This is a genomic window from Streptosporangium canum, from assembly GCF_900113865.1.
Classification (GTDB): domain Bacteria; phylum Actinomycetota; class Actinomycetes; order Streptosporangiales; family Streptosporangiaceae; genus Streptosporangium; species Streptosporangium canum.
Genome location: NZ_FOQY01000013.1, coordinates 109,061 through 163,791 on the forward strand (window position 1 = coordinate 109,061; position 54,731 = coordinate 163,791).

Here is a 54,731-nt window from a genome sequence, read left to right on the forward strand (position 1 = left end):
CAGTTCGGAGACGGTCCCCTCCCGGTAGAAGGCGCCTTTGTGCATGAGACCGATGCGGTCGGCGTGCTGCTGGGCCTCTTCCAGGTAGTGCGTGGTGAGAACGACGGTGGAGCCGGCTTCGCGCAGCTTGCCCACGGTGTCCCACAGATCGTCCCGGGACTGGATGTCCAAGCCGGTGGTGGGCTCGTCCAGGAAGATCAGCTCAGGCGTTCCGTACACGGCGGTGGCGAAGTCCAGACGTCGTTTCTCGCCGCCGGAGAGTTGGGACACCTTGGTGCCGGCCTTGCGAGTGAGATTCACGACGCTGAGCACGCGTTCGACCGTGTCTGTGCGCCGGGTGAGTTTTCCGATCAGCCGGACCGATTCCTTCACCGTCAGGTCCGGGGAGAACCCGCTGTCCTGCAGCATGATGCCCATCCTGGGCCGCACGGCGTGCCGGTCGCGCGGGCTCTGCCCGAAGACCCGCACGGTGCCCGAGGTGGCTGTACGGTGACCTTCGATGGTCTCCAGGGTCGAGGTCTTCCCCGCCCCGTTCGTGCCGAGCAGAGCGTAGAGCTCCCCGCGCTCCACCTGGAAGGACAGGTCCTTCACGGCATGGAAGTCGCCATAGGCGAGGTTCAGACGTTCAACGTCGATGACTGGTGTCGAGGACATGCCGTTGATCTCAGCAGCCGCCGCGCTCACCGGGCAGTGCGACCACGTCATGACCCCGCCATGACATTTCTCGGGTGAACGTATGACGCAGCGTCAGTGGTGCCACCACGGAACCGGAAGAATACTGGGCAGACTCTGCTGTTCGATCCCGGAGAGCCACTCATGGACACCGAACCCCCGCGCGTTCTGTCGACGGTCGACATGACCGTCTTCCTCGTGGTCTGCGCAGCGTTCTTCCTCCACTACCTCGGCGTCGGTCTCTTGCCTGACGGTGCGGAGGCATGGTCGGAGACCAACCAGTGGCTGATGTGGACAGCCGCGGTCCTGACCGTGGCGAGCGCTGTGGCGGTCCCGTTGCTCAGCCTGACGGCTCAGCGGCCAGGTCAGGACCGGTGAGGCTGACCCGGCCGGCGTCGCGCACGATGTCGGAGCACACCGAGGCGACGCGGGGACGGCTGCGCAGACTCAATCTCATCATGTTCCTCCCGCTGCTCGCCGCCGTCGGGGCGCTGCTGGTGGCGACCGATGCCCGGACCTGGTGGCACGTCATGGTCCTGAGCCTGGGCGTGGTCGCGGCCCTGGTGGCGTTCGTGCGGTGGGCAGCGCGCGACATCTCGCGCGTCGCACTTCCCTGCCTGGTCATCACTGCGGCCGTGTGGCTTCTCGGAGCGCTGGTGCTGGACAGTCGCATGGCGTTCTACGGTCTTTCGATCGTGGGCTCCCTCGCCGTCCCCCAACTGCCGCGCCACCGAGGCGCGGCAGTCCTGGGGCTGACCGCCTACGTCGCCGCCGTAGGCGCGGCGAGGCTGTTGATCACACAAGAAGACGTCTCCGGCGTTCTGATCGGGTACGTCATCGTTCCCGCGGGCGTCACAGCGGTGCTGACCGGCCTCATGTTCCCCAATCAGAGGTTCTACGGCCTCGTCGCGGAGCTGGAGGAGGCACGACAACGCGAAGCGGAGCTGGCCGTCATCCGGGAACGCATGCGTTTCGCCAGTGATCTGCACGACATCCAGGGCCACACGCTCCATGTGGTGAAGCTTAAGATCACGCTGGCCCAGAAGCTGGTGCACAGCGACGCCGAACGGGCGGAGCAGGAACTGCGCGAGATTCACGCCCTGGTCAGCGACACCATCACCCAGACCAAGGAGCTCGCCTACGCGCAGCGGCGGCTCAACCTGTCCGCTGAGCTGGAGAACGCGAAGAACCTCTTCGAAGCCGCGGGCATCCGCGTACGCGTCGACCGTGAGGCCGAGGTCGATGCGCACGCAGGCGAGCTGCTCGGCCAGGTCCTGCGGGAGACGACGACCAACATCCTGCGGCATGCGCAGGCCGAGCAGGTGCGCATCACCCTGTCGGAGTCGGGCATCGCCATCGTCAACGACGGCGTGCCGGAGGCTCCACTTCCCGAACTGCGGGGGCTCGCTACGCTCAAGGAACGAGTGGTGGGCAACGGAGGCGAGCTGACGGTGGAGCAGGAAGACGGGCGTTTCCTGACGGCTGCGGCATTCCCGCACGGCCGTTCGGAAGCTGCCCGCTGAAAGCGGGGAAGGACGACTGATGACCACCGTGGTGCTCGCCGACGACGAGGCACTCCTCCGCAAAGCACTGGCGTCACTGCTCCCTCTCGAGGGCGAGATCGCCGTGCTCGCCGAAGCAGAGGAGGGGGAGGCGGCCGTAAAGGCCACGCTGCGACACCGGCCCGATGTGCTCGTCATCGACCTGGAGATGCCCGGTGTGGACGGACTCGGCGCTGTCGCGGAGATCCGCCGGGCGCGGCCGGAGCAGGTGATCCTCATGCTGACCCGCCATGCCAGGCCCGGGGTGCTGCGCAAGGCGCTGAAGCTTGGGGTCCAGGGCTTCGTCAGCAAGTCCGCGGAGCCGGCGCACATCGTTTCGGTCATCAAGACCCTGCACGCGGGCAGGCGATGGATCGACCCGGATGTCTCCGCACTCGCCATCGTCGACGACTGCCCGCTCACCGACCGCGAGATCGATGTGCTGCGGGTGACCGGCGAAGGCTACTCGGTCGCCGACATCGCCACCCGACTCCACCTGGCAGAGGGCACGGTGCGCAACTACCTCTCGAATGCGATGCAGAAGACTCAGACCCGGACCCGTCATGAAGCGGCGCGGTACGCGCGTGAACACGACTGGTTCTAAGCTTGTTGTTTAGCCTCTGAACTGCGCACTTGCTGCGTTAAGCCATGTCAGACGACATATCGGGCTGTAACGGCTCCGATGCTGGACGTGAAAGTGGCCACCGCCTCATCGTCGAGTTACCAAGACATCAAGATGAAGGCGGTGGCCGTGAGGTCCATGCTGACACGCGCTGCGGCATGCAGCCCAGACACGCACCAGAAAGATCTCCGTACCGAAGCGCTGGCGGAGTCAGCGCCCGGTCGCGCCGTCGATCAGTTCGCGGAGGATGTCAGCGTGGCCGGCGTGGCGGCCGGTCTCCTCGATCATGTGGGTGAGTGCCCAGCGGATGCTGGGAGCGGGGCTTTCCGGCCACGGCCGGGGGACCGGCGCGCCGAGGTCGGTGCACCCGTCGAGAACTTCGTTCGCGCGCTCGCCCGTCTTTCGGTAGCGGGCGACGACGTCGGCCACGCTGTCCGCTGGTGCGGCCTGGAACGTCGCCTGCCAGTCGGTGACTTCGTCCCCGAGGAACGTCGAGCGCTCGACGAAAGTGAGGTGATTGAGCAGGCCGAGCAGGTTCGTGCCCGACGGCGTTCCGGCTGTTCGGACCTGCGGCTCGGGGGCGCCGTCGACCTTCGCGGCAATCGAGGCCCGTAGGTAGTCGAGGAAACCGCGCAGAATCTCGATCTCGCTGCTTCCGGTCCGGGGCGGCGGGGTGTCGCCGCGGCGGGAGGCGGTGGGCATGCTGGTCTCCTTCGTGGGGGAGCGGCTCTGGCGCCGGGTCAGGCGGTGCGGCGGATGAGCAGGACGTGGTCGATGACCTCGGCGGTGCGCCCGTCCGGTCCGGTCGCGATCCGGCGGGGTGCGTCAGCCCGCTCGACCATCCACGTCGCCGGGTCCAGATCGATGCCCGCGGCGACCTCCCGCGGGGTCGGATACCGGACGTCGGGATCCTGGTTCCACGACCACGGCGCGGTCGAGCCGTGGTCGACGACCAGCAGCCGCCCGCCCAGGCGCAGCGCGTGCGCGGCCACGCGCAGGACGGTCGCCCTGTCCAGGTCGAAGGGGGTGTGCAGGTAGTGGGCGCAGATCAAGTCGAACCCGCCCTGCGGGAAGGACTCGTGCAGGTCATGTCGCTCGGCGATGACCCGGTCGCCCAGGCCGTGTGAGCGGGCAAGGCCGGCGAGCCGCTCGACCGCCACGGCCGAGATGTCGACGGCGGTGACGTGCCACCCCCGGCGGGCGAGCCACAGCGCGTCGCCGCCGTCGCCGCATCCGAGGTCCAACGCGTCGCCGGGCGGCAGGCCCGTGACCGTCTCGGCGAGACGGTCATTCGGCTGCGGGTCGGCGGCTGCCGGTCGGGCCGCGTAGACGCCGTCCCAGAACGTGATCATATCGGTGGTGCTCATCGAGTCTCCTTCTGTCGGGACGCGCTCAGTCTTGCCAGGCTCACCACGATCTGGCACGGATTCTTGCGGTTCTGGCAAGATGGACTCGTGGACGGCGGAACGGAAGACGTGCTCGCCGCAGTGGGGCCGCGGCTGCGTGCGCTGCGTCGCGACCGAGGGATCACCCTCGCCGACCTCGCGGCGACGACCGGGGTGTCGGAGAGCACCCTGTCCCGGCTGGAGAGCGGGCAGCGCCGGGCGACCCTGGAGTTGCTGCTGCCGCTGGCCCGTACCTACGACGTTCCGCTGGACGACCTCGTCGGTGCCCCGCGCACGGGCGATCCCCGAATCCACCTGAAGCCGATCCGGCGGTTCGGGATGATCTTCGTTCCGTTGTCCCGGCGGCCGGGCGGTACGCAGGCGTTCAAGATGATCATCCCCGCTCAGCCGAAACCGCTCGAACCGACCCCGCAGACTCACGAAGGCTTCGAATGGCTGTACGTGCTCAACGGTCGCCTGCGGCTGGTGCTCGGCGAGCGCGACCTGACGTTGCCGCCCGGTGAGGCAGCCGAGTTCGACACGTCCTTGCCGCACTGGCTGGGCAGCGCCGACGGCGGCGTGGTCGAGCTTCTCATCCTGTTCGGCCTGCAAGGGATGCGTGCGCACGTGCGCACCGGCCCCCAGCGGTGAGCTCAGCTGCTCGCTGGAGTCCGCGCAGCGCACCGGCGAACAACGCGTCGAATTCGGCGACGCGCAGCGGCCGTTCAGCGGTCGGCAGCGTTCATTCGGCCGGTGCCCAGTCCATTGATCTCTCCCGTGAGCCGGCCCGGTCCTCCGGCGGACGGGCGCCTGCTTTCGACGGTAAGCCTGTACTCAGGTACCGGATGCAACCCCTGATCCGCCCAGCTGTCGCATGATCTCGGCGACGCTGTCTCTCGCGGTACGGCCGGCGCCGATCAGTGTGGCGGAGGCCGGGCCGGTCCAGTCGCCGTAGCCGAGCAGGTGCAGGCGGGGCTCGCCCAAGGCGCGGGTGCCGTCGACCGGGATGAGCCCGTCCGGGCCGCGCAGCCGCAAGGGGGCGAGGTGGTTCAACGCGGGCCGGAAACCGGTGCACCAGATGATGACGTCGCAGGCCAGGTCGGTGCCGTCAGGCCAGGTGACGCCCTCGGCGGTGATCCGGCCGAACATCGGCTCGGCCTTCAACGCGCCCCGGTCGCGGGCCTCGCGCACGGCAGGCACGGCGACGATGTCGCCCAGATCGCCGATGCCGGGGCCGTCCCCGGCGCGGGCGCGGCGGGTGGCCAGGCCGAACAGGGCGCGTCCGTCGATCTCGTCGGGCAGCAGCCGGGGCGGTCGCAGGGTGACCCAGGTGGTCTCGGCCACGGGGGAGACCTCGGCCAGGATCTGGGCGGCGGAGTTGGCGCCGCCCACGATCACCACCCGCCTTCCCCGCAACGGCTCGGGACCGTGGTAGTTCACGGTGTGGAGCTGCCGGCCCCGGAAGTCGCCGATGCCGGGGTAGTGGGGGACGTAGGGGCGCCACCAGGTGCCGGTCGCGCTGATCACGATGCGGGCGCGCCAGGTGCCGGCGTCGGTCTCCACCTGGAGGGACTCGCCGCTGCGCCGTACGGCCCGGACCTTCGTCGGCCGGACGACGGGAAGCTCGTAGCGTCGCTCGTAAGCGGTCAGGTAGGCGATCGTGTCGGCGGCGCTCGGGTAGCCGCCGCCGGGCGGAGACGGCATCATCCGCCCGGGCAGCGAGCTGTACTGCGCCGGGGAGAACAAGCGCAGTGAGGGCCAGGCGTGCCGCCACGCGCCGCCCGGGGCGTCCTGGGCATCCAGGATGACGAAGTCGGCGCCCGCCCGGCGCAGGTGGTAGCCGGCCGCCAGCCCCGCCTGCCCGCCGCCGATGACCAGGACATCGACCGCCCGGGCGATGGCGGTCATGGAGCCGGTCACACGCTCGCGGGCTCGGCCAGCGGGGTGAACAGCTCACCCAGCCGGGCGACGGCGGAGGGAATGATCCAGTAGTAGACCCAGGTGCCGCGCCGTTCGGAGTCGATCAGGCCGGCGGTGCGCAGCACTTTGAGGTGGTGGGAGATGGTGGGCGCGGTCAGGTCGAAGGCGGCGGTCAGGTCGCACACGCAGGCTTCACCGCCGGCGTGGGAACCGATCATCGACAGCAGGCGCAGCCGTACCGGGTCGGCGACCGCCTTGAGCAGCACCGCCAGCTCGGCCGCGTCATCCTCGGTCAGAGGTTCGCGGGCGATCGGCGCGCAGCACTGGACAGTGACGGCGGTCATGACGGCACTCCATAATTCGAAATCTATCTAAATTATACGCGATGGCAGGCCGGCCGCGCGACCGCGGCGACCGCTCCTGGCGTTGGTGGTGTGGCCGAAGTCCTACCAGCGGCTGGGCTACTTCCGGAGAAGCCGCACTTCGAGGGGGTCCACGCGCTCGAGCTTGGTCCAGCCGGTCCAACCCCGCTTCTTCAGAAGCTCGATCAGCCGGCGGGCCGGCGGCACAGTGTCGAATGCCAGCGTGTCCATCAGCGTGACGAGCGGTGGCTCGATGTCGGTGTCATCGACATAGTCCTCGCCCTTCTCGTCGGCCAGCCGCGTGATGTAGGCGGCCAGCTTGTCGGCCAGCTCGACCAGCCGTGGGTCGTCGGCGGTCCGGTCAAGAGCCTGGCTCAGGATGAGATAGAAGTCGATGAGCTGCGGGTCGGCGATCTGCTCCCGCTTGCGTGCCATCCACTCCGGGACTCGCTCGGGTGAGTGGGCTGCCAGCAGGATCCAGCCGTCGCGCTCGGCCTGGACGATCCGCTCGTCGACCCCGAGCGCCCGCAGGTGGTCGAGATACTCGACCACCTGCGGGCGCAGCGCCAGGCTGTCCCCGGTGGCGAGCCGGGCCAGCTGCTCGCGGTGCCGCTGCCGCTGCCGGACCTCCGCCTGCAGCCTCTTGTCGATGTCCGCGATCGCCGCGGCGAACTCCTCCTCGCCGGCCCGCAGGAGCTCCCGCACCCGCGCCAGCGGGACTCCGGCCTCGGCGAGGGTCCGGATCTTGATCAGCTCGACCACGGCGCCGGCGTCGTACCTGCGGTAGCCGGAGTGGTCTCGCTCCGGCTCCGGCAGCAACCCCTTGGCGTGGTAGTGCCTCACCGCGCGCACCGTCACTCCGGCGTAGGACGCCAGCTCGCCGATGGTCAGCATCAGACCAGTCTTCCAGGAGTCGCTAGGAAATCGCCCGGCCGGCTGAGCCTTGTGAACTCCGGATGATCTGGGCGATTTCCGGGGCGTGGGTGACGACCAGCCCGTGGTCGGCGTCGAGCCAGGACGTGGCGATGTGCGGCTGGTCGCGGACAAGCCGCTCGACACCGGCACGCCAGTTCTGGTTGAACCGCGGCGCGTGCCCTTCGCCGCTGTCGCCGGCCATCGAGGTCGACATGATCATGCTGATGGGCCGGTCGATCTTCCTGTACCGGTCAAGGATGCTGGAGCGGACCACATCGATCTCGACATTCAGGTCGAGGATCTCCTGGGCGGTGAGCAACACCTGATGCGCGGTGCCCGGCGCGGCCTCCTGCTGCGTCGCCAGGTCCTCCCACATCGCGCGGAACTCCGGCAGGACGGCCTCGGTGATGAACGGTTCGGGCACCGGGTTCGCCCCGTCGATGAGAACAAGCTCGGCGACGGTGCCAGGATGCTCGGAGGCATAGTGCACGGCGAGGTCCGCGCCCAGCGAGTAGCCCACAAGCACGGGCGCCGCATCCGGGGTGAGGCGTCCCAGCTCCGCCATCACGGCGACCAGGTCGCTGAGGAACGCCTCGAAGGAGTACCGGTCGGCGGCCGAGGCGAGGCCGTGGCCCCGGAGATCGAAGGTCACCACGTCGTGGTCGCGCCGCAGCAGCTCGGCCAGCTCGTGCAGGCCGGCCTGTGTCGAGTTCAGCCCGGGGCACAGGACCAGCGGTCGTCCCTGACCGCCGCGGGACACCGGGGTCGTGACACCGTCGTGGTGGATCGTGAAGTGCCGCATCGTCCTGTCGCCTCTCGTAGCCCGCTGCTCATCGCCGTCGTGGTCGCCGTACGGCTTGCGCGGTCCGGCGACCTCGATCGCGCTGATTTTCGTGGTCATGCCACCATGCTGAGAGATTGACCCTGCGTCAGGGTCAACTGCCGCGGCGACATGACTTCCGCCCACCCGCGACCGCCGGCTTCCGCTCCCACACCAGCCGCGGCCTGCTGGCCTACAAGCACATCGAACTTCTGTTCGAACAGACCATCGGGAAGCGCGACCGCCGCAAGCGCGGCTTCCCCTTCCACCGGCTCCGCCACTCCCGCCTGACCCACCTCGGCGAGGCCCGGCGCTTCGCGCAGCGGGACGTGGTTCTTTGGGCGCACGGTCCCTTCGGCGGCCTTCAGCTGAGCTGCTCGGCCAGTCCGACGATGGTGCCCTCGGGGCCGCGGACGTAGCAGAGCCGATAGCTGTCCTCGTACTGCGCCAGCTCGCCGACGAGTTCGGCGCCGTGGGTACGCAGGCGGGCGACGACGTCCTCGATGTCGTTGACGGCGAACATGATGCGACGAATGCCCAGCGTGTTCGCCGGCGCGTCCTTCGGCTCGGCGCTGATCGCCTTCGGCGTGTGGAACATCGCCAGCTCGATCCGGCCATGGCCGTCCGGGGTCCGCAGCATTGCGACGTCCTGCCGGACGTCGTCGATCCCGATGACACGCTCCACCCAACGTCCCTCGATCGGCGCCTTGCCCTCCAGTTCCATGCCAAGTTCGACGAAGAACGAAATAACAGCGTCAAGGTCGTCGACAACGATGAGGACGTTGTCCATCCGCTGGATCGTCATGCTGGGTCTCCTTGCTGTGCTAGGGCCACGGTGGCCGAATCCGCCCCTGAGACGGAGCCGCCAGGCCGTTCTCGACCTCGCCGCTGCGACGCTCGCCTCCGCCGTCGCCATCGAGAAGGATCAAGGAACGCGGCTCGGCGATTGCCGCCGCCGGGCGTGAGCAGGCTCGTGAGCTCGGCCATCGCCGCTGGCGGCGGTTTGAAGTAGCGGCGGCCGTTCTCCGGCTTCTTGTGCCGGGACTTCGCCATCAGCGTCAACGGGGACGCGCCCTGCGCGCCTCCTGCCGGCCGAGCGGGTGCGCCGGCGTCGCGCCCCTCAGAAGGGAGGCAAGCAGCCTGCGTGTGAGCACCGGCACGCCGCGGCGGCTGCACACCGGTCATCGCTCACAGCCGGTGAGCACGCGCAGGCGTGCAGGGGATGACGGCGACAGGAGCCTGGGCGTGGTGGAGCAGGGCGTAGGTGGTCGACCCGAAGAACGAGGTTCGGCCGGGAGCGCCCACGACGACCAGCGCGGCAGACGGTGAGGCGTCACTGAGCGCCTTGGCCGGGTGCTCGTGCACCACGTGCTCCACGAAGGTCACGTCGGGAAACTTCTCCCGCCAGCCGGCGAGTGACTCAGCCAGCAGGCGCGCCTCTTCCTGACCGACGCCTTCGACGTCGTAGACCAGTGGCTGCATGTCGCCGGGACCTCTGGCAGCCGGATGGGTCCACGCGTGCACGGCCCGGAGCGGAAGCCGTCGCAGGACCGCCTCCTCGAAGGCGAACCGCACCACGGGATCCTGGCCAGGACGTCCGGCGACGCCGACGACGATCTCAGCGCCGTGGCCGGCCCGCGGCCGGCCTACGATCACGACAGGGCAGGGGGACCGGGCGGCGAGGTCACCGCTGACCGAGCCCAGCAGCAGCCCGGCGAATCCACCGCGGCCCCGGCTGCCGACCACGACCAGCTGCGCGGACCGGGCTGCTGCGGCGATCGCCTCAGCGGCGGCGCCGTCGAGGATTTCGGTGGTGACCGTCACCGCAGGAGCATCGGCGCGGGCCCGCTCGGCGGCTTGGCGCAGCAGTTGCCGGGAGGCGGCTTCCATGTCCGGTCCCCAGTGCGCAGGTTGCGGGACAAGAGGCACGTCATAAGCCCAGCGAAGAGCGACGTACACGATACGCAGCGGTGCGCCCCTCAGTGCGGCCTCTCGCGCCGCCCAGGCCACGGCCTGCAGCGAGGACGCCGACCCGTCGACACCGACGACGATGGGATCTGCCATGGTCACCACCTCAGGGCCGCCCTCACTGGATCGACGCCCCGGTCGCGGCAGCCGGATCCGGGGCCGTACGGGACCCGTATGGCCGCCTTGTTCAGCCGCGGGTCCTGCCCTCCATACTTGCCGGGCCGCTACCTGCCGGGTAGGGGCGAAGGTCCCACAGCCCTCACCGCGAGCGCTCCGGCGGTCATGACCGTCGTGCCTCGGCACACGGAGCCGGCGGCCTTCGCCGTCCCACCCGACCGGCCAGGCATGACAGCCCGACGCCCCGGACCATGGCCATCGCGGAAATCAGGGCGGAAGGTCCCACGCCGGTGGGACCTTCCGCCCTGCCACGCTGAGGACTCTCCCACTGACCATGGAAGGGGAGGTGGAAGCGATGACTGATTCCCACGACATCGTCGTCGGCTATGACGGCTCCGACTTCTCCATGCAGGCCCTGGAGTGGGCGATGGACGAGGCCGAGCTGAGGAAACTGCCGCTGACGGTGACCCACGCGTGGCGGTGGCCCTACGGCGAGGCCGGCGAAGAGGCCAAGGGGCACCTGCGCAAGGCCGCCGAGCACGTGCTGTACCACGGCGGTGACTGCGCTCGCTCGTGCAGCTCGATCACCGACGTCGCCGTCGATCTGTACGAGGGGGCCGCCGCCGAGCGGCTGGTGGAGCTGTCGGCCCGCGCGCAGCTGATCGTGGTGGGTTCGCGTGGGATGGGCGCGCTGGCCAGGACCGTTGTGGGGTCGGTGGCCGGCTATGTGGCGGCGCACGCGCGCTGCCCGGTGGTCGTCGTACGCGGGCCCGGCCCGATCCCCGTCCCGCGCCACCGCGGGGCCGTGGTGGTGGGGATGACCGGGCACACACCCGACGCGGCGATCGAGTTCGCCTTCGCCGAGGCCGACGTCCGCCGGCTGCCCCTGGTCGCGGTGCACGCCGGACACCTGCAGCCGATGGCGTGGAGCGCGCCGATGCCGCTGGTGCCCGACACGCGGGCCATCACGACGGCGGCCGAGGACGACATGCTCGAACGGTTGCAGCCGTGGCAGGCCGACCATCCCGCAGTGTCGGTGCGTACCTACTTCGTCGCCGCATCACCCAAAGATGCCCTGTTGGATCTGTCGAAGGAGGCGAGCCTCCTGGTGGTCGGCGGCGCACGCGGGCACGGCAGGCTCGGCTCGGTGACCGCCTCGACCCTTCAGCATGCGTCCTGTGCCGTCGCGGTCGTCCCTGCCCTGAAGGAGAAGTCACCGCAGGCCAAGACCCCGCTTTCCGCCTTCCACGCCTCCGAAGGCTGATCAGAGCGTCGTCACCGATACGGAAGACAAGGAACAGATCATGGTGACGCAGGTGAAAGACGTCATGGGTTTGGTAGCCATCGCGGTTCCCCGGCAAGCGACGTGCACCGAGCTGATGGCGACCATGCGCCGCTTCAAGGTGAACGCCGTCGCCGTGATCGACACCGACGGACGCCCGGTCGGGATGGTGTCGGAGGACGACCTGCTGTCGACGGAGCCGGGTACTTCTTACGGCGAGCCTCTTTTCGAGGAGCGCCGACGGTACCAGGATCCCGAGAGAACCGCCGGGCTGACCGTCCAGGAGATCATGACCAGTCCGGCATTGACGGTCAGCGCGGAAACCCCGATCCGGGAGGCGGCCCGGCTGATGCGCGATCATCGGATCAAGCAGTTGCCGGTGATCGACCCCACCAGTGGGAAGATCGCCGGCACCGTGCACCAGGTCGACCTGCTGAAGGTTTTAAACCGGTGGGCGCCCGACATCCTGGCGGACGTGGCCGCGGCCATCGCACGCCTGCGCCTGGACACGCGGGCGCTGACGATCACGGTGGACGACGGCGTGGTGCGTGTCGGGGGCAGGCTGGCCCGGCGCTCGCAGATCGCCCAGCTCACCGAAGCCGGCCGCCGGATCAAAGGAGTGGTGGACCTTCAGGTCGACGCCACCTACGATCACGACGATCAGACGGAGACCCGGTCCCTCCGTGTCTGAGAAGACCCGGCCACGGCGGCCGATGTCCGATGCGGGTGCCGCGCTGTCCGATCCTGAGACAGCCGGTTGAACGCCCGGCCCGGTGTCGGGCCGGGCGTTCAACTGTTCGGATGCGAAACTCATAGGTATGGCACAGGTCGAGCCCGGCGCATTGCTGCCGAGCATGCGGCTGGATGAGCTCCTGTCGGAGCTGCAGACGCGGCTGGAGGCGGTGCTGGCCACCCGGGATCGGGTGCACGCACTGTTGAACGCGGTCGTGGTGGTGGGCAGTGATCTGAATCTGGAGACGGCGCTGCGCCGGATCGTGGAGACCGCCGCCACGTTGGTCGACGCCACCTACGGGGCATTGGGCGCGGTGGGGGAGCGCAACACGCTGGTGCAGTTCATCCCGGTGGGGCTGAGCGAGGAGGAGATCGCCCGGATCGAGCACTGGCCGCACGGTCTAGGCCTGCTGGGTCTGCTGATCAAGGAGCCTCGGCCGCTGCGGCTGGCCCACATCAGTGATCACTCCGAGTCGTACGGGTTCCCGCCGGGGCATCCGCCGATGGGGTCGTTTCTGGGGGTGCCGATCCGGGTACGGGAGGAGGTGTTCGGCAACCTCTACCTGACCGAGAAGCGCGGCGGAGGGGAGTTCGACGCCGAGGATGAGGCGATCGTCACCGTGCTGGCCGCGGCGGCGGGCGTGGCCATCGAAAACGCCCGGTTGTATGCCGACAGCCGGCGCCGGGAGCGCTGGCTGCAGGCCTCAGCGGAGGTCACCACCAGTCTGCTGTCGGGGGCCGAGCCGGGGCAGGTGCTCACGTTGATCGCCCGGCGTGCGCGGGAGATGGCCGGCGCCGATGTGGTGGCGGTGCTGTTGCCCGATGACAGCGGGCGCATCTTGCAGGTGGCGATCGCCGATGGGCTGGCCTGTGAGGAGGTGACCTGTGCGCAGGCACCGGTCGCCGACTCTTTGGCGGGCCGGGCGTTCACCAGCGGTGAGCCGTTGATGGTGGCCGATCCGGCCGAGGCCGGGGTGCCGATCGCGATCGCCGACTATGTCTCGCTGGGGCCGGTGGCGGCGGTGCCGATCGGCGCGCCGGGCAGCGTGCGCGGGGTGCTGTCGCTGGGCAAGCACTCGGGCCGGCTACCGTTCAGCCAGGCGGAGCTGCATACCCTGCACGCCTTCGCCGGGCAGGCCGCGATCGCGCTGGAGCTGGCGGAGAGCCGGATGGACGCCGAGCGGCTGGGGCTGCTGGAAGATCGCGACCGGATCGCCAAAGATCTGCATGACGTGGTGATCCAAAGATTGTTCGCCGTGGCGATGACGCTGATGAGCACGGTGCGGCTGGTCGACAAACCGGAGGCCTCGGCTCGGTTGCAAACCTCGATCGATGAGCTGGATGCGACCATCCGGCAGATCCGCGCGACCATTTTCGCCCTGCAGACCTCTTCGGAAGACGGTGTGGAGGGGCTGCGCGCACAGATCACCGGACTGGTGGAGGGCACCCGGGGCCAGCTGGGCTTCATGCCGGCTCTGACCATGGAAGGCCGGCTCGACGCCATGGTGCCCGACCAGGTCGCCGAGCAGATGCTGGCCGTGCTGAGGGAGGCGCTGTCCGACGTCGTGTGTCACGCCCGGGCGTCCAAGGTCGAGGTGGCGGTCGAGGTAAGGGCGGATCGGCTCGTCCTCACCGTGATCGACGACGGGTCGGGGGTGCCCGAGGGCGGCCGGCACAGCGGGCTGCGCGATCTCCAGGACCAGGCCGAACGCCTCGGCGGCTCCTTCGCGGTCGAATCCCGCCCGGGGGGCGGCACCTGCTTGATGTGGAGTGTGCCGCTGGCCTAGCCGCGCTGCCCGGCCGCGGGGGGCGGGAAAATCCACTCGGCGATTCCCCGGTCCTCCCGGTGGCATGCGTAACTTCCCTGCCCGGCAGTTCGGTTTCGCCGGGCCCGTTTTACCCGGACGATGCTAATGGTCAGTCGGGTTCCATCTGAGGGCGCCGGAACCGCCAGGAAACAGGGGCCGGAGAAGCGTTGATCACCGTCAGCGCCCGCTCCAGCGCCTGTTGCGGGGATGCGCTGGTGTCGATCTCGACCGCGTCGGGCCAGGGAGCCATCCTCGCCGCCACGGCCGCGCCGATCGCCTGATCGGCGTCTGAGACGGCACCGGTACGGCGGGCGAGGCGCTCGGCGGCGATCTGCGGCAGAGCGGTGCAATGCATGGCCACCAGGTCGCTGGAGGTGCGCTGGGCGACGCGCTCGGCCGCTGCCCGGTGCCCGGCGTCGCCCCATGAAGCGTCGAGGATGACCGGCTCGCCGCGCTCAAGCAGCTTCCCGGCTCGCGACAGCAGCTCGTCGTAGGCGCGTTCGGTGTGTTCATGGTCGTAGATGCCTTCGCCGAAGGGGGCGGCGGCGGACTGGTCGGGCGAGATGCCGGCCAGTTCCTTGCGGACGCGGTCGCTGTTCAGCAACGTGTAACCGAGACGGTCGGCGAGGGCGGCGGCCAGGGTCGATTTGCCGGTTCCAGGGGCGCCGCCGACGAGAACCAGAGGTATCGTGCCTGCCCGCAGGTGGCGCAGTGTGAGCTCGGCGAACCGGCGAGCCTCCCCGGCGGCACCGGAGTCTCCCTGTTCCCGTCGCAAGCAGGCGACCTTGGCGCGGACGAAAGCCCGGTAGGCGACATAGTGATGCCACAGCGAGGGCGGGGCGGGGTCGCCGGTGAACTCGGTGTACTGGTGCAAGAACACCTCCGCCAGTCGCGGCGCCCCCAGCCGTTCCAGGTCCATGGCCAGGAAGGCCACGTCGTCGAGGCCGTCGACAAAGCGCAGCCGTTCGTCGAATTCCAGGCAGTCCAAAATCCGCGGCCCGTCGTCCAGACAGAAGATGTCCTCTGTGAGCAGGTCACCATGGCCGTCCACGATGCGGCCCTCATCGACGCGGGCGGCGAACAGGGGGCCGCGACCGTCGAGGAAGCGCAGCGTGAGCCGTTCGATCTCCCCGACGACCTCGGGGCCGAGGACCGGCTCGGGAAGCGCTCGGACCTGATCGAAGCTCGCGCTCCACCGTGAACGCAGCGCCTGCCCGCTTCCCTGCTGGTCGATCCGGGGGCTGTGGCGGGAGCGCCCGTGCATGCTCGCGACCGTCCGGGCGATCTGCCGCAGGTGTTCCTCGACCGGTTGCCCCGAATTGATCATGGTGGCGAGGCGGCGTTCTTCGGGCATACGCCGCATCACGACGAGATGCTCACAGACCTGCCCATCCGTGCCGAGCACGTCGGCGACTCCCTCGTAGACATCCGGGGCCAGCCGCCGGTTCAGCTCCACCTCCTCATGGCAGATCCTCTCCCGTGCCTGCCGGGTGGTGAAGTCCACGAAGCCGAGGTTCACCGGTTTCTTGAGCTTGAAAGCGTGATCCCCGAGGAGGACCACGACGCCGATGTGCGTCTCCTTGATCTGCGCCCATGCTCTCATCGATGATGCCTCCACGTCCGGGTCCGCCGTCCAAGCGATCGAGGCCGGGATGAGCGGGTGGCGCCCGTTTCGGATGCCTGCTCGGGTGGGTGGGGCGGACACTCCCCCCATGCCTGCTTCCTCCCCCGGCCATGGCCTATGAATCGGGCGGTCGGTGACAGACCGCATCGATGACCGGGCGAGGGCGCCGGCCTGCGGAGGGGCCTTCCGTCCTGGTCATCGGGCCTTTTGGCCCTGCTGCACCGCTGTCGTGTGGTTGAAAACTGGTGGTGAGCAGGGAAACCGATGGGGAGACCGGCTGATGATCACGCGAGTTCGGCTGTGCGGCCGGCATATGACGGGTAAAGCGAAGCCAGGGCCGCCGAACGAGCCCCCGCCTCCGCCGACGAATCCGCCGCCGCCCGGCTGGCGGAGGTGGCTGCTGCCCGCGGCGATGCTGATCTTCCTGTTGTGGCTGCTGATACCCCTCATGTTCACCGGATCGGCGGCCACGCCGTACTCCTACAGCGACTTCGTGACGAAGGCGGATGCCGGGCAGGTCAAGGCGGTGACGATCGACGATCAGGGGGCGGTGTCCGGCGACCTGAAGGACGGTACGAGGTTCACCACCCAGATTCCCACAGCCCTCAACGTCAGCCGGCTGGACGCCCAGCTTCAGTCCGCCCATGTTCAGATCACCGCGACCCGCTCCGACGACTCCCTGGGGTCGATCCTCATCAGCTTCCTGCCGTTGGCGCTGCTGATCGGCCTGTTCATATGGAGCGGACGGAAGGCGCAGCAATCCCTCGCCGGCGGTATCGGGGGGTTCGGCCGATCGCGAGCGAAAATCATCGAGGCGGAGCGGCCGACGACCCGGTTCGGCGACGTCGCCGGTTATGACGGCGTCAAGCAGGAGATCAGCGAGGTCGTGGACTTCCTGCGGGCCCCCGACCGGTACGCGGCGGCGGGCGCGAAGCCACCCCGGGGCGTGATCATGGTGGGCCCTCCGGGGACGGGAAAGACGCTCATCGCCCGCGCCGTGGCCGGCGAAGCAGCGGTGCCGTTCCTGTCGGTCACCGGTTCGGCGTTCGTGGAGATGTTCGTCGGCGTGGGCGCCTCGCGGGTCCGCGATCTCTTCGACGAAGCGCGCAGACGCGCGCCCTCCATCGTCTTCATCGACGAGGTCGACGCCATCGGCGGCCGCCGGGGCGGAGCGGTCACCGGCGGCAACGACGAACGCGAGCAGACGCTCAACCAGTTGCTGGCCGAGATGGACGGCTTCGATCAGAGCAGCGGAATCGTCGTCCTGGCCGCGACGAACCGGCCGGAGACCCTTGATCCGGCCCTGCTGCGCCCCGGCCGCTTCGACCGGCAGGTGACCGTGCCGCTGCCCAACCAGGCCGAGCGGGCGGCGATCCTGGCCGTTCACGCCGCCGGAAAGCATCTGGCCCCGGACGTCGATCTCGGCGTGATCGCTCGGGGCACACCGGGATTCTCCGGCGCCGACCTGGCCAATCTCGTCAACGAGGCCGCCATCAACGCCGTCAGGGCGGGCCGCACGACCATCGACGCCCATGACCTCGACGCGGCCCGTGACCGGGTGCTGCTCGGCCGCCGGGAGACGTCCAACGCCCTGCTCCCGCAAGAGCGCCGCGCGGTGGCCGTGCACGAATCCGGGCATGCCCTGCTCGCCACGTTGTGCGAGCACGCCGATCCGGTCGCGAAGGTGACCATCCTTCCCGCCGGTCTGACGCTCGGCGTCACCGAGCAGCTTCCCGAGGCCGAGCGGCACCTCTACAGCGAGAGCTACCTGGCCGATCTGCTCGCCGTACGGCTCGGCGGGCGGGCCGCGGAACTGGTCGTCTTCGGTGAAGGCTCCACCGGCGCCGCCAACGACCTGGCGGCCGCCACGCAGATCGCCACTCGCATGGTGCGCGACTTCGGCCTGTCGCCCGCGCTCGGCCCGGTCGGCTACTCCTCGACCGCTCCCCAGTATCTGGGCGAGGACGCCGAGGACTTCCGGCGCAAGCCGTATTCCGAGCGGACCCAGAAGATCATCGACGAAGAGGTGGCCCGGCTTCTCGGCGGGGCGGAGAAGCGCGCGGTCGACCTGCTGCGCGCTCACCGCGGCGCGCTCGACCGGCTCGCGGCGATCCTGGTGGAGCAGGAGACCGTCGACGGTGAGGTCGTCGGCAGTGTGCTGCGGGACGAGCGGCCTGCGGTCACCAGTCTGGACGCCACCGCCTGACGATCGGGCCGTCCGCACCGCCGGGCTTCAGCCGTTCCGGTGGCCTACGACGTCCCGCCTTCCGTGCGGAGGTGGTCCGTATGCCCCTGGCCTCTCCTTCCGGTCCTTCCGGACGGATCGGGGACGGCGAGTACGAACGCCACGGAGCCGGTCGATCAGTTCCCGTCCACCGGGTTTCGAATCGGGACCTTCGGCCCTACCAGCGGAGTGGCTGTCTGTCCGACGTTGAGAAAAGGGGACTTTGTCGTCACCGGTTACGAGGTGGGCGGAGTGTTCGTTGATCGTCACGATGCGGGCGTGCGTCTGGCCGAGCGGTTGCGCGGGCTCGTCGGTGCTGAGAGCGCGGTCGTCCTGGGGGTGCCCAGAGGTGGCGTACCAGTGGCGTTCGAGGTGGCTCGGGCCCTTGACACTCCACTGGATGTGATCGTGGTCCGCAAGCTCGGGGTGCCGTTCCAGCCGGAGATCGGATTCGGCGCCCTGGGGGAGGGCGGGGTGCGTGTGATCAATCACGACGTCGTGCGGCGCGCGGATCTCACCCAGGCGGAGATGGCCGTCGTGGAGGAGCGTGAGCGGGCCGAACTCGTGCGTCGCGCGCGTCGCTTTCGCGGTGACCGCGCCCCGATGGACCTGGCGGGCCGTACGGTGATCGTGGTGGACGACGGCCTAGCCACCGGCGGGACGGCTCGCGCCGCCTGCCAGGTCGCTCGCGCGCGTGGTGCCTCACGAGTGGTGCTGGCGGTTCCCGTGGGAGCGCCGGACGCGGTCGCGGGTCTGTGCGAGGTCGCCGACGAGGTGGTCTGCCTGCAGACCCCCGACTATTTCCATGCGATCGGCGCCTGGTACGTCGACTTCACCCAGACCACCGACGAGCAAGTGGTCGAGTTGCTCCGGCGAGCCGCGTCCTTCGGGGCGGACGCCCCGACCTGGCCGGACCGCGGCTCTCCGCGGTGCGGGCGGCGACTCTGCTGATCGTGGGAGGCCGCGACGATGTGGTGCTCGACCTCAACCGGGCCGCGCAGAAGCGGTTACGCTGCGAGAACCTGCTCCAGGTCGTCCCTGGCGCCACCCACCTGTTCGAAGAGCCCGGAGCACTCGAGACTGTCGCGGCTCTCGCATGGCACTGGTTCGCCGGCCATTTCGGGCCACGCGTGATCCCGGCAAGCCGATGATCCGCCGACTCCGGTGGGCAGGCGCATCCGATCGGACGAGACCCGCCATGATGCGGGGAGACAGTGATGAATTTGCGAATCGTGACGGGGACGGCCAACCCGGTGCTCACCGATGCCATCGCGGCGGCGCTGTACACCCAGCCGGTGCCGCCGGTGGTGGAGCGGTTCCCCGACGGGGAGCTTCGGCCCGTCGTGAACGACGTGCGGGGCTCGGATGTCTATCTGGTTCAGCCCACGGGGCCGCCGGTGAACGAGCACGTGATGGAACTGCTGCTGTCCCTGGACGCATGCCGGCGAGCCGGCGCGGGGCGGATCACCGCGGTCGTGCCATATTTCGGATACGCCCGTCAGGACCGTCGGGGGCAGGCCGGGGAGGCGATCGGCGTTCGTGTCGTCGCCGACGCGCTGGCCTCGGCCGGAGCACAGCGCCTGGTCGTGGTGGACCCGCACACGGTCGCGCTGGAGGCTGTGTGCGCCGTCCCCGTGGAGATGCTGACGGCCGTACCCGCCCTCGCCGCCGCCGTCGGCGAACGGACCTCCGGTGACGCCGTCGTGGTCGCCCCTGACCTGGGCGCGGTCAAGCTCGCCAAGCATTACGCCGCGTTGCTGTCACGGCCGGTGGCGGTGGTGGCCAAGACCCGGCTGACCGGCAGGAGCGTCGTGGCCGAAGATCTGATCGGTGACGTCGACGGCCGGCCGGCGATCGTGGTCGACGACATGATCAGCACCGGAGGCACGATCGAGGCGGCGGTGAGGGTCCTGCTCGGCCACGGCGCCACGCCGGAGATCGCCGTGGTCGCGACCCATGGACTGTTCGTGGACACGGCGGTGGCGCGGCTCAGCCGCTCCGCGATCCGGAGTCTGCTGATCACCGACAGCGTCGAGCAGAGCGTCGCGCCGGCGCCGCCGCCCGATACGTGCTCAGTGGCCCCGCTGCTGGCCGATGCCATCGGGCGCCTGCACCGTGACGAGCCGCTGGACGACCTGCTGGCCCACACCTGAGGGCCCCGCGGAGCGCTCGTCGTCGCCGTCTCCGACAGCACAGGCGCGACCTGTCATGAGGGCGGCGTGATCCGCGCGGCGGTCGAGTACGCGGGCGGTGGCTCAGTGAACCTCCGGCGGAACGATCAGGACGGGTTGCCCGGAGAATTCGAGGATGTGCGCGCTCGTCGAACGGTCGAGCCCCTCGGAGGTGCCGACGACGATGAGGTCGACGTGCATCGCGCGGGCTTCGGCGAGGATACGGTGCGCGACATCGCCTTCGAGCAGGCGCGCATCCGCGTCCACCTCCGACACGCGGGCCAGCCGGACCACGTGGTCGAGCAGGGCTCCGGCGGCCTGATCCCGGCGTTCATGGACGCCGGGATGTGACGCCGCGCGGGTGACCAGGTCACTCAGCGGGTGATCGGAGAGCACGGTCACCACGTGGAGCCGAGCTCCCAGGCAGGCGGCGAGTTCGATCGCGTGGCGGGCGGCGGCCATGGCGGCCGGCGAGTCGTCAACCGCGAGCAGGATTCGGGTGATCATCGGTGTTCTCCGTTCCGGAGCCGATCGCGCGGCGCACCCGGGCGCCGTCGGATCGCTCCATCTCGTCGAGAGACAGCTCCACGGAGGCCAGCGCCTTCTCAAGGCTGGGGAGGAGGCGATCGCGGAGAGCGCGGATTCTACGGCCTGTCATCGCCGCCTCCGCTGCCATGATCCGCACGGCCTCTTCGGCGGCCGCGTGCTCCGCTCCGGCGCGCAGCGCGACGCGGTAGGCCGCCCGGGCCGGGACGAGGGCGGTGGTGACCGGCAGCGGGGTTGATCCGTCGGGTTCAGGCAGCAGGCAGGTGAGGCGGCCCGGATAGCTCGTTCCCATGGCATCGATCCAGTCCATGCGTATCTCGGCGAGGCGGCCGTCCGTAGCGAGCCGGACGGCGCGCTGACCGCCGGCCGACGTGGCACGCAGCAGCCAGGTGTCGGCGGCCCGGCACGCCGACTCCCACGCCTCCCCGGTGCGTGCCGCCAGGAGGGTGAGGCGTTCCTCCTCCTGCCGCAGGATCCGTATCTTGCGATCGAGCAGGCTCAGCCCGTGCCGCACGGCGGTCAGACGATGCCGCAGCCACATCCGCCCGGCCCGACCGGGAGGAACCCGGGACATCACGGCTCCTCCCGGTAGTGAGCGTCGAGCGTTTCGGGGTCGAGCATGGACAGCTCCCGCCGTGGCAGCACGGAGACGACCTGCCAGGCCCGGTTGAAGGTCTCCTCCAGCGAGCGCGACTCGTCGCCCCGCTGGGCCAGTAGCCGCAGCTCGAAGGCCTCCGCCATGGCCAGGTAGCGGCGGTCGGTGATGCTGAGCGCGCGCTCTCCGACCAGCTCGGCGAGTTCCCCGGCCTGCCGCGCGCGTGCCAGGGCGGCCAGGATCTGGGTGGCCAGGTCCATGTGCTCGGGTCGGGTCCGTCCACCGCCGACTCCGGCCCGCATCATCCGCGAAAGAGAGGCGAGCGGGTCGATGTGCGGATAGCTGGCGACATCGCGGGTCAGCAGGATCTGTCCTTCGGTGATGTAGCCGGTGAGATCGGGCACAGGATGGGTGATGTCACCCGCGGGCATGCTGAGCACCGGCAGCACGGTGATCGAGCCGGGCAGCCCTCGTACCCGCCCGCAGCGCTCGTAGATGGAGGCGAGGTCGCTGTAGAGGTAGCCGGGATAGGCTCGGCGGGCGGGGATCTCGCCACGCGCCGAGGACACCTCGCGTAGCGCCTCGCAGTAACTCGTCATATCGGCCAGCACCGCCAGGACGTGGCGTCCCATGGTGAAGGCCAGATGCTCGGCGATGGTCAGGGCCAGCCGGGGGGTGAGCAGCCGTTCGATCACGGGGTCGTCGGCGAGGTTGAGCAGCAGTGTCAGCTCACCCGCCGACGAACGTTCCTCCAGCGCGTCGCGCACCCTCGCCGCGTCGGCGTGGGTCAGGCCCATGGCGGCGAAAACCACGCTGAACGGTGCACCGCCGGTGTGGGCCTGGGCGGCCACCTGGGCGGCCAGCTCCAGATGCGGCAGGCCGCCGGAGGAGAACAGGGCGATCTTCTGACCGCGGACCAGGGTGGTCAGCGCGTCGATCGCGGAGACTCCGGTCAGTACGGGGTCGGCGGGAGGTTCGCGCAGAGTGGGATTGAGGGGGAGACCGGTCACCGCCGCGTCCGTCATGCCGAAGACGGGAGGGCCGCTGTCCAGCGGCCGGCCGCGTCCGTTGCAGACCCGTCCCTGCCAGGCCGCCCCGACCGGAATCCGCAACGGGCTGCCGGTGAAGGTCACTCGCGTCCCCCTGGCCCGGACACCCGCGGTGCCTTCGAGCACCTGCACGACGGCCAGGTCACGGTCGACCTCCAGGACGAGGCCGTGCCTGTGCTCACCCGACTCCAGCTCGATCGACGCGTACTCATCCCAGCCGACGCCTCGCGTACCCCGGACCACCATCAGCGGGCCGCGCAGTTCCGCCACGCCGGTGTACTCCACGGGAGCCCAGGTCGTCATCGCAGGGTCTCCAGATCGTCCAGCACCGTGTCGCGTCGCGCCATGATCTCCTCTTCGGCGGCGTCTTTGGCGCGCAGGACCGGGGAGAAGTCGCGCTCCTCGATCGAAGCGACGGGGATTCCGTGATCGACGAGGTCCTGGCATCGTTCGATGACCGCCAGCAGCGCGTCGGCCAGCATGGCGGTGCGTCCGGGCCGGCAGAAGGCGTCAAGGAGGCTGAGCGAGCTCTGCCGGAGGAAGCCCTCGCGCAGCAGGCGCCCGCCGAGCAGGACCACACGCTCGCGTGCGGGCAGGGTTGCGGCCCCGACCAGTTCGGCCAGTGTGGCCAGCCGGCCGGCCTCGTCGAGCAGGCCGGCCACCCGGGCCCGTCGCGCAGCAGCGTCCGGGGATCCGGCCATCAGGACGTCGGCGTCACGGGAGAACGATCCGCCCCAGGAAACGGCGGGATAGTGGCGCGCGTAGGCGAGATCGCGGTCCAGCGCCCACAGAGCACGCACGAACCGCTCGGTCTGCGTGGTGACCGGTTCCGTCAGGTCGCCGCCCGGAGGCGAGACGGCGCCGATGATCGTCACCGATCCCGTGGCGCCGCCGAGCGTCGTGACCCGTCCCGCTCTTTCGTAGAAGGCCGCGAGGGCGGAGGCGAGATCCGCCGGATAACCTTCCTCGGCGGGGAGCGCTCCGCTGCGGGAGGCGAACTCCCGGCGCGCCTCCGCCCAGCGGGAAGTGGAGTCGGCGATGACCACCACGTCGTAGCCCATGTCGCGGAAGTGCTCGGCGACCGTGACGCCGGTGTAGATGCTGGCCTCCCGCGCCATCATCGGCATGTTGGAGGTGTTGGCGATCACCACGGTCCGTTCCCCGAGCCGCCCGCCGGTGCGCGGATCGGTCAGCTCACCGAGTTCGGCGACGACGTCGGCCATCTCGTTTCCACGTTCCCCACAGCCGATGTACACGACCACGTCGGCTTCGCACCACTTCGCGATCTGCTGGAGGAGGACGGTCTTACCCGTGCCGAACCCGCCGGGCACGGCCACGGTGCCCCCCAGGGGCACCGGCAGCAGCAGGTCGATGACGCGCTGGCCGGTGGTGAAAGGGATCACCGACTCCAGTCGAGAGACGTACGGCAGGGCCTGCCGCACCGGCCGGCGGCGTATCAGCGTCACCTCGGCGCCACCGACGACCGCGACCTGGGCATCCGCGGAGTAGATACCCGCCGGCCGGATCGCGGACACCTCGCCCCCCGGTGAGAGCACCAGGTAGGGCGGCGAGCCCGCGCTCTCGACGCTCCCGATCGCCGTGCCAGGCCCGGCTGCGCGCCCCTCCTCGACCAGCGGGGTGAAGCGCCAGACGCGGGCGCTGTGCGCGGGCACGGGCGTGGCCGGATCCAGCCACATGCCCGCACCGGTGAGCGGGCGGAGCAGCCCGTCGAACACGCCGCCCAGCAGGTGCGGCCCCAGCAAGGCCGACAGGGGAGATCCCCGATGCTCGACGGAATGCCCCGGGGACAGCCCGCCGGTGTATTCGTAGGCCTGCACCGTCGCCCGGTCGCCCCGCAAGGAGACGATCTCCCCGGGCAGCCCGTGCGGCCCGAGACCCACCAGTTCGAACATCGCCGCGCCGGCCAGACCTTCGACCTCGACCAGCGGCCCGTTGACCCGCGTCACGGTGCCCACAGCCGCGCCACCTCCCCGCCGAGCGCGTCCACGGCGCGGCCGGCCAGCGCGTCGAGTGTGCAGTCGACGCGGCGGCCCCGTCCCTCGGCGACCACTCCGCCGTCGGAATGCTCGCTGACGACCAGGTCCCCGCCCCCCGCCTGGCGGGCCAATTCGCCCAAGCGCTCAAGCAGCCGGGGATAGCAGGGATCGTCCCGCAGCGACCTGACCGCCGTCACCGCCCGCCCGCGCAGTTCCTCCAGGACTTCCCGCTGGGCGGCGAGTTCCACACGGCGAGCACGACGCCGGGCGCGGGCGTGCTCCACGGCCGCGTATGCCCGCGCCTGCGCGGTTCCGCTCGCCCGGGCTTCGGCGAGTACGGCCTGCGCCTCCCGCCGGGCGGCTGCGATCATCTCGGCAGCCTCGTCCTCCGCCGTGGTGATGATCGTCTCGGCGTCCGCCCGCGCCCGCCGGAGCAGGGCGTCGACCACCGGCGCCAGCGCGTCGCGCGTCGCGATCATGCAGGCATCACCACCGTCAGCGGCCCTCCGGACACCTCACCGACGGCGATGGCCGCCTTCGGGGTGAGGATCACCACGGCCACGTCAGGGCCGAGGGCCCGCCATGCCGTACGCGCCGCCGCGGCGTCCTCAGCCGGGAACACGAGCGCCCCCGCCAGCTGGAATCCCGTCACCCGGACGGCCTCGCCGATGACGGCCACGGTCGCCATGGCCGTCATGCCCGTCCGATGAGGACGATGCCGATGACAAGTCCGTAGATCGCGATGCCTTCGGCCAGACCGACGATGACGATGGCGCGGCCGAACAGCTCGGGTCTCTCGCTCATCGCGGCCAGTGCGGCCGCCCCGGTGTAGGCGACGGCGACGCCGGCGCCGATCGCCGAGCCGGCGACCGCGATCGCCGCCCCGAGCAGCGCACCCCAGTTGCCGGTCGTCTCCTGGGCCGCCGCCGTACTCTGGGCGGTGCCGGAGGTCAGGGCCCAGATGAGGAGGGTGAGAGCGGCGAGCGCGACGGCGGCGTTGACGGCGTGCAGCCCTCGCCTGATCCAGACGGACATGACACTGCCTCCTCGGATGGGAGCGGAAGATGCCAGGGACGGAACGGCCGTCCCTCGATCTGGAAGACCCGGGAGAACAGCTCGTAGTACTCCAGGCGCAGAGCCTGAATGCCGACCACGAGCCCCTCGACGGCCAGGGCGAGCGCGTTGCCCACGATGAATACCGCCACGGCGGCGATCGGGGCGGCAGGCCACAGTCCGGTGGTGCCCTGCCAGACGACGGACCCGATGGCGGCGTGGGTGAGGCCGAAGGCGGCGAGCCGGGCGAACGACGCGAGGTTCGCGCCCAGCCGTACGACCACGTCGAAAAGCTGCATGACGGCCTGAGCGGTCCCACTCGCGCCGCCGCCCGCCTCGGCCAGGAATCCGATGAAGGCCAGGGTGAGACCCGAGACCGCGATCACGCCACCGGCTCCGGTGAGCCAGGCGAGCCGGGAGTACCATCCGGCGAGCACCAGCCCGATTCCGGTGAACACCGCCGCACCGGCGATCCCGGCGGGAGAGTAGAGCGCGACCGGCCAGCCACCTTCGCGCCACCGGTTCACGATGCCCAGCAGATAGGCGGAGCCGAGCAGCAGCGCGCCCACGCCGAGGGCGGCGAGAAGGAGGGGAAGCGGGTGGGCGAGCGGCTCCAACCACAGTACCGGGATGAGGCCGGTGGGCCCGAAGCACTCGCCGTAGAGCAGGCCGAAGAACATGCTCGTCAGACCCGCGCCGGCGGCGAACGGCCAGGCCCGGCGGAACCGCGCCAGCCACCTCGGGCGGCGCAGGAAGAGCCCCGCCGCGGCGCCGAGCAGCAGCAGCCCGTGCCCGACGTCCCCGAACATCATGCCGAACATCAGGATGTAGGCGGCGGCGGCGAGTGGCGTGGGGTCGATGTCGGAATAGGGCACTGTTCCGTAGGCGACGACAAGTGGCGACAGCGAACGCCGCAGCCCTCTTGACCGCAGCAGGGAGGGCGCCTCAGAGCCCCGAGGCCGGGGGAGCCGCACGACGGCGCCGCCGACGGCTACCAGGCGACCCGACAGCTCGGAGACCGACGTGGCGGGCATCCAGCCGGCGAGTGCCGCGACGCCGTCGCGGATCGTGGCCGTCTCCGACACGGCCTCCAGCGACGCGTCCGGTGGAGTGGAGAACTCCACCACTCCCGCGTCCGCGACCAGCCTCAGCACCGTGCCCAGCGAGTCTTCCCGCGCCACGACGGCGATCCGCTCCATGCGGACCGGCTGGAGAGCGTCACGCCAGGTCATCGCCGTCTTCTCCGATGGATTCGCTCAGGTGGGCCCATCGCCGCCACTCCCTCGCGCGGCCGGCTCCAAGGCGGCGCGCACCCGCCGCGCGTCCGCCGCGAGAACGGCCACGGCGCCCACTACCGGGCCCATGGAGAAGCCCGAGCCGGTCAGCAGACCATGCCCTTCCCCTTCCACCCGCCTCCACCAGCGCTCTTCGCCCGCCCACAGCTCCCGGGAGCCCTCGACGCCCCGCAGGGCCCACCGGGCGGCTGAGGGAAGCCGCTGGGTCATCTCGGTGACCGAGGACGCGTCGAGCGTGCCGGCGCCCAGGAGGATCCGGCAGCGGTCCCGCGCTCCGGCGGAGAGAGCGTGGCCTTCGGCGTAGCGTGCGCGGGCGACCAGCAGCGCCGCCGCGCCCAGAACCCATGATCTGGCGGACGGGACGGCATCGGCCACTCGCGCGGCCCAGGCGAGACGCATGCCCAGTTGGATCTCACGACGGCTGTCACCGCCCGGGTCGCCCCACGGGGAAGTGGTCAACGTCGCCCGGATCTCGGCGAGCGAGACGCACCGCCGTAGCCGCGGCCACACCGTGCCCATGGAACCGAGGGCGAATTCGGGTTCGTCCTGCCGGCCGCTGAGCCGGTGCATGAGCTCGTCCACGTTGGCGAGTTCGAACCAGCGAGCCAGCACGCGCACCATCTGACCACCTTCCCGGGGGAGCCAGCCGGCGAGAACGCGCAGATGCCAGAGCAGGGTGGCGAGGATTGCCCACTGGGCCTCGGGCAGACTCTGGCCGCGCCTCATGTCATGTCCGTAGGGGGTGCCGGCCAGCAGGGTCACCGCCTGCTCGAGAGAGTCGCAGGCGGCGATCCGCCCGGCGGCTGCGAGTCCCGCTCTCCGGTGGGCCAGGGCCCTGGCCCGTGTCGATCCGGCGACCCAGGCGGCGGTCACGGCGGATCACCGGCCAGAGATCTGATCTTGGCGACCACCCGTGCCACCTCCTCCGGCATCCGAGCCGCAGACCGTCTGCGAATGCCGTCGGCGGCCAGGTCGGCGCTCCGCATGACGGCCGAACTCTCCTTGTCGCTTCTTTGCCGAATGTCGGCCACGGCCTGCGCCCTTTCCACCCCCGCGTCCAGCCGGGCCGCTGAGACGATGGCGGCGGCCTGAGCACGGGCGCGTTCCCGTGTCTCCTCCGCACGGTGTTCCGCGCGAAGGCGCTCACTCGCGCACGCGGCCCGCACCTCGGTGAGAGCGGAGAAGACGGGATCCAACTCGGCGGCCCGGTCGGCGGCGTAGTCGGCCGGAACCCCGGCCGGCGCCGCGGCGCCCGGCACTCCCGCGGGGCGGAATCGCTCAAGGAAGTCGCTCAGCCGGACCATCGTTCACCTCCACCTGCCGGTCCCTTGTTCGAGCCCATCACCTGGGATGATGCCCAGAAAGAGGCCAAAGGTCGCTGATCGTCGGGCCGAACGTCATCGGTGGCGCGTATCGCCGGAAGGTTCCGGCTCGGCGCGGCCGAACCGGGAGTCTCGTGACGGCGAAGGACGTTCGGCCTCTCCGCGCCGTGGCAGGCCACGTGAGCGCCTGCCGCACGGTGACCACGAGCTCGGTCGGACGTTATGGTGAGGGTGAAGGGGAGCGGTCTTCGAGTTTCGGGTACGGGCTGCCGGGGAGGGCGTGACGATGCACGCAAAGGACACGACGTCGTCCGCGGACGGCGGCCGGGCTGAGATTCTGGACCGTGACACCTGCATGGCGCTGCTGGAGACCGTCGGAATCGGCCGGGTCGCATGGTCGGCCCCGAATGGTGAAGTGGTGGTGCTGCCGGTCAACTTCGTGGTGGACCGCGACAGCATCGTGTTCACGACCTCGCAGGGAGGCAAACTCGACGCCGTGCGCCGGGGCCGCCCTCTGTCGTTCGAGGCCGACGACATGGAGCCCGCGCTGCGCATGGGCTGGAGCGTGCTGCTGGTCGGGGTCGGCGAAGTCGTCGCCGACCCCGACCAGGTGCGGCGCCTGGAGGAACTGCCCGCCCCCTGGGTAGCCATGACCGCGCCGGTGTTCATCCGCCTGACGGTCCGGCAGATGACCGGCCGCCGTCTGCCGCTGCATCCGGGTGGTGTCGCCGTCGAGCGGGTCGGTGACACCTGAGCGGCCGCGGGACAGCGCCTCCACACTGGTCATGAACCGGGCAGGGAACACGATGGTGGAATTGCGCTCCACGGCGGTCGCGCCGGCGTTCCGGTCAGGACGTTCCGGGCTCCGCTTGCCGGCGCTCGATGCGGGCGTCCGGCCCCGGGAAGATCATGGCCTCGTGTTCCTGGTCAAGCCAGTGTACGTCGTACGGCGGCGAACCGTCGGTGTGGTGCAACCCGGTGATGATGCCGATGCGCCGCGATTCCCCCAGGTGGGCGCTTTCAACGATCAATCGGTCCCCAACCTGTGCCTTCATGGCTTTTCTCCCCTCTTTCTCCCTTTCCGGTTCCAGCCGGGCGCGGACGTCCGGTCCTGTCGACGCCGGTCGCGCCGGTGAGGGGCCCTCACCATGAGGTGGGCCCGGTGAACTGCGCGATGTCCTCCGAGCTGACGGCGAGCAACCTGTTCGCCAGATCGGTCAGCGCACGGGCGACCGCGAGTTCGTCGCCGATCTCGGGCACCGGCTGGTCGGCCGGGTTGCGGCGGGCGTGACCCACCCCGGTGATGTGGGTTTTATCCCTGGTGGACAGGACCGCCCGGGCGGAGGTGTCGTTGCCTTCTTCGGTGATGTAAACCTGGACGGCCCACTGCTTGGCTTCCATGGAAAAGAACCTCCGATCGAACGAGAGTCCGTATTGACGCATCCGAGTGCGACCGGCTGCACGGATCACCCGACGGGTGTCGCGATCACGGTGGTCATCGGGGTCCAGCGGTTCGCGAGCTGTTTGGTGAGGGTGGACATGGTGGTGTACTCCAGCTCGGACAGCGGCAGCCGGTGCGGCTCGAAGGGGCCGTGGCGGCGGAAGTAGTCCATGATCTCGTTCGCCTGCTCGCGTGCGCGGTCGAAGGCCGGGTCGGCGAACATGTCGCGTGGGCCGATCAGTTTGCCGTCGTGGATCTGGAAGCCCAGGGCGACCACGCGCGGTGGGCCGTCGAACCGGGAGGGGTGTGCCTGCTCGACCGGGACCGGCAGGAACGGCGCGTGGTGGGAGCCGCGCATGCAGCCCGCGACCGCGTAGGGGAAGGCGAAGGGCTCCAGCACCTCGCCTACGGCGGGCAGGCCGGACTGGCAGCGCACGATCATCACCGGGTCGTCCTTGCCGACGTACTTGCCGGCGATGAGGGACAGCCGTTGGGTGCTGGTCGCGGCCGCGGTCTCGCCCAGCGTCTTCGAGCGGACGCCGTGGACCACGTAGCGGGCCGGGGCGCCGATGTACATCAGCATGTCGTACAGGTCGGCCGGGCAGTCGAAGACGATGCGCTTCTCCTCGTACAGGTCGTAGACCTCGAAGCCGAAGCCGGCGTGCATCTTCTGGTCGATGACCAGGCCGGCGGTGTTGAACGGATCTGCGAAGATCTTGTACAGCGGGAGGTTCCAGGCGCCCGGTTCGGTCTTGTCGGCCAGGAAGCAGATGACCGGTTCCGACGGGCGCTCCTCGAACTCCAGTTCGGCGTAACCGGGGCCCATGCCGCGTAGATTGCCGGAGAAGGCATCCGACAGCAGATCCTGGCCCGCGCCGTAGAGGCCGAGTTCCTTCGCGATGCGGGTGGTGTTGCGGAAGGTGTCCCAGGCGAAGGAGTGGATGAGGCCGGCGTCGACACCGTAGGTGTGGGTCATGATGAGCGAGATGTCGTCGCCACAGCTGGCGACGTGGCCGTCGATGATCAGTCCCGACGCCGACGCCCGATCGATCTCGCGGCGGGCCTCGGCCATCATGTCCGGGTGTACAGCGGAGTGGCCGACGAACCCCCCGGTGTCGGCCTTGATGATGCTCAGAGTGAGCATGATGATCGCCTCCCCGTTAGCTCTGCTCTTCTCAGGCTGTTTTGTGGCTTTATGTCCGGATAGGGCAGGAGGTCCCGAGGGCGGAGGACTTCCGTACCTGCCGTGCGCGCCGGACCGGTCACAGGCTGGAATGACATCCGCAACCTCGTCGAGGGGAGGCCGTGATGGCGTGGGAGCCTATCCGCAAGACCCGGCATCAGGCCGTCCAGCCCAACCTGGCGGACTATGAGGGTGAATGCCGTGAGTTCTCCTGGCAGGCGGCCCGGCGGTCGCTGGACGGCCTGCCCGGAGGCCAGGGGCTGAACATCGCCCACGAGGCCGTGGACCGTCACATGGGCACCCCGCGGTCCGATCAGGCGGCGCTTCGGTGCGTCGGCAAGGACGACAAGGTCACCGAGCTGACCTACCGCGATCTGTACGTCGCCACCAACCGCTTCGCCAATGTGCTGCGAGAACTGGGGGTGGGCAAGGGGGAGCGGGTGTTCACGCTGCTCGGCCGGGTTCCCGACCTCTACGTCACCGTCCTCGGCGCGCTGAAGAACCTCAGCGTGCTGTCTCCGCTCTTCTCGGCCTTCGGCCCCGAGCCGATCCGTGAGCGGCTGTACCTGGGAGACGGACGGGTGCTGGTGACCACCCCGGAGTTCTACGTACGCAAGATCGCCGCGATCCGCGAGTCCCTGCCCGGTCTGAAACACGTTCTGGTCACGGGCGTCGGGCCCACGCCCGAGGGCACCCTCCCGCTGGCGGAGTTGACGGCCGCCGCCCGCGGGGAGTTCGACATCCCGCCCACCGACCCCGAGGACATGGCGCTCCTGCACTTCACCAGCGGGACCACCGGCAGGCCGAAGGGCGCGGTGCACGTGCACGAGGCCGTGGTCGCTCACCACCTCACCGCGGCCTATGCCCTCGACCTGCGTTCCCCGGACGTCTTCTGGTGTACGGCCGATCCCGGCTGGGTCACCGGCATGTCGTACGGGGTCATCGCCCCCCTCAGCCTCGGGCTTGTCCTCGTGGCCGACGCGGGTGAGTTCGATTCGCGGCGCTGGTACCGCGTACTGCAGGAGCAGGGGGTGACCGTCTGGTACACCTCCCCGACGGCGCTGCGCATGCTCATGCGCGCTGGCGACGCCCTCGCCGGTGGATACGACCTGTCCCGGCTGCGGTTCATCGCCAGTGTGGGGGAGCCGCTCAACCCCGAGGTGGCGGTCTGGGGTCTGCGCGCGCTCGGCCTGCCGGTCCACGACAACTGGTGGCAGACCGAGACCGGTGCCATCATGATCAGTAATTACGCCGCGATGGACATCAAGCCGGGCTCCATGGGCCGTCCGCTACCCGGGATCGACGCGGTGCTGCTGGAACGCGGCGAGGACGGTCGTGCCCTCGTCACCGACGGGCACGTGCGGGTGATCGAGGAGGCCGGCGTCGACGGCGAGCTCGCGCTGCGCCCCGGCTGGCCCTCGATGTTCCGCGGTTACCTGGGCGAACAGGAGAGGTACATCAAGGCGTTCGCCGGAGGCTGGTACCTGTCCGGCGACATCGCCCGTAACGACAAAGATGGATATTTCTGGTTTGTCGCCCGCGCGGACGATGTCATCAAGTCCGCGGGTCACCTCATCGGCCCCTTTGAGGTCGAAAGTGTGCTGATGGAGCATCCCGCCGTCGCCGAAGCCGGTGTGATCGGCAAGCCTGATCCGGTGGCGGGTGAGCTGGTGAAGGCCTTTGTCACACTCAACTCCGGCTTCGAGCCCGCCGAGAAGCTCCGGCTGGAACTGATCGCCTTCGGCCGCCGTCGCCTGGGCGCGGTGGCTCCCAAGGAAATCGCCTTCGACCAGAACCTCCCGCACACCCGCAGTGGCAAGGTCATGCGCCGCCTCCTCAAGGCGCGCGAACTCGGCTTTCCCGAAGGGGATCTCTCGACCCTCGAGCGTCCCGCCCGGAAACCGGGTGATCAGGGAGATCGTCGCCCCTCCTGCCCGCCGGCCACCGGGAGCACCGACGATTGAGAGCATCGGCCATTGAGATCGTCGGCCATTGAGAAACCAGGGCGGTCCTCCGCGTCCGACTATCCCACCCCCGCGTGGGCGGCGAGGAAACTCGCTCCACCTGCCACCGTGGTGAACGCGGGATAGTCGTCCTCCTCGATGCGGTAGCCGCTGGCCTCGCTCAGCGTCTGCACGTAGTTGAGGAAGTCCAGTGAGTCCAGCTCAAGGATGTCGCGGAAGTCGGCGTCCAGAGGGAGCGCCGTCAGGTCGGCGTCCGGTGCCACCTGGATCAGCGCGTCCTTGATGAGTTCCTGTGCATGCTGCGGGGTCAAAGCTCCTCCGGATGACTGAGTAGCCGGTCGACGGCGTTGAGGAACCGGCCGCCGACGTAGCCGTCGGTGGCCCGGTGGTCGGCGGCGAGAGTGACGGTGACCAGAGGCCGGACGCCGAGCAGCCCGCCGACGGCCCAGGGACGTTCGAGGATCTTGCCGAAGCCGACAAGGGCCACCTGCGGGGGATGGATGACACCGTGGACCTCCTCGACCCCCTGGTCGCCCAGATTGGTGACGGTGATGGTCGCCTCGGTCATCTCGGCGCCACGTAGCCGTCCGGTACGCGACCGGGCGACGAGATCTTTCAGCGCGGCCATGAGATCGCCGAGGTCGCGGCCGGCGGCGTCGTGCAGGGCGGGCGCGATCAGGCCGCCTCCCTTGAGCGATATCGCCACCCCCAGGTGCACCGCGTCGCCGGGTACGAAGGCGTCGTCGAGCCAGAAGCCGTTCAGCTGCGGAACCTCCACGGCGGCGCGGGCGGTCGCCATCAGGAGCAGGGCCGCGGGAAGCACCCGTCGGGCCACCGGCAGATCCCGGTTACGCTCCCGCAGCCACGCGAGCGCGGTGTCCATGTCCACGGTCGTACTCAGGTGGTAGTGCGGGATCTCCTGATTTGACCTGCTCATGGCCCGGGCGATCGCCTGACGCATCAAGCCTTGCCGGCGGCCCAGATCAGGTTTCCCTACGGTCCGCGCGCCCGCGGCGGATGCCGCCCGTCCAGGTACGGCTTGCTCTGTCCCGGCTCGCGGCCCGGTTCCGCTGCCGCGTGCGGCCGCTTCACGCACGTCGTCGGCGCGGACCGCCCCGGTACGGCCTGTGCCGTGGACGCCGGTCAGGTCGACGCCGAGTTCCAGAGCGAGCCGGCGGGCGAGCGGTGACGCCTTCACCTTTGCGGGGATCTCGATGCCTTCGACGTCCGCGCGGGTCACCCGGCCGCCCGGCCCCGTCCCGTGCATGGCCGCCGCATCCATGCCGTGTCGCTCTGCCAGATGCCGCACCAGCGGCGAGGTGACGGGCGAGGGAGCATGAGGCCAGGACGGTCCGTGCTCGCCTCCGGCCGGTGACGGCTCTCGCCGTCTCCGCTCCATGCCGGTCTTCTCACCGGGCGAGACGGGCGGTGACCCGCGGGTGGGAGGCCGCAGCTCGGCGGCGGGCGCCGCGCCGGTGATGACGGCCAGGGGCGTACCGACGGGAAGTCGCTCACCGATCCCCGCGAGCAGGGCCTCCACCACGCCGGTGTGGAAGGATTCGGCCTCGATCAAGGCCTTGTCAGTGTCTATCACCGCGATGCAGTCGCCCTTGCGGATCCGATCCCCGGGCTTGACCAGCCATTCGGCGACGGTGCCCGATTCCATGTCCGCGCCGAGTGAGGGCATCAGGAACTCCCATCGCTCTCCCGTCATGAGGTGACGACCTCTCGCGCGGCCGCGATGATCGTGGCCACCTGGGGGATGGCGGCCTCCTCCAGGTGGCGGGCGTAAGGGATGGGGACCTCGGCCGCGCACAGCCGTCCGATCGGCGCGTCGAGCTCATAGAAGGCCTGCTCGACGATACGACTGCTGATCTCGGCCGACAGACTGCCTGAGCGCCAGCCCTCGTCCACGACGAGGACCCGATGCGTCCGGCCGACCGACCGCATGATCGTGACGTCGTCGAGGGGACGCAGAACGCGCAGGTCGATCACCTCCGCCTCGATGTTCTCGGCGGCGAGTGCGTCGGCGGCCGACAGGGTCTTTCCCACGGTGCCGCCGTAGGCGATCAGCGTGATGTCCTCGCCGGACCGCCGTATCGCGGCCCGGGTGATGTCCACCGGGCCGGGACGCGGCACCCCCGACAAGGCGTACAGCGCGCCGTGCTCGAAGATCAGCACGGGGTCGGGGTCCTCCAGCGACGGCCAGAGCATGCCCCGGGCGTCCTCCAGGGTCGCGGGGGCGAGGATCCTCAGGCCCGGGATGTGGGCGTACCAGCCTTCCAGGCTGTGCGAGTGCTGGGCGGCGAGCTGCCGCCCGGCGCCGGTGGTCATCCGGATCACCAGCGGAACGCCGAACTGCCCCCCGGACATGTGCAGCAGCGTGGCGGCGTTGTTGATGATCTGGTCAAGGGCCAGCAGGCTGAAATTGACCGTCATGATCTCCACGATCGGCCGCATGCCGCCCAGCGCGGCCCCGATGCCGGCGCCGACGAATGCCGACTCCGACAGCGGGGTGTCACGGACGCGCTCGGGACCGAACTCCTCCAGCAGGCCCAGGCTCACCGCGAAGCAGCCGCCGTAGGCCCCGACGTCCTCACCCATCAGGAACACGCGCTCGTCGCGGCGCATCGCCTCGCGGATCGCCTCTCTCATCGCCTCGCGATAGGTGGTCCCGGTCTCGCTCACGGCGCCGCCTCCACCGCACCCATGGGCCTCGTGCCGCCCGCCCGCGGCGTATCGCTGTAGACGAAACGGGCGAGATCCTCCACCGGCTCGACCGGCGCCTGCTCGGCGAAGGCGATCGCCTTGTCGATCTCGGCTGATATCTCCTTCTCCAGCACGGAGAGACCGTCGTCGTCTATCTCCTGCGCGGCCTTCATCCGCGTGATGAGGGCGTTGATCGGGTCGCGTTTCTTCCACTGCTCGATTTCGGCCTTGTCCCGGTAACGGTCGGGGTCGTACATCGAATGGGCGCGGAAGCGGTAGGTGCGCAGTTCGAGGAAGTGCGGGCCGGCCCCGGCCCGGATCGACTCGGCGGCCCTGGACGCGGAGTCGGCGACCGCCGACACGTCCATCCCGTCCACCGGCCACGCCACCACGTCGTAGGACGCCGCGCGGAGTGCCAGGTCGGTCTCGGCGTGCGACCTCGCCAGCGCGGTACCCATCGCGTACAGGTTGTTCTCACAGGCGAACAGGACGGGCAGCCGCCAGAGCGCCGCGAGGTTGAGGCATTCGTGAAACTCGCCCTCGGCCACCGCGCCGTCGCCGAAGAAGCAGGCGGTCACCCGATTCCGCCCCTGGAACCTGTCGGCGAGGGCGAGACCGACCGCCAGGGGGAGGCCGCCGCCGACGATCGCGTTCCCGCCGTAGAAGCGGTGGGGGGCGTCGAAGATGTGCATGGAACCGCCTCGGCCACGGCTGCATCCGGCCGCCTTGCCGTACATCTCGGCCATGATCGCTGTGGCCGGCACGTCGCGGACGAGCGCGTGCCCGTGCTCACGGTAGGTGGAGACGACCGCGTCGTCCGGGGTGAGGGCGTGGCAGACTCCGGCGGCCACCGCCTCCTCCCCGATGTAGAGGTGCATGAATCCGCGGATCTTCTCACCGCTGTACAGCTCGACGCAGCGCTCCTCGAACCGGCGGATGCGCAGCATCTGGTACAGCAGATCCCGACTCGCGCCCTCCCGCGCCCTGTGCTTCACTGCCATGGCTCTGCCCCCACGTGCACGTGCTCTTCTCCCCACTGTCGATGCCGTACGGCGAGGCCGACAGAGCCAAAGGTCCCACCCCCGTGTGACGGTCTCCTCTAGGCCGGCGATTGCGGTGGATGGGTAATCCCCTCCCGCTGTGGGCGGTCGCGATCGAGGTCGTGTTACCGCTGATCTTCCTCGGTCTCCCACCGCTGACCGGCCTGCTCGGCGGTTCGTCGCCTCCACCCGCGGGCTGGGCACCGGCGGCGCCGGCCGTCAATGGGGCAATCACGATGGACGTGGTTTCGGCCCGGCCGGTGATCATAGGAGGAGCGGCCGGGATCGGTCATGACCGCCGAACCCGTGTCCGTCCGCGACGACATCCAGGGCGCCTGGACCGTCTGACACACCGACCTCTGAGGAGCCCCGTCATGAACAGACCCGTAATCGCCGGCACCGACGGCTCTCCCGCCGCGTCGGAGGCGGTGCGGTGGGCCGCGCGTGAGGCCGTACTGCGCGCCAGGCCCCTGAGGATCGTCCACGTTCGCGAGCAGTGGGCCGGCGACGTCCCCGTTCACACGATGAAGAACTACCGGGATCCAGCGGCGAAGCACTGCCGCGCGATGCTCGCGGATGCGGCTGAGGCGGCGCGTGCGAGCGCACCCGGCCTGGAGGTCACCACCGCACTCGTCGACGGAGACCTCGTCCAAAGGCTCCTGGAGGAGTCCGAAGCGGCCGATCAGGTCGTGATCGGCAGCCGCGGCCAGGGCGGGTTCGCCGGGCTGCTGCTGGGCTCGGTCGGCATGGGCGTCGCCGGCCACGCCGGCTGTCCCGTCGTCGTCGTCCGCGGCGACTCCGCGACACGCCACGGCCGGGTCGTGGTCGGGGTCGACGGATCGGAGGCTGCGGAGGCCGCGCTCACCCATGCCTTCGCCGAGGCCGAGATCCGAGGTGCCGTCGTGCACGCCGTCCACGCCTGGCAGCCCCCTGGCTTGTCCACGCCGGCCGCCGGGAGCGGATTCACGGGGGAGGGGATCATCGCTGAAAAAGGCGCGTTCCTCCGCCGGGTGCTGGCTCCGTGGCGGGAGCGGTTCCCTCGTGTCACGGTGGCCGAGTCGATCGTCTGCGGTCACCCGGCCGGAGTCCTCTGCGACACCTCCGCCGAGGCCGACATGGTCGTCGTCGGCTCCCGCGGCCACGGCCTGCTCGCCTCCGCCGTCTTCGGCTCGGTCAGCCATGGCGTCCTGCACCACGCCCACTGCCCCGTGGCCGTCGTCCGCCCGAAGGGGGCGGCTCCAGAGCCGGCGTAGTCCCCCGGGCCGGAGCAGGCGCCCGAATGCGATCGGCGGGAAAAGAGGACGCGGTGGCGCGCCTGATCGGCCGCGGCGCCGGCGCGTCCTCAACCACGCGACCGGACGCTCCATCAGGGAAAGGGCGAAGGTCCCGTTCATGCCGGGACGATCGCCCCTGGGGAAAACGCCGGCGCCGCGGTCGGATGGAAACGCAGCAGAAGCGAGAGGAGCACGTCATGACCGAATCGATCACCGCTGCGACGGACGGCTCGCCCGCCGCCATGGCGGCCATGGAATGGGCGGCTGATGACGCCGCCCGCAGAGGGTTGCCGTTGCGGATCGTCCACGTTGTGGACCGCTGGCCGTATGGCGTCGCGGCGTTCCCTCCGCCCGACTGGGCCGAGCACGCGGCGCGCGCCGGCGAGCAGGTGCTCGCCGAAGCGATCGCCGTGGCCACGAAATACCGGCCGGACGTCCGGGTGACGACCGAACTGATCGAGGGATCACCGGCCAAGGTCCTGCGGGAGCAGGCAGGCACGGCCACCGAACTCGTGATCGGCAGCCGCGGCCTGGGCGGCTTTGCCGGCGCCCTGCTGGGCTCGATGGTCCTCCACGTGGCCGGTCATGTGCCCGGCACCGTCGTGGTCGTCAGGGCGGACGCCGACCGGCCGCACGGCGAGATCGTCGTGGGCGTCGACGGCTCCGCCGAATGCGAGCCCGCGCTGGCCTACGCCTTCGAGCAGGCCAGGCTGCGTGGCTGCGCGCTGCGCGCCGTCCATGCCTGGCAGCGGCCGGTGTACGGCCTCATACCGGAGATCCCCGCCGACATAGAAGGAATTCACCGTTTCCACCAGAGTATGGTGCGCGACAAGCTCAGCACCTGGCGGGAGAAGTTTCCCGAGGTGGAAGTGGTGGAGGACGTTCGGAGCGCGCATCCGGTCGAGGCCCTGACCGGAGCCTCGGCCAGGGCCGCCCTGGTCGTCGTGGGCTCGCGGGGGGTAGGCGCGGTCGGCTCGGCGCTGCTGGGCTCCGTCAGCCGCGGCGTGCTGCACCACGCCCACGGCCCGGTGGCGGTGGTCCACTCGTGACCACCGGGCTCGCACGGCAGGCCTGACGAGCCGCCGGCCGTCCGCTCACATCCATGGGCCGCGGTTCGACCAGGGAAGAAAACCTCATGATCGTCGTTGGAGTCGACGGTTCGCAGGGCGGCTTGGTGGCTGTGAGCTGGGCGATGCGCGAAGCCGGCCTGCGCGGCGTCAAAGTGCGCATCGTGCATGTTGTGCCTGGATGGGCGTATGAGCTGCCCGACGACGCACCCTATGCCTACGTGGGCCGCTGGATGCGTCAGAGTGCCGCCTCTGTGCTGGCGGACGCCTTGCGGCAGGCGCGCGACGAGAGGCGCGGGGGTGAGGTGGAGTCCGAACTGCTGCGGGGAGACCCCCGGCTCAGCCTGATCAGAGCCTCCAAGGACGCCGACCTCCTGGTGGTCGGCAGCCATGGGCTGGGCGGCTTCGGCGGGCTGCTGCTCGGCTCGGTCGCGCTGGGCGTGTCCGGTCAGGCCACCTGCCCCGTGGCCGTCATCCGCAGGATGCGCACGCAGCCGCGCAACGAGGTTGTCGTCGGCGTCGACGGCTCGCCAGGCGGTGCCGCCGTGATCGAGTTCGCGTTCGCCGAAGCCGGCCTGCGCGGCGCCGACCTACGTGCCATCCACGCCTGGAGCGAATCCGCCGCCGGGGGCCGTCCTGAGGGCACACCGGCCCGGATCGATCAGGCGGGCGCGGAACGGCACCTGCTGGCCCAGGCGCTCACCGGCCAGAGCGAGCGCCACCCGGAAGTCAGGCACGTGGAACATGGTGAACGGGGACATCCGGTGGAGGTGCTGTTGAGAGTCTCCGCGGGCGCCGGCCTGCTGGTGGTGGGATCACGCGGGCGCAGCGACGTCGCCGGGCTGCTCCTCGGATCGGTCAGCCACTCGCTGCTCCACCACGCGGCCTGTCCCCTTGTCGTCATCGCCGTCGCGGACAGCGCCTGATCGCAGGCGGCCATCTCCGATCACACCGGTGCGCGACCCGGCCGCAGGCCTCCCACGACCCCGTTGAACCGCGGCGCGGACGACGCACCGGTGTGCCCGGCCCCGGCGAAAAGAGGTCGGAGGTCCCCAGCGGACGATGGCACGCCGTACGGGCCGTCTCGGTATGATCACCAGATCTCTGGTCAGGGGCGCGTCCTGCTCCGTCGCCGTCGTTCCGCCCCTAGAAGGGGCGGAGCCGTGCTGAGCTCCGCGGGACGAGATCGGCTATGGCCGCGACGGTCTCTTCGACGGCACGCCGTACGGCGGGCGTCATCGGGGCACCGAGTCCGAAGTCCGCGCCCTCAACGGTGTAGAGCGTGAGTTCACGGGGCAGACGGCCGAGTGCGTGGCCGAGGGCGACCGCGTCGGCGACGCCCAGAGCGTGGGAGCTGGCGTGCTGGATGGCGGGGGGCGGCTGCGGAGCGTCCCCCCGGGAGAGGGAGGGACCGAGGACGGTGTGCCGGACCACCGTGCCCGCAGGCGCGCCGGAAACCGCCGTGTCGATCACGATCGCCAGGTCCGCGCCGGTCCACGCCTCGATCAGCTCGGCCGGGTCGCCCTCGTTCTCGATCACGGGAACCTCCGGGGGAAGCGTGCCGCGCAGCAGCCGGGCCGCCTCCAGCCCCGCGGCGTCGTCCCCTCGGAAGTCGTTGCCGATCCCGATGACGATATGGGCGTGCATGATCCCTCCCGGGTCGGATCGATCTCACCGGTCCAGGTGAAGGTGCAGGAAGTGGGCCGAGCAGGAGATGCACGGGTCGTGGTTGCGTACCGCCCGCTCGCACAGCGCCGCCAGCTCCGCCTCCGGCAGGTCGAGGCGGGGCTCGATGAGGTGCCGTAGGTCCATCTCGATGCGAGCCTGGTTCTGTGAGGTCGGAGGCACGATGTCAGCCTCGGCGATCAGGCCCGCGCCGTCGATCCGGTAGCGGTGGTAGAGCGTGCCCCGGGGAGCCTCCGAGACCCCGTGTCCGACTCCGGGACGGGGCTCGACCGGCATGGACGGCGCCTGCGGCTCGGTGTAGTCCTCGATGATCCGGATCGCCTCGTCGCAGGCGTGCAGGATCTCCACCGCTCGGACCACGATGCTGCGGAACGGGTTACGGCAGACGGGGCCGAGTCCGGCGGCCTCGGCCGCCGACCGGGCCAGTGGGGACAGCTGCCGCCCGTTCAGGGCGTAGCGCGCCAGGGCGCCCACCAGATAGCCGGCGGTCCCGTCGAGGCGCGCGTGCAGGGCGGTGGAATGCGGCACCTGCTCTTCCACGATGTGGGCGGGCCAGTCGGCGGCCGTGAATCCGGTCCCGTCACTCACCGCGATCGTCCCGGACAGGATGGCGTACTCCGCCGGGTGGTGCAGCGCGAGGAAGCGGTAGTCGTGCTCCACGTCGGGAAAGTCGAACCCGGCCACCCATTCCACCGTCGCCAGCGCCTCCTCACGGGCCCGGCGCAGCCGTTCGGCGACCGGCGCGAGCTCGGCGCGGGCGGGCACCCGGTAGAAGCCGCCCACCCGCACGTTGACCGGGTGAACAGCCCGGCCGCCGAGAGCCGCCACCAGTTCGTTGCCGGCCTTCTTCAACGCCAGCCCCCGCTCCACCAGATGGCGGTGATCGGCCGCCATGGCCACGCCGCTGTCGTATCCGAGGAAGTCGGGGGCGTGCAACAGGCAGATGTGCAGGGCGTGCGACTCGATCCACTCGCCGTAGTACAGCAGCAGCCGCAGGTCCCGCAGCGGCCCGGACACCTCTGTTCCGCAGGCCGCCTCGATGGCCTGGCAGGCGCTCATCTGGTAGGCCACCGGGCAGATGCCGCAGATGCGGGCGGTGATGTCGGGCGGCTCGGTGTGATCCCTTCCGCGTAGCAGCGCCTCGAAGAAGCGCGGCGGTTCGTAGATGTTCAGCTCCACGTCGGTGACGCGGCCGCCGCGGGCGCGCACCAGCAGTGATCCCTCGCCTTCCACGCGGGTCAGCCCGCCGATCCTGATCGACTTATGTGTCACTTTCGGCCTCCTCGGCCGCCTGGCGGAAGGGTTCTTCGGTGGCGTTGAACGTCCGGTAGACGCGCACCAGTTCGGGGGTGCTCATGCCGAGTTCTCGCAGCTGCGCGTTGAGCGCCCGGGCGTTGGGGCTCTCCATCGGGCCGAAACAGCCGTAGCAGCCCCGGTTGAACGCCGGGCAGAGCGCTCCGCAACCGGCCTGGGTGACCGGACCGAGGCAGGGCGTGCCGTGGGCCACCATGACGCACACGTTGCCGCGGGCTTTGCACTCCACGCAGACGCTGTGGGCGGGCACGAAGGGGCGCCGGCCGGCCAGGAACGCCGAGATGACCTCCAGCAGCTGTCGTTTGTCGATGGGACAGCCGCGCAGTTCGAAGTCGACCGGCACGTGGGCGGAGATCGGGGTGGAACGCTCCAGGGTGGCGATGTAGTCGGGCCGGGCGTAGACGATCGAGGCGAACTCGCGCACGTCGGCGAAGTCGCGTAGCGCCTGGATGCCGCCTGCGGTCGCGCAGGCGCCGATCGTCACCAGACGCTTCGACACGCGTCGCACATGCTGGATCCGCCGCAGGTCGTCCGGGGTGGTGACCGACCCCTCGACCAGCGACAGGTCGTAGGGCCCGGGCCCGACCGCGCTCGAAGCCTCCAGGAAGTAGGCGATGTCCACCTCGGCGGCGACCGACAGCAACTCGTCCTCGCAGTCCAGCAAGGTGAGCTGGCAGCCGTCGCAGGAGGCGAACTTCCACACCGCCAGCCGAGGGCGCCCGGCTGCGGCCGCGGGCCCGGCCATCACAGCTCCCTCACGGCCAGCAGGCCCGCGGCCCGCTCGTAGCTCAGCACCGGGCCGTCGAGGCAGGTGAGCAGCGGGCCGAGCTGGCAGTGGCCGCAGCGGCCGACACCGCACTTCATGTTGCGCTCCACCGACAGCATCACCCGTCCGGCTGCGACGCCCCGCCGGACCAGCTCGGCCGCGCTCGCCTGCATCATGACCTCGGGACCGCAGACGAAGGCGAACGTACGGCGGGGTTCGAAGACGATCCGGTCGATCAGCCGCGTGACCAGGCCCACTCGCCCCTTCCAAGCGAGGTCGGGGTGGTCCACGGTGACCTGCACGTCGATGCCGTGCCTGTCGCGCCAGCGCGCCAGCTCGCCGGGATAGATCAGAGTCGCGGGCGTGCGGGTGCCGACGATCAGGCTGATGCGGCCGTAGCGGGAGCCGTGAGCGGCCAGCTCTCGGATGACCGGCCGCAGCGGGGCCAGGCCGAGCCCGCCCGCGGCCACGACCACGTCCAGGCCCTCCGCCGACGGCAGATCCCACGCCGTGCCGTACGGCCCGCGCACCCCCACCACGTCACCGGGCCGGGTGCGGCACAACGCCCCGCTGACCGCGCCCACCGCGCGGATCGTCTGCACATATCCGCCGGAGCGGGCTCGGCCGCTGATCGAGACCGCTATCTCCCCGACGCCGGGAGCGTAGATCATCGTGAACTGGCCCGGCAGGAACGGCGGGCACGGGCCCGCGACCGGCCGGAGAGCCAAGGTCACCGTGTCGGCCCGATCCGGGCGGCGGGAGCGCACCCGATAGGGAGCCGGCGTCATAGGATGCATCCCAGCTCCTCGGTGACGTCGATGCCGGTCGGGCACCAGGTGATGCACCTGCCGCAGCCCACGCAACCGGACATGCCGAACTGGTCGAACCAGGTGGAGAACTTGTGGGTCAGCCACTGCCGGTAGCGGGCGGACCCCGAGCCGCGCACGGAGGAGCCGCCGACCTCGGAGAAGTCCAGCGTGAAGCAGGAGTCCCACACCTCCGTCCGCTCCGCGACGCCACCGGTGAAGTCGGTGGCGTCCTCGACCGTGGTGCAGAAGCAGGTGGGGCAGACCATCGTGCAGTTGGTGCAGGCCAGGCAGCGGGAGGCGACCTCGGCCCAGCGCGGCGAGTCGTGTGCTCCGGCCAGGCGCTCCTGGATGCCGTCGGTGTCCACCTGGCGGCCCATCCTGGTGGCGGCGACGCGGGAGACCTCCTCGGCGGCCACGACGTCGTCGCCGGTGGCCGGCCGATGCGAGATCGCCGTGACGATCTCCGCTCCCCGCCCGCTTCCGGTCTCGATCAGGAACCGGTGCGGGTCGCTCAGCTCGGTGAGCGCCAGGTCGAAACCGGTGGTGGCCTTCGGCCCGGTGCCCATGGAGACGCAGAAGCAGGTGCCGCCGGGCACCGCGCAGTTCACCGCGATGAGCAGCATCGCCTCGCGCCGCTTGCGGTAGGCCGGATCGGGGTGCCTGCCGCCGAGGAACACCCGGTCCTGCACGGCTATCGCGGCCAGATCGCAGGCGCGCACGCCCAGCAGGGCGATGCGGGGCGCCTGGGCCTCCGCCTCCTCCACCGTCCCCTCACGCATCCGCAACAGCGGCTGCCGGGGCGGCTGGGTGTAGCGTTTGGCCGAGTCGGGGCTCGCGGCGAAACCGAACACCAGATCGTCATGCCGCTCGGTCAGCCGGTAGCGTCCGGGTCGCTGCTCGTCACCTCGCCCTGCGGGTAGCTGTGCGGAGCAGGAGATTTCGGCGAACCGAATGGCCCCGTCCCGCGTTGTCGGCCCGACGACGGTGAAGCCACGAGAGCGCAACTCGGCGATGAGTGGTTCCAGTGACTCTGTCACAACTGTGTTCATGGGACGTCCCCCTTTGTCCCTGACTTCTCGTATGTCGGGTCCTCGCCCGGGGGGACAGGAAACGATGTCATCTTCCTTCCACACAGGCTCGCCGGATATGCGGATGACGCGTCTGAGATTTCGCCGCAGCCCTCTACGGTGATCGCCTCGCTGCGCTGATCCGGCAGGGGCCACGATGCCTCCGCCGCGGAAGGATCATCCGCAGGGGGGACCGAATATGCCGGAAAGGGGCAATGGGCTGGTCAGAGCTCGCTCTGAAGCCTGATACGTGATTGTCCGTGCCGTTCTGCCGACGACAGGGCCTCCTGGGCGGTGTCCTGCGAGGCGGGCTCCGGCGTCGGCCCTGAACGGCGCCGCCTCCGGCCCGGCAGGAGCCCCCCACTCAGGCCCGCACCACCAGCCCCAACGTAACCAGGAGTCACTGTCAACGACAAAGAACGGATTACCTCATCATCGCGGAACGCTGAATGATCAACGATGGCGGCAGACGGTCGGTTTCGCCGCGCTGATCGGCAGGCTTATCCAGGGCGAAGGCGGGGCCGTGCTTGGGCGGACGGCCGTAGGCGCCGGCGCTCGGGGCGGCTTCGGCATCTGCGGGACGCGGTCGGAGCGGATCCGCCCCAGCGGGCGCACGGGGAGGCCGGCCAGCACGGTGCGCAACCGGTCCTCGTCGATCCGGCCGTGGTTCAGCCCGTCATAGAGGGCGCGGTGACCGGCAGAACGTATCCCGTGACAACGGCGTGGCTGCGGGACATGGTCTCTCCTCGACCTCGGTGTTCAAAGCTGGTTAGGGCGTCGTGTAGCCCAGCGTGTAGGTGCTGGTCCCGCCTGAGGCGAGCACCAGGTAGCGGTAGTCGCCGGGCGTGCCCGTGTATTTGAGCTCTTCGAAGGGATGAGAGCTGTCGGAGGAGGCGACGGTGACCCAGCCGGAACCGATCTGCTTTTGTAGGTAGAGGTCGAGGTCACTGCCGGGAATGCTTTCCAGGCAGCCGTAATGGTTTCCGTTGACGGTCGAGTGGTAGTGCCGGTTGCGGGGCTGGTAGACGAACTGGGAGCTTTTCAGCGTGCCGGTGAAGGTGGCGGAGTAGCCGCCGCAGTTGCCCGTGCTCATCACGGGTCCCGTATGGCTGGTCATCAGGGTCAGGTCGTAGGCGAAGAGGATTTCACGGATCGGTTGGATGTAGGTGAACCCGGCCAGGTCGCAGCTACCAGAGCCCCCGGAGACGACTCCCTGAGCCTGGTCGGCGGAGAGGACGGAGCTGCCGGAGTCGCCAGGGCTGCCGCAGGCGCTGGTGCGGGTCAGATGGTCGACGACGCCCCGGGGGTAGGTGACGTCGACGTCGTGCTGCTGGATGGTGCCGCAGTGCCAACCGAGGGTGGCGCCCGATTCAGGCAGGCAGACCGAAGCACCCACGACGGCCTGTCTGGCTCCGTAGACGTGTGCGGTGCCCGCGGTGTCGTTGCCGACCAGCGGTTGAGGTGTCCAGTCGTTGTTGACCGCGACCCAGGAGAAGTCGTCACCGGGGAAGGCCGAGTCCTTGACGGCGCCCTGGGGGCGCCGGTTGAAGCCGACGGTGGCGCTGCCCGGCTTACCGCAGTGCCCTGCGCTGACGAACCCGTTCTGGGCGCCCTTGGTCACCGAGAAGCCGACCGAGCAGCGGGTCGTGGCACCGACGTAGTAGGCCTGGCCGCCCACCAGGTCGGTCTCTGAATCCGCACGCGAGTCGGCGTGCAGTAGCCGGGGCCGCTCGGTCGAGGCCGTCACCTGCACTGCGGCCTGGTCGACGTTGGCGGTCTTGATGGTCTTCTGGACCGCCGTGGGGTTGTCCGTCAGGATGACGACCTTGTTGGTGCGCACGTCGACGTAGCGCACGCTGCTCAGCGTCGCCAAGGCCTGGCTGAGTTTCTCCTTCACTCTTTCAAGGTCGGTCAGTGACCGGCCGACCACCAGTGGCCGGGCGTCCAGCGCGGTGATCAGGGAGGCGTCGGCGGGGTCGGTGGTCGCCACGACCAGGGTTTGCGCACGGGGCGGTATGAGCCAGGCGCCGGCGAAGTGGTCACCGATTCTTCTGCGCAGGCTCGCCTCGATCGGAGTCAGGCGGGCCTCGTTGAGCAGGCGGATCTGGGCTTCGTCCTTGGTGAGGCCGAAGTCGCGTGCGAGGGCCTCCAGCATGCCCGGCGGGGGTTTGGCCGACACGGCGGCTCCCCTGGCCGGGACGGCCGGGCGGGTGGCGGCGGCCGGGGCCACGGCAAGGGTAAGGGCGGTGATCGCCAGGACGCATCCCGGGGCGATGACATGTCTGCGGGACATGACTCTCTCCTTGGCCTCAGCCTTTCGGTATGGGTGGGGAGAAAGCTCACATCGCCGTTGATCATGCTGTACCGGCAACGTCACCTTAATGCAGCCGTTGCCTGTCAAGGTCACCAACACGCTTGTCAGAGGGGGACCTGCAAAAATGGGACGAGTCCGCTTGCTGCTGCTTTGAGTGCCTCGGCCGCCTGAGCCGTTTGAGACGGCCAGATCAAGGATCCGACCGCCCGAACTCGAGATCGGCGCCGGTGGCTGACCGGATCACGCTACGGCCGATCGTCTCCCTCCGACGTCCGGCGCGGTATCGGTCACCTCGCGCCCAGGCGCTGTGCGGTCACGATGACCGATTTTCCACGGGCCACATCGTGGGGCGGTGCAGTCGCGGGCCGACCATCGCGGCCACGGACCCCGCCCGCATTCTCCCGACCGCCGTGGTGGGCTGAAGACGATCTCTGCGTGGCGTGGGCTTTTGGGGCGTTGAGCGATAACAGCTGCATTAAGGTGGCGATGCCGATATCCCGTGATTGACCGACGGGGCGACGCGACCTCCCCTCATGCCCGGAAAGCCGAGGTCAAGGAGAGAGTCATGTCCCGCAGACATGTCATCGCCCCGGGATGCGTCCTGGCGATCACCGCCCTTACCCTTACCCTTGCCGTGGCCCCGGCCGCCGCCACTCGCCCGGCGGCACAGACCTCCGAAACTCCGGCCGCTGGGTCCGTCCGCAAACCACCGCCGGGCATGGTTCAGGCGCTCCAGCGTGACCTGCGCCTCAACCGGGTTCAGGCCGAGACGCGCCTGCTCAACGAGGCCCGCCTGACTCCGATCGAGGCGAGCCTGCGCAGAAGAATCGGTGACCGCTTCGCCGGTGCCTGGTTCGCCGGAAACCTCGCGCAGGTCCTGGTCGTGGCGACCACCGACCCCGCCGATCCCTCCCTGATCACCGCGCTGGACGCCCGGCCACTGGTGGTCGGCCGGTCACTGCTCGATCTTGAAGCGGTCAAGGCGAAGGTCGACGCGGCACTGGCCCACGACCGTGCCGCCCGTGTGCGCTACATCGACGTGCGCACCAACAAGGTCGTCATCCTGTCCGCGAAGGCCACAGAGACCATTGCCATCCTGAACGCCGCCGACGTCGACCCGGCCGCGGTGCAGGTCGTCACCTCCGACGAACAACCCCGCCCCCTGTACGATCTGATCGCCGGCGACCGCTATTACGTCGGTGCCACGACCCGCTGCTCGGTCGGCTTCTCGGTGACCAAGGGCGCCCAGAACGGGTTCGTCAGCGCAGGGCACTGCGGTAAGCCGGGCAGCGCCACCGTCGGCTTCAACCGGCGCCCCCAGGGCATCGTCAAGGACTCGGCCTTCCCCGGTGACGACTTCTCCTGGGTCGCGGTCAACAACGACTGGACACCTCAACCGCTGGTCGGCAACGGCACCGGCGGCACCATGTCGGTCAGCGGCCGCAGGAGCGCCGTCGAGGGCTCCTCGGTCTGCCGCTTCGGCTCGATCTCCGGCTGGCATTGCGGCACCATCCAGCAGCGCGACACCAGCGTCACCTATCCCCAGGGCGTCGTCGACCATCTGACCCGCACCACCGTCTGCGCCGAACCCGGCGACTCCGGCGGTCCTTTCATCTCCATCGAGCAGGCCCAGGGGATCACCTCCGGCGGCTCCGGCAACTGCACCTCGGGCGGGTTCACCTACTTCCAGCCAATCTCTGAGATCCTCACGGCCTACGGACTGACTCTCACAACCGTAAAGATCGCCGCGCTGGGTCCAGGCTCGTGCACCAGCTACCCGCGCCTTTCCACCGGCACGCTGAACAGCAGGCAGTCCGTTTACTGGCCGCATGACCATGGCTTCGTGACAACCGCCACCGGCACCTACTCCGCCTGCCTGCCGAACAACCCAGGCCGCGACTACGACCTCTATCTGGAGAAATGGAACGGCAAGGCGTGGTCCACCGTCGCCGCCTCCGAAAGCCCGAGCTCCTACGAGCAAATCGACTATTTCGGCACGCCGGGACGGTACCGCTACCGCGTATACGCCGAGAGCGGCTCAGGCCCCTACGCCCTTGGACACGATGAGCCATAACAGTTGGATCGGCCCGGACCACAGGCTCGCACCGTGGCCGCCGGCGGGCATCGCCGATGACATCGGTGTGCGCGAGGAGCAAGGGGGAGCCTCCCCGAGAGCTTCCCGCAGTGATGATCGTCTGGCGCGCCGAGATCCCCTGACCTCCTCGGCGCTGTTCGGGGATGGCCCGATGGCTTGCCGGAGCCGGCCCCGGGCGGGACGGAAGTCCTGAAAGCGGGGGACGTTCGCCCGCTGTGCGTGACGGCCCCCGACAGTGAGATGGAGATGGAGGACACGGAGCTCCCGACAAGGAGATGACCATGAGCGGACAGATCGTCGTCGGTGTCGACGGTTCCCCGGCCGCGACGGCGGCGCTGGAGTGGGCAGCCGATGACGCCGCCCGTAAGAGCGCCGCCTTGAAGATCGTGTGCGTGCGTGAACCGTGGGCAGGCGACTTCCCCTTCCACGCCGCCCCCGGCCTGAGCGACGCGTTGAGAGAGCACTGCGACGAAGTGCTCGCCGAGGCGGCCGCTCGGGCCGGCCGGCGGGCACCGGGGATCGACGTGGCCACCGACCAGGTGATCGGCGCGGTGGTCGAGCGGCTGAAAAGCGAATCCGAGACGGCCGACACGCTCGTGCTCGGCAGCCGTGGATCGGGCGGTTTCGCCGGCCTGGTCCTCGGATCGGTCGGTATGGGAGTCGCCGGGCACGCGGCCGGCCCCGTGGTCATCGTGCGGCAGGCCGTCCAGGGCGTGCACGGTGAGATCGCCGTCGGCTACGACGGATCCGCGCACGGTGAGGCCGCTTTGGAGTATGCCTTCGAGCAGGCCCGGCTGCGCGACGCGCGGCTCCACGTCGTGCACGCCTGGCAGACCCCGGCGTTCGCCTCCCGCGCCGCCACCTACGCCGATCTGCTGCAGGAGACGTTCGAAAGCGAATCTCGCATGGCCCGCCAGCGTCTGCTCCTCTGGCGTGACAAGCACCCGGATGTCCCGGTGAGGGAGTCGATCCTGTGCGGCCACCCGGTACCCGCCCTCGCCGACGCCTCACGTACCGCTGACCTGGTCGTGGTCGGCTCACGCGGCCTCGGCGCCTTCGGCTCGGCCCTGCTGGGCTCGGTCAGCCACGGTCTTCTGCATCGTGCCCACTGCCCTGTGGCCGTCGTGCGCCCCCGAAAAGAGACCCGATGAGAAATGGCCCGCAGGCGCGGGCCAGGCGACGAACCCCCTGAGGCTTCGCGGGCCCGCCTCACTTCAGGCGGGCCCGCGCGACCTGTCAGGTATCGGGCTGCGGCTTGGACTCGATCGGAATGCGTTTCCCCTCCTGCTTGGCGTCGGCGAGTTTGACGCTGACCTCCAGGACGCCCTTGTCGTAGGTCGCCCTGATGTCGTTGTCGTCCACGCCGACGGGCAGAGTGACGGAGCGAGTGAAGGAGCCGTAGCGGAACTCCGTCCGGTGCTGGTCTCTGTGCTCGTCATGCCGCTCGGCGTGGACGGTCAGGGCGCCGTTGGACAGCGTTATCTCGACATCTTTCTCGGGGTCGATTCCCGGCAGTTCGGCGCGCAGTACGTAGCGGCCTTCCTTGACGTAGTCCTCGAATTTGATGGGCTGGGTCATGGGCGGCCGCAGGGCGGCGAAGGGCATCTCCAGCAAGTCGAACAGATCGGGGACGAGGCCTCGCTGCTCTCGGCGCATCGGCGTACTCATGTTTTCCTCCCTGCCTTTTCGGAGTTTCCTCATCTTGATGCCATCACCGAGCAGGGGGCGGACACAGTGGTCGGAGGTCCCCGAAGAGCAGGACTTTCGGCCACCGTCGTGAAACAGCTGGAAACAGGCAGCTTTCTTTAGGTCGTTTCGAGGATGTCTGAAACGAGATGGCGCGGTCCGGACATTCGCCCGGCGGCACGCCGATGCCGCAGGACGCTGTGGCGATGAGATCTTCAGCCCCGCTCCCCGGCAGGGGTGTCGTCCCGGTCCCAGGCGAGTTCGTCGACCACGTCGACGACCCCGTTGACCTGCTCGGTCATCCACACGGCGATCTGGACGTCGCGCCGCAGGATCATCCGCCCGCTCAGCGTCACCACGCCGTTCTGGACGGCGACCCGGACGCGCGAGGTGTCCATCCACAGCGACCGCACGAGAACCTCCACGCGGACCTCACGCTCGATGTCCCGGTCAGGACGGACGAACACCTTCAGCAGGTCATGGCGGCTGACGATGCCCGCCAGACGGCCGTGGCCGTCGAGCACCGGCAGCCGTTTGACGCCGTGGTGCTCCATCAGGCGGCCGGCGGCCGCCACCGACACATCCATCGAGACGGTGACCGCGGGGGCGGTCATCAGCTCCCGGGCGACCTTGCCTCTGGCCCTGTCCGCCTCCGGCCCCTGATCCGGCCGGGTCTGTGGCGGCGGACGGCTCGCACCGTGAAACCGCTCTGCGCCCTCTTCCCTGTGCAGGAGATCGGCTTCGGAGACGACGCCGGTCACGTGGCCGTCGCTGTCCAGGACCGGTACGGCGCTGACCGCGTGGGTGACGAGCAGCGCGGCGATGTCCTTGAAACAGGCGTCCTCACCCACCGAGATCACCCGCCGGGTCATGACGTCCTTGACGTTGACAGGCATCTTCGCCTCCAAACGGGCCCGCGAGCGTGATGGGCCGACTCGTTCATCGCAGCCGCCGGCGGAAGAGCGACGGCGGCGGGGCCGCGGGGGCGAGCCGTATCCGCGCGTCCACGGCCACCGCGCCGGTCGGGGTGACGATCACTGGATTCAGGTCGAGTTCGACCACCTCCGGGAGATCGTCCAGGAGCCTCCCGACACCGGTGATCTGCTCCCGCAACGCGGCCACGTCGGCACACGGTCGTCCGCGATAGCCGGTCAGCAGGGGGGCGCAGCGGAGCTCGGCGATCATCGCCGCCGCGTCCTGGTCGCCGAGTGGCGGCACCCGGAAGGAGCGGTCCGCCATGAGCTCGGCGATGACGCCACCCATGCCGACCATGAGCAAGGGCCCGAAGGCCTCGTGCGCGACGCCACCGATGATGATCTCGACACCCGCCCCGACCATCGGCTGGACGATCGCGCCGGTCATGGCCGGTCCGATCATGCCGGCCATCTCCCGGTAAGCACGGCCGACCTCGTCCGGCGTGCCAAGGCCGGCGCGGACACCGCCGACGTCGCTCTTGTGCACCAGGTTCGGACCGGTGGCCTTGAGCACCACCGGCAGCCCGATCGTGGCGGCCGCCGCCGCGGCGCTGTCCGGTCCGTCGGCCTCGATCGACTCGGCCATCCGGATGCCGTAGCAGCCGAGCAGGCGGGCGGCGGTGCCGTAGTCGAGCCACCGGCCGCCGGAATGGCGTGCCAGGTCCGCCTCGACGATGCGGCGCGCGGTGATGTCGGCTGGGCGCGGGCCGGGGGGCGGGGCCTGCGGTGCGGCGCGCCAGGACGCGTAGTCCACCACGTGGCGCAGTGCCTGCGCCGCCTGCTCGGGGAAGGCGTAGCAGGGTATGCGCCCGTCCAGCAGGCCGTCATGCCCGCTGATGCACGCGGTCACGGTCTTGCCGGCCGACATGGCCGCGTGGGAGATGGCCTGGCGGGTCCGGCTCAGGCCGGAGCCGAACGGCGGTGTGTAGACGACCATGACCATGTCGATGCCCGGATCGGCCAGGACGGCCTCGATGGCGAACGCCAGCTCCTGCGCGCTGCCGCCGGCGGTGAGGTCGACGGGGTTGGCCACGGCCGCCGCGGCCGGCAGCCGGGCACGCAGCCGCCCGCGGGTGACCGGGGCCAGCTCGGGGACCAGCAGGTTGCGCTGCTCGCAGGCGTCGGCGGCAAGGGCCTGCGGTCCGCCGGAGTTGCCGACGATGGCCACCCGCCTGCCCTGCGGTAGTGGCTGGGTGGCCAGGAGCCGCGCGGTGTCGAGCATGTCCTGGACGGTCTCCACGCGGATGACTCCCGAGGCTTTCAGCAGGACGTCGACGGCCACGTCCGGCGTGGCGGCGGCCGCGGTGTGGGAGCGGACCGCCCGCTCACCAGAGCCGCCGCGGCCGCTCTTGATCGCGATGATCGGCTTGCGCCTGCTCACCCGCCGTGCGATGCGGCCGAACCTGCGGGGGTTGCCGAACGACTCCAGATACAGCGTGATCACGTCGGTCGCCGGGTCGTCCTCCCAGTACTCCAGCAGGTCGTTGCCGCTGACATCGGCCTTGTTGCCGACGGAGGCGAAGGAGGAGACGCCGATCTCCAGGCGGTTCGCGCGGTCGATCAGGGCGACCGCGACCGCGCCGGACTGCGACATCAGGGCCAGACGTCCCGGGGCGGGTGGGTGGGGCAGGAAGCCGGCGTTGAGCCTGGCCGCGGTGTTGACGATGCCGAGGCAGTTGGGGCCGACCAGCCGCATGCCGGCCTCACGGCAGATCCTCAGCAGTTCGTCCTGCGCGCCTGTCTCTCCGGTCTCGGCGAATCCCGCCGTGACGACGACGAGGTTCCGCACGCCGTGGCCGGCGCACTCGCGGGCGACCTCCGGCACGGTGCGGGCCGGGGTCGCGATGACCGCCAGATCGATCGGGCCCGGCACGCCGCCCACATTCGCGTAGACGGGCAGGCCGCAAAGTTGCCTGGCATGTGGGTTGATCGGGTAGACGGGGCCGGGGAATCCTCCTTGGAGGAGGTTTCGCAGAATGCGGTGGCCGACCCCACCCGGGGCGCGGCCGGCGCCGATCACCGCGACCGACTCCGGGTGGAACAGCCTTCTCAGGGAGGCCGATGCCGCCTGGTGCGCGCGTGCCTCGATCCGCTCCAGCATGCCCGGGGTGGGGCGCGGATCTATCCGGACCTCAACCGATCCGTCGTCGAACGCGCGGGTGGTGGCCAGCCCGATGTCGTCCAGCACCCGCAGCATGGGCCGGTTCTCCGGGAGCACGTCGGCGACCAGCTCGCGCACACCCTCGTCGGCGGCGTTCAACGCGAGATGTTCCACCAGCAACGTGCCCAGACCGTGGTGGTGCATCCCGTCGTCGATCAAGACCGCGATCTCGGCGTCGCCCGCATCCCCGGGGATGTACTCCGCGACCGCCACCAGCCGGCCCTGTGACAGGGCCACCAATGCGCGGCCCGGGTAGTCCGGCGCTGTGACGTGGTCCATGTAGGCGTGGGCGGTCGCCGTGCCGCCGGTGAAGAAACGCAGGTAGGCCGACCGCTCGGACGACCTGTCGACCAGTTCGTGCAGCCGTGCGCGGTCATCGGGCCGCAGCGGCCGGATGTGGGCGATGCCGCCCTCACGCAGCAGGACGTCGCACTCATCGGGAACGGTCCGTCTCATGCGATCCAGCCTCGCGCATCGCGGCGGCGCCCCCCAGAGTCCAAGTGCCCTCGCGGGCAGGGACTGTCGGCTCTAGGCGGTGCAGGTGCCGAAGGTCCTTCCGGATGGTGCCTTTCGGCCGGAGAGCCGTCCGGCCGGGCGGTGATCTGCTGAGGGTATGGAGACGGCCGTGCACGCCCCGCCGGGTGCGGCACACCTGATGGGCCTGTCCGCCGGTGAGGCGGCCACGCTGCCCGCCGTACAGGTGCTTGACCGGCTGGGCGTCACCGAGGCGGGGTTGTCCGGCGCCGAGGCCACGCGGCGCCTGGCGATCTGCGGCCCGAACGCGGTGCGCGCCCACCACGCTCGGGCGTTGCGGGTGCTGGGCCGACAACTGCGCAACGCGGTGCTGGTGCTGCTGGCGGTGACCGCGGTCATCTCGTTCTTCCTTGGGGACAGCACCAACGCGGTGATCATCGGAGTGATCCTGATGGCCAGTGTCGGGCTGGGATCCGTCAACGAGTACCGGGCCGAACGGGCGGCTCAGGCGCTGCACTCCCAGGTCAAGCACACCGCTGTGGTGCTGCGCGACGCTCGGCCCGCCGAGGTGGACGTCACCGCGCTGGTGCCTGGCGACGTGGTACGGCTGGCACTGGGCGGGATCGTCCCGGCGGATCTGCGGCTGCTGACCACGACCGGTCTGGAGTGCGACGAAAGCGTGCTGAC

Annotated in this window: 55 protein-coding genes (2 of these 55 running past the window's edge); 18 read left to right on the forward strand and 37 right to left on the reverse strand. The window is 70.0% G+C overall.

The features are described 5' to 3' along the window. A protein-coding gene (locus BM085_RS20655) for an ABC transporter ATP-binding protein (RefSeq protein ID WP_093888591.1) crosses the window boundary here: on the reverse strand, positions 1-654 show its 5' portion. Its footprint begins 231 nt before the window's first position; only the first 654 of its 885 coding nucleotides appear in the window; its start codon is at positions 652-654; its stop codon lies beyond the left edge, outside the window. A 162-nt stretch (positions 655-816) separates the two neighbouring features. Here BM085_RS20655 and BM085_RS20660 point away from each other — a divergent pair, with 162 nt between their 5' ends. The 3 genes from BM085_RS20660 to BM085_RS20670 are packed head-to-tail and all read left to right on the forward strand — an operon-like array spanning position 817 to position 2,817. After that, positions 817-1,050: a hypothetical protein gene (locus tag BM085_RS20660; protein ID WP_093888592.1), complete on the forward strand. Its 234-nt coding sequence runs from the start codon at positions 817-819 to the stop codon at positions 1,048-1,050. A 26-nt stretch (positions 1,051-1,076) separates the two neighbouring features. Continuing rightward, positions 1,077-2,195 (forward strand): sensor histidine kinase, encoded by a 1,119-nt coding sequence (locus BM085_RS20665; protein ID WP_093888675.1) that lies wholly within the window; start codon positions 1,077-1,079, stop codon positions 2,193-2,195. Between the two features lie 19 nt (positions 2,196-2,214). Beyond that, the gene (locus BM085_RS20670; RefSeq protein WP_093888593.1) at positions 2,215-2,817 is read left to right on the forward strand and encodes a response regulator transcription factor; all 603 of its coding nucleotides are present in this window, start codon (positions 2,215-2,217) and stop codon (positions 2,815-2,817) included. Positions 2,818-3,045: 228 nt separating this feature from the next. On the opposite strand, the gene BM085_RS20675 is transcribed toward BM085_RS20670, so the two are convergent. Beyond that, positions 3,046-3,537 carry a DinB family protein gene (locus BM085_RS20675; protein ID WP_093888594.1) on the reverse strand — a complete coding sequence of 164 codons (492 nt, stop codon included), beginning with the start codon at positions 3,535-3,537 and terminating at the stop codon, positions 3,046-3,048. Positions 3,538-3,575: 38 nt separating this feature from the next. After that, positions 3,576-4,202: a class I SAM-dependent methyltransferase gene (locus BM085_RS20680; protein WP_093888595.1), complete on the reverse strand. Its 627-nt coding sequence runs from the start codon at positions 4,200-4,202 to the stop codon at positions 3,576-3,578. 87 nt (positions 4,203-4,289) lie between these two features. Here BM085_RS20680 and BM085_RS20685 point away from each other — a divergent pair, with 87 nt between their 5' ends. Beyond that, positions 4,290-4,871 (forward strand): helix-turn-helix domain-containing protein, encoded by a 582-nt coding sequence (locus tag BM085_RS20685; protein WP_093888596.1) that lies wholly within the window; start codon positions 4,290-4,292, stop codon positions 4,869-4,871. A 183-nt stretch (positions 4,872-5,054) separates the two neighbouring features. Here BM085_RS20685 and BM085_RS20690 read toward each other — a convergent pair whose 3' ends face one another. The 7 genes from BM085_RS20690 to BM085_RS20725 form a co-directional block, all read right to left on the reverse strand. Next, a complete protein-coding gene (locus BM085_RS20690) occupies positions 5,055-6,128 on the reverse strand; it encodes an ArsO family NAD(P)H-dependent flavin-containing monooxygenase (RefSeq protein WP_093888676.1) in 1,074 nt (357 codons plus the stop codon). A gap of 8 nt (positions 6,129-6,136) precedes the next feature. Further along, positions 6,137-6,484: an ArsR/SmtB family transcription factor gene (locus tag BM085_RS20695; RefSeq protein ID WP_093888597.1), complete on the reverse strand. Its 348-nt coding sequence runs from the start codon at positions 6,482-6,484 to the stop codon at positions 6,137-6,139. Positions 6,485-6,601: 117 nt separating this feature from the next. Next, entirely contained in the window at positions 6,602-7,396 is a 795-nt protein-coding gene (locus tag BM085_RS20700; protein ID WP_093888598.1) for a MerR family transcriptional regulator, read from the reverse strand. Between the two features lie 22 nt (positions 7,397-7,418). Beyond that, positions 7,419-8,318, reverse strand: coding sequence for an alpha/beta fold hydrolase (locus tag BM085_RS20705; protein WP_093888599.1), 900 nt, complete (start codon positions 8,316-8,318; stop codon positions 7,419-7,421). Beyond that, positions 8,315-8,584 carry a hypothetical protein gene (locus tag BM085_RS43235; protein ID WP_143121000.1) on the reverse strand — a complete coding sequence of 90 codons (270 nt, stop codon included), beginning with the start codon at positions 8,582-8,584 and terminating at the stop codon, positions 8,315-8,317. The genes BM085_RS20705 and BM085_RS43235 overlap by 4 nt, the downstream gene beginning before the upstream one ends. 17 nt (positions 8,585-8,601) lie before the next feature. Further along, positions 8,602-9,027: a VOC family protein gene (locus tag BM085_RS20715; RefSeq protein ID WP_218158785.1), complete on the reverse strand. Its 426-nt coding sequence runs from the start codon at positions 9,025-9,027 to the stop codon at positions 8,602-8,604. Positions 9,028-9,425: 398 nt separating this feature from the next. Beyond that, complete coding sequence (locus tag BM085_RS20725) at positions 9,426-10,301, reverse strand: universal stress protein (protein ID WP_143121001.1); 876 nt, start codon at positions 10,299-10,301, stop codon at positions 9,426-9,428. Between the two features lie 376 nt (positions 10,302-10,677). Between BM085_RS20725 and BM085_RS20730 the strand changes: the two genes are divergently transcribed. The 3 genes from BM085_RS20730 (at position 10,678) to BM085_RS20740 (ending at position 14,123) form a co-directional block, all read left to right on the forward strand. Then, a complete protein-coding gene (locus tag BM085_RS20730) occupies positions 10,678-11,586 on the forward strand; it encodes a universal stress protein (RefSeq protein ID WP_093888677.1) in 909 nt (302 codons plus the stop codon). Between the two features lie 40 nt (positions 11,587-11,626). After that, a complete protein-coding gene (locus tag BM085_RS20735; RefSeq protein ID WP_093888604.1) occupies positions 11,627-12,295 on the forward strand; it encodes a CBS domain-containing protein in 669 nt (222 codons plus the stop codon). Positions 12,296-12,422: 127 nt separating this feature from the next. Continuing rightward, complete coding sequence (locus BM085_RS20740; protein ID WP_093888605.1) at positions 12,423-14,123, forward strand: sensor histidine kinase; 1,701 nt, start codon at positions 12,423-12,425, stop codon at positions 14,121-14,123. 130 nt (positions 14,124-14,253) lie between these two features. On the opposite strand, the gene BM085_RS20745 is transcribed toward BM085_RS20740, so the two are convergent. After that, a complete protein-coding gene (locus BM085_RS20745; RefSeq protein WP_177245188.1) occupies positions 14,254-15,747 on the reverse strand; it encodes a bifunctional aminoglycoside phosphotransferase/ATP-binding protein in 1,494 nt (497 codons plus the stop codon). 301 nt (positions 15,748-16,048) lie between these two features. On the opposite strand from BM085_RS20745, the gene ftsH reads away from it, so the two are divergent. From ftsH to BM085_RS20760, 3 genes are all read left to right on the forward strand, one after another. Beyond that, the gene (ftsH, locus tag BM085_RS20750) at positions 16,049-17,974 is read left to right on the forward strand and encodes an ATP-dependent zinc metalloprotease FtsH (protein WP_093888607.1); all 1,926 of its coding nucleotides are present in this window, start codon (positions 16,049-16,051) and stop codon (positions 17,972-17,974) included. Positions 17,975-18,244: 270 nt separating this feature from the next. Further along, a complete protein-coding gene (locus tag BM085_RS20755) occupies positions 18,245-18,943 on the forward strand; it encodes a phosphoribosyltransferase (protein ID WP_245789486.1) in 699 nt (232 codons plus the stop codon). A 266-nt stretch (positions 18,944-19,209) separates the two neighbouring features. Next, the gene (locus tag BM085_RS20760) at positions 19,210-20,145 is read left to right on the forward strand and encodes a ribose-phosphate diphosphokinase (RefSeq protein WP_093888608.1); all 936 of its coding nucleotides are present in this window, start codon (positions 19,210-19,212) and stop codon (positions 20,143-20,145) included. Positions 20,146-20,247: 102 nt separating this feature from the next. On the opposite strand, the gene BM085_RS20765 is transcribed toward BM085_RS20760, so the two are convergent. Genes BM085_RS20765 through BM085_RS20810 form a run of 10 tightly spaced genes read right to left on the reverse strand, consistent with a single transcriptional unit; the run spans position 20,248 to position 28,002 of the window. Beyond that, positions 20,248-20,670 carry a universal stress protein gene (locus BM085_RS20765; RefSeq protein ID WP_093888609.1) on the reverse strand — a complete coding sequence of 141 codons (423 nt, stop codon included), beginning with the start codon at positions 20,668-20,670 and terminating at the stop codon, positions 20,248-20,250. Beyond that, positions 20,642-21,283 carry a V-type ATP synthase subunit D gene (locus BM085_RS20770; RefSeq protein WP_093888610.1) on the reverse strand — a complete coding sequence of 214 codons (642 nt, stop codon included), beginning with the start codon at positions 21,281-21,283 and terminating at the stop codon, positions 20,642-20,644. Before BM085_RS20770 ends, BM085_RS20765 begins: the two co-directional genes overlap by 29 nt. Further along, positions 21,283-22,656, reverse strand: a complete 1,374-nt coding sequence (locus BM085_RS20775) for a V-type ATP synthase subunit B (protein ID WP_093888611.1) — start codon at positions 22,654-22,656, stop codon at positions 21,283-21,285. Before BM085_RS20775 ends, BM085_RS20770 begins: the two co-directional genes overlap by 1 nt. After that, complete coding sequence (locus BM085_RS20780; protein WP_177245189.1) at positions 22,653-24,329, reverse strand: V-type ATP synthase subunit A; 1,677 nt, start codon at positions 24,327-24,329, stop codon at positions 22,653-22,655. Before BM085_RS20780 ends, BM085_RS20775 begins: the two co-directional genes overlap by 4 nt. Next, a complete protein-coding gene (locus BM085_RS20785; protein ID WP_093888613.1) occupies positions 24,317-24,829 on the reverse strand; it encodes a V-type ATP synthase subunit E in 513 nt (170 codons plus the stop codon). Before BM085_RS20785 ends, BM085_RS20780 begins: the two co-directional genes overlap by 13 nt. After that, positions 24,826-25,047, reverse strand: coding sequence for a V-type ATP synthase subunit F (locus BM085_RS20790; protein ID WP_218158775.1), 222 nt, complete (start codon positions 25,045-25,047; stop codon positions 24,826-24,828). Before BM085_RS20790 ends, BM085_RS20785 begins: the two co-directional genes overlap by 4 nt. After that, positions 25,044-25,385 carry an ATP synthase subunit C gene (locus BM085_RS20795; RefSeq protein ID WP_093888615.1) on the reverse strand — a complete coding sequence of 114 codons (342 nt, stop codon included), beginning with the start codon at positions 25,383-25,385 and terminating at the stop codon, positions 25,044-25,046. Before BM085_RS20795 ends, BM085_RS20790 begins: the two co-directional genes overlap by 4 nt. Then, positions 25,301-26,635, reverse strand: a complete 1,335-nt coding sequence (locus tag BM085_RS20800; RefSeq protein ID WP_093888616.1) for a V-type ATPase 116kDa subunit family protein — start codon at positions 26,633-26,635, stop codon at positions 25,301-25,303. Before BM085_RS20800 ends, BM085_RS20795 begins: the two co-directional genes overlap by 85 nt. 24 nt (positions 26,636-26,659) lie before the next feature. Beyond that, positions 26,660-27,571, reverse strand: coding sequence for a V-type ATPase subunit (locus tag BM085_RS20805; protein WP_093888617.1), 912 nt, complete (start codon positions 27,569-27,571; stop codon positions 26,660-26,662). Beyond that, complete coding sequence (locus tag BM085_RS20810; RefSeq protein WP_093888618.1) at positions 27,568-28,002, reverse strand: hypothetical protein; 435 nt, start codon at positions 28,000-28,002, stop codon at positions 27,568-27,570. Before BM085_RS20810 ends, BM085_RS20805 begins: the two co-directional genes overlap by 4 nt. Before the next feature lie 304 nt (positions 28,003-28,306). Between BM085_RS20810 and BM085_RS20815 the strand changes: the two genes are divergently transcribed. Further along, positions 28,307-28,774, forward strand: coding sequence for a pyridoxamine 5'-phosphate oxidase family protein (locus BM085_RS20815; RefSeq protein ID WP_245789498.1), 468 nt, complete (start codon positions 28,307-28,309; stop codon positions 28,772-28,774). A gap of 94 nt (positions 28,775-28,868) precedes the next feature. On the opposite strand, the gene BM085_RS20820 is transcribed toward BM085_RS20815, so the two are convergent. From BM085_RS20820 to fbp, 3 genes are all read right to left on the reverse strand, one after another. Next, positions 28,869-29,075, reverse strand: coding sequence for a DUF1918 domain-containing protein (locus BM085_RS20820; protein WP_093888620.1), 207 nt, complete (start codon positions 29,073-29,075; stop codon positions 28,869-28,871). 88 nt (positions 29,076-29,163) lie between these two features. Then, entirely contained in the window at positions 29,164-29,421 is a 258-nt protein-coding gene (locus BM085_RS20825; protein WP_093888621.1) for a DUF1876 domain-containing protein, read from the reverse strand. Between the two features lie 65 nt (positions 29,422-29,486). After that, positions 29,487-30,605, reverse strand: coding sequence for a fructose-1,6-bisphosphate aldolase/phosphatase (gene fbp, locus BM085_RS20830; RefSeq protein WP_093888622.1), 1,119 nt, complete (start codon positions 30,603-30,605; stop codon positions 29,487-29,489). 164 nt (positions 30,606-30,769) lie between these two features. Here fbp and acsA point away from each other — a divergent pair, with 164 nt between their 5' ends. Beyond that, positions 30,770-32,608: an acetate--CoA ligase gene (acsA, locus tag BM085_RS20835; RefSeq protein WP_093888623.1), complete on the forward strand. Its 1,839-nt coding sequence runs from the start codon at positions 30,770-30,772 to the stop codon at positions 32,606-32,608. 59 nt (positions 32,609-32,667) lie between these two features. Here acsA and BM085_RS20840 read toward each other — a convergent pair whose 3' ends face one another. The 4 genes from BM085_RS20840 to pdhA are packed head-to-tail and all read right to left on the reverse strand — an operon-like array spanning position 32,668 to position 36,318. Further along, entirely contained in the window at positions 32,668-32,919 is a 252-nt protein-coding gene (locus tag BM085_RS20840; RefSeq protein ID WP_093888624.1) for an acyl carrier protein, read from the reverse strand. Next, positions 32,916-34,322: a 2-oxo acid dehydrogenase subunit E2 gene (locus tag BM085_RS20845; RefSeq protein ID WP_218158776.1), complete on the reverse strand. Its 1,407-nt coding sequence runs from the start codon at positions 34,320-34,322 to the stop codon at positions 32,916-32,918. Before BM085_RS20845 ends, BM085_RS20840 begins: the two co-directional genes overlap by 4 nt. After that, complete coding sequence (locus BM085_RS20850) at positions 34,319-35,296, reverse strand: alpha-ketoacid dehydrogenase subunit beta (protein WP_218158777.1); 978 nt, start codon at positions 35,294-35,296, stop codon at positions 34,319-34,321. Before BM085_RS20850 ends, BM085_RS20845 begins: the two co-directional genes overlap by 4 nt. Continuing rightward, complete coding sequence (gene pdhA / locus BM085_RS20855) at positions 35,293-36,318, reverse strand: pyruvate dehydrogenase (acetyl-transferring) E1 component subunit alpha (protein WP_218158778.1); 1,026 nt, start codon at positions 36,316-36,318, stop codon at positions 35,293-35,295. Before pdhA ends, BM085_RS20850 begins: the two co-directional genes overlap by 4 nt. Positions 36,319-36,731: 413 nt before the next feature. Here pdhA and BM085_RS20860 point away from each other — a divergent pair, with 413 nt between their 5' ends. The 3 genes from BM085_RS20860 (at position 36,732) to BM085_RS20870 (ending at position 39,624) form a co-directional block, all read left to right on the forward strand. Continuing rightward, positions 36,732-37,610 carry a universal stress protein gene (locus tag BM085_RS20860; protein WP_093888625.1) on the forward strand — a complete coding sequence of 293 codons (879 nt, stop codon included), beginning with the start codon at positions 36,732-36,734 and terminating at the stop codon, positions 37,608-37,610. A gap of 218 nt (positions 37,611-37,828) precedes the next feature. Then, the gene (locus tag BM085_RS20865) at positions 37,829-38,680 is read left to right on the forward strand and encodes a universal stress protein (RefSeq protein ID WP_093888626.1); all 852 of its coding nucleotides are present in this window, start codon (positions 37,829-37,831) and stop codon (positions 38,678-38,680) included. Between the two features lie 86 nt (positions 38,681-38,766). Beyond that, the gene (locus BM085_RS20870) at positions 38,767-39,624 is read left to right on the forward strand and encodes a universal stress protein (protein ID WP_093888627.1); all 858 of its coding nucleotides are present in this window, start codon (positions 38,767-38,769) and stop codon (positions 39,622-39,624) included. Positions 39,625-39,844: 220 nt separating this feature from the next. Here the strand turns inward: BM085_RS20870 and BM085_RS20875 are convergent, their stop codons facing one another. The 6 genes from BM085_RS20875 to BM085_RS20900 form a co-directional block, all read right to left on the reverse strand. After that, positions 39,845-40,345 (reverse strand): hydrogenase maturation protease, encoded by a 501-nt coding sequence (locus tag BM085_RS20875; RefSeq protein WP_093888628.1) that lies wholly within the window; start codon positions 40,343-40,345, stop codon positions 39,845-39,847. Between the two features lie 24 nt (positions 40,346-40,369). After that, positions 40,370-41,656, reverse strand: a complete 1,287-nt coding sequence (locus tag BM085_RS20880) for a Ni/Fe hydrogenase subunit alpha (protein ID WP_093888629.1) — start codon at positions 41,654-41,656, stop codon at positions 40,370-40,372. Continuing rightward, positions 41,646-42,443: an NADH-quinone oxidoreductase subunit B family protein gene (locus BM085_RS20885; RefSeq protein WP_093888630.1), complete on the reverse strand. Its 798-nt coding sequence runs from the start codon at positions 42,441-42,443 to the stop codon at positions 41,646-41,648. Before BM085_RS20885 ends, BM085_RS20880 begins: the two co-directional genes overlap by 11 nt. Continuing rightward, the gene (locus tag BM085_RS20890; protein WP_218158779.1) at positions 42,443-43,261 is read right to left on the reverse strand and encodes an FAD/NAD(P)-binding protein; all 819 of its coding nucleotides are present in this window, start codon (positions 43,259-43,261) and stop codon (positions 42,443-42,445) included. Before BM085_RS20890 ends, BM085_RS20885 begins: the two co-directional genes overlap by 1 nt. Next, complete coding sequence (locus BM085_RS20895; RefSeq protein ID WP_093888632.1) at positions 43,249-44,322, reverse strand: 4Fe-4S dicluster domain-containing protein; 1,074 nt, start codon at positions 44,320-44,322, stop codon at positions 43,249-43,251. Before BM085_RS20895 ends, BM085_RS20890 begins: the two co-directional genes overlap by 13 nt. A 787-nt stretch (positions 44,323-45,109) precedes the next feature. Further along, positions 45,110-46,633: a S1 family peptidase gene (locus BM085_RS20900; RefSeq protein WP_093888633.1), complete on the reverse strand. Its 1,524-nt coding sequence runs from the start codon at positions 46,631-46,633 to the stop codon at positions 45,110-45,112. 586 nt (positions 46,634-47,219) lie between these two features. Between BM085_RS20900 and BM085_RS20905 the strand changes: the two genes are divergently transcribed. Continuing rightward, positions 47,220-48,728, forward strand: coding sequence for a S1 family peptidase (locus BM085_RS20905; RefSeq protein ID WP_093888634.1), 1,509 nt, complete (start codon positions 47,220-47,222; stop codon positions 48,726-48,728). 302 nt (positions 48,729-49,030) lie between these two features. Then, the gene (locus BM085_RS20910; protein WP_093888635.1) at positions 49,031-49,900 is read left to right on the forward strand and encodes a universal stress protein; all 870 of its coding nucleotides are present in this window, start codon (positions 49,031-49,033) and stop codon (positions 49,898-49,900) included. Between the two features lie 85 nt (positions 49,901-49,985). On the opposite strand, the gene BM085_RS20915 is transcribed toward BM085_RS20910, so the two are convergent. The 3 genes from BM085_RS20915 to BM085_RS20925 form a co-directional block, all read right to left on the reverse strand. After that, positions 49,986-50,417 carry an Hsp20/alpha crystallin family protein gene (locus BM085_RS20915; protein WP_093888636.1) on the reverse strand — a complete coding sequence of 144 codons (432 nt, stop codon included), beginning with the start codon at positions 50,415-50,417 and terminating at the stop codon, positions 49,986-49,988. 233 nt (positions 50,418-50,650) lie between these two features. After that, on the reverse strand, positions 50,651-51,331 hold the full coding sequence (locus tag BM085_RS20920) for a CBS domain-containing protein (RefSeq protein ID WP_093888681.1): 681 nt from the start codon (positions 51,329-51,331) through the stop codon (positions 50,651-50,653). 43 nt (positions 51,332-51,374) lie between these two features. Continuing rightward, positions 51,375-54,026: a bifunctional acetate--CoA ligase family protein/GNAT family N-acetyltransferase gene (locus BM085_RS20925; protein ID WP_093888637.1), complete on the reverse strand. Its 2,652-nt coding sequence runs from the start codon at positions 54,024-54,026 to the stop codon at positions 51,375-51,377. 169 nt (positions 54,027-54,195) lie between these two features. Here BM085_RS20925 and mgtA point away from each other — a divergent pair, with 169 nt between their 5' ends. Beyond that, positions 54,196-54,731 carry the 5' portion of a magnesium-translocating P-type ATPase gene (mgtA, locus tag BM085_RS20930; protein ID WP_093888682.1) on the forward strand. It continues 2,146 nt past the right edge of the window, so 536 of the gene's 2,682 nt are visible here — the first part of the coding sequence; it begins with the start codon at positions 54,196-54,198; the stop codon falls past the right edge of the window.

Excerpts from the sequence above, each read along its gene's own strand:
- BM085_RS20660 (WP_093888592.1), top strand. The coding sequence starts at position 817 with ATGGACACCGAACCCCCGCGCGTTCTGTCGACGGTCGACATGACCGTC.
- BM085_RS20665 (WP_093888675.1), top strand. The coding sequence starts at position 1,077 with ATGTCGGAGCACACCGAGGCGACGCGGGGACGGCTGCGCAGACTCAAT.
- BM085_RS20670 (WP_093888593.1), top strand. The coding sequence starts at position 2,215 with ATGACCACCGTGGTGCTCGCCGACGACGAGGCACTCCTCCGCAAAGCA.
- BM085_RS20675 (WP_093888594.1), bottom strand. The coding sequence starts at position 3,537 with ATGCCCACCGCCTCCCGCCGCGGCGACACCCCGCCGCCCCGGACCGGA.
- BM085_RS20680 (WP_093888595.1), bottom strand. The coding sequence starts at position 4,202 with ATGAGCACCACCGATATGATCACGTTCTGGGACGGCGTCTACGCGGCC.
- BM085_RS20690 (WP_093888676.1), bottom strand. The coding sequence starts at position 6,128 with ATGACCGCCATCGCCCGGGCGGTCGATGTCCTGGTCATCGGCGGCGGG.
- BM085_RS20695 (WP_093888597.1), bottom strand. The coding sequence starts at position 6,484 with ATGACCGCCGTCACTGTCCAGTGCTGCGCGCCGATCGCCCGCGAACCT.
- BM085_RS20700 (WP_093888598.1), bottom strand. The coding sequence starts at position 7,396 with ATGCTGACCATCGGCGAGCTGGCGTCCTACGCCGGAGTGACGGTGCGC.
- BM085_RS20705 (WP_093888599.1), bottom strand. The coding sequence starts at position 8,318 with ATGACCACGAAAATCAGCGCGATCGAGGTCGCCGGACCGCGCAAGCCG.
- BM085_RS20715 (WP_218158785.1), bottom strand. The coding sequence starts at position 9,027 with ATGGACAACGTCCTCATCGTTGTCGACGACCTTGACGCTGTTATTTCG.
- BM085_RS20725 (WP_143121001.1), bottom strand. The coding sequence starts at position 10,301 with ATGGCAGATCCCATCGTCGTCGGTGTCGACGGGTCGGCGTCCTCGCTG.
- BM085_RS20730 (WP_093888677.1), top strand. The coding sequence starts at position 10,678 with ATGACTGATTCCCACGACATCGTCGTCGGCTATGACGGCTCCGACTTC.
- BM085_RS20735 (WP_093888604.1), top strand. The coding sequence starts at position 11,627 with ATGGTGACGCAGGTGAAAGACGTCATGGGTTTGGTAGCCATCGCGGTT.
- BM085_RS20740 (WP_093888605.1), top strand. The coding sequence starts at position 12,423 with ATGGCACAGGTCGAGCCCGGCGCATTGCTGCCGAGCATGCGGCTGGAT.
- BM085_RS20745 (WP_177245188.1), bottom strand. The coding sequence starts at position 15,747 with ATGAGAGCATGGGCGCAGATCAAGGAGACGCACATCGGCGTCGTGGTC.
- ftsH (WP_093888607.1), top strand. The coding sequence starts at position 16,049 with ATGATCACGCGAGTTCGGCTGTGCGGCCGGCATATGACGGGTAAAGCG.
- BM085_RS20760 (WP_093888608.1), top strand. The coding sequence starts at position 19,210 with ATGAATTTGCGAATCGTGACGGGGACGGCCAACCCGGTGCTCACCGAT.
- BM085_RS20765 (WP_093888609.1), bottom strand. The coding sequence starts at position 20,670 with ATGATCACCCGAATCCTGCTCGCGGTTGACGACTCGCCGGCCGCCATG.
- BM085_RS20770 (WP_093888610.1), bottom strand. The coding sequence starts at position 21,283 with ATGTCCCGGGTTCCTCCCGGTCGGGCCGGGCGGATGTGGCTGCGGCAT.
- BM085_RS20775 (WP_093888611.1), bottom strand. The coding sequence starts at position 22,656 with ATGACGACCTGGGCTCCCGTGGAGTACACCGGCGTGGCGGAACTGCGC.
- BM085_RS20785 (WP_093888613.1), bottom strand. The coding sequence starts at position 24,829 with ATGATCGCGACGCGCGACGCGCTGGCGCCGGTGGTCGACGCCCTGCTC.
- BM085_RS20790 (WP_218158775.1), bottom strand. The coding sequence starts at position 25,047 with ATGACGGCCATGGCGACCGTGGCCGTCATCGGCGAGGCCGTCCGGGTG.
- BM085_RS20795 (WP_093888615.1), bottom strand. The coding sequence starts at position 25,385 with ATGTCCGTCTGGATCAGGCGAGGGCTGCACGCCGTCAACGCCGCCGTC.
- BM085_RS20800 (WP_093888616.1), bottom strand. The coding sequence starts at position 26,635 with ATGACCTGGCGTGACGCTCTCCAGCCGGTCCGCATGGAGCGGATCGCC.
- BM085_RS20810 (WP_093888618.1), bottom strand. The coding sequence starts at position 28,002 with ATGGTCCGGCTGAGCGACTTCCTTGAGCGATTCCGCCCCGCGGGAGTG.
- BM085_RS20815 (WP_245789498.1), top strand. The coding sequence starts at position 28,307 with ATGCACGCAAAGGACACGACGTCGTCCGCGGACGGCGGCCGGGCTGAG.
- BM085_RS20820 (WP_093888620.1), bottom strand. The coding sequence starts at position 29,075 with ATGAAGGCACAGGTTGGGGACCGATTGATCGTTGAAAGCGCCCACCTG.
- BM085_RS20825 (WP_093888621.1), bottom strand. The coding sequence starts at position 29,421 with ATGGAAGCCAAGCAGTGGGCCGTCCAGGTTTACATCACCGAAGAAGGC.
- fbp (WP_093888622.1), bottom strand. The coding sequence starts at position 30,605 with ATGCTCACTCTGAGCATCATCAAGGCCGACACCGGGGGGTTCGTCGGC.
- acsA (WP_093888623.1), top strand. The coding sequence starts at position 30,770 with ATGGCGTGGGAGCCTATCCGCAAGACCCGGCATCAGGCCGTCCAGCCC.
- BM085_RS20845 (WP_218158776.1), bottom strand. The coding sequence starts at position 34,322 with ATGACGGGAGAGCGATGGGAGTTCCTGATGCCCTCACTCGGCGCGGAC.
- pdhA (WP_218158778.1), bottom strand. The coding sequence starts at position 36,318 with ATGGCAGTGAAGCACAGGGCGCGGGAGGGCGCGAGTCGGGATCTGCTG.
- BM085_RS20860 (WP_093888625.1), top strand. The coding sequence starts at position 36,732 with ATGAACAGACCCGTAATCGCCGGCACCGACGGCTCTCCCGCCGCGTCG.
- BM085_RS20865 (WP_093888626.1), top strand. The coding sequence starts at position 37,829 with ATGACCGAATCGATCACCGCTGCGACGGACGGCTCGCCCGCCGCCATG.
- BM085_RS20870 (WP_093888627.1), top strand. The coding sequence starts at position 38,767 with ATGATCGTCGTTGGAGTCGACGGTTCGCAGGGCGGCTTGGTGGCTGTG.
- BM085_RS20875 (WP_093888628.1), bottom strand. The coding sequence starts at position 40,345 with ATGCACGCCCATATCGTCATCGGGATCGGCAACGACTTCCGAGGGGAC.
- BM085_RS20885 (WP_093888630.1), bottom strand. The coding sequence starts at position 42,443 with ATGGCCGGGCCCGCGGCCGCAGCCGGGCGCCCTCGGCTGGCGGTGTGG.
- BM085_RS20890 (WP_218158779.1), bottom strand. The coding sequence starts at position 43,261 with ATGCATCCTATGACGCCGGCTCCCTATCGGGTGCGCTCCCGCCGCCCG.
- BM085_RS20895 (WP_093888632.1), bottom strand. The coding sequence starts at position 44,322 with ATGAACACAGTTGTGACAGAGTCACTGGAACCACTCATCGCCGAGTTG.
- BM085_RS20900 (WP_093888633.1), bottom strand. The coding sequence starts at position 46,633 with ATGTCCCGCAGACATGTCATCGCCCCGGGATGCGTCCTGGCGATCACC.
- BM085_RS20905 (WP_093888634.1), top strand. The coding sequence starts at position 47,220 with ATGTCCCGCAGACATGTCATCGCCCCGGGATGCGTCCTGGCGATCACC.
- BM085_RS20910 (WP_093888635.1), top strand. The coding sequence starts at position 49,031 with ATGAGCGGACAGATCGTCGTCGGTGTCGACGGTTCCCCGGCCGCGACG.
- BM085_RS20915 (WP_093888636.1), bottom strand. The coding sequence starts at position 50,417 with ATGAGTACGCCGATGCGCCGAGAGCAGCGAGGCCTCGTCCCCGATCTG.
- BM085_RS20920 (WP_093888681.1), bottom strand. The coding sequence starts at position 51,331 with ATGCCTGTCAACGTCAAGGACGTCATGACCCGGCGGGTGATCTCGGTG.
- BM085_RS20925 (WP_093888637.1), bottom strand. The coding sequence starts at position 54,026 with ATGAGACGGACCGTTCCCGATGAGTGCGACGTCCTGCTGCGTGAGGGC.